The sequence below is a fragment of the Rhizobium sp. 1399 genome (assembly GCF_031455475.1).
In the GTDB taxonomy this organism is placed as follows: domain Bacteria; phylum Pseudomonadota; class Alphaproteobacteria; order Rhizobiales; family Rhizobiaceae; genus Rhizobium.
Genome location: NZ_JAVDSU010000004.1, coordinates 505,443 through 561,587, shown reverse-complemented (window position 1 = coordinate 561,587; position 56,145 = coordinate 505,443). Strand labels below are relative to the sequence as shown.

The following is a 56,145-nucleotide window of genomic DNA, read 5'->3' as shown; positions in this document are numbered from 1 at the left end:
TCGGGAAGGTGCCGTAGTGGCAGGGAATGGCAGTCTTGAAGTTGAAATAACGCTGGCAGGCAAGAGCCGCCACCGCACCGCCCATGGTGAAACGGTCGCCGATCGGCACGATGCCGATATCCGGCTGATGCAGCTCGTTGATCAGCGCCATGTCGGAGAAGATATCTGTGTCGCCCATGTGGAAGAGGCTTGGCTCGTCGTCGAAATGCAGCATGAGGCCGTTCGCGCTACCGAGCGAATGGGAAACGCCGTCTTCAGTGGTCTGTGCGGAAGAATGCAGCGCATTGGTGAAGGTAGCGGTGAAGCTGCCGAGCGGGACGGTGCCGCCGGTATTGCCCATTTCGAGTTTATCGACCCCCTTGGTTCCGAGCCAGGAGGCAAGATCGGCATTGGCGAGAACGACGGCGCCGGTTTCCTTGGCGATCTCCACGGTATCGCCGACATGGTCGCCATGGCCGTGGGTCAGCAGGATATGGGTGATGCCGTTGGTCACTTCCTTGATATCCTGTCCGGAGAAGGACGAATTATAGGTCAGGAAGGGATCGATCAGGATTTTGGCGGCTTTCGTCTCTATCCGGAAAGCAGAATGGCCGAGCCAGGTGATCTTCATGAAAAGTCTCCTTTATTACATGATGCAAAAGCGATTTCCGGACCAGAACTGTTTAAAGCAATTCCGGTCGGAAAACCGTTTCGCACTTTTTCTGGAATTGCTCTAAGGACATAGCCGATATGGCCGCAAAGAAAAGCGGCGGGAACTTCAATTTCTTTTGACAGGATGACACGGCAATGACGGTGCTTACGATCGAGGAACTGGCCGGAACGCTCGGTCCCGGACAGGCAATCGCCGGCCTCGATCTTGGCACCAAGACGATCGGTCTTGCCATGTCCGATCTCGGACGCCGCTTTGCGACGCCGCGCCCGGTCCTCAAGCGTGAGAAATTTACCATCGACGCCGAGACGCTGCTGAGCTTCGCAGCAAAGGAGAAGGTCGCGGCCTTCGTCATCGGCCTGCCGATGAATATGGATGGATCGGCAGGACCGCGCGTGCAGGCGACGCGGGCTTTCGTGCGCAACATGGAGCAAAAGACCGCCATTCCCTTCATTTATTGGGATGAGCGGCTATCGACGGTGGCTGCCGAACGTGCCCTGCTGGAAATGGATGTTTCGCGGGCAAAACGCGCCGAACGGATCGATTCGGCTGCGGCAAGCTTCATCCTTCAGGGAGCGCTCGACAGGCTTTCCTTGCTGGCGAGATCTGCCGACGACACGGAAGCGTGACGTGCCTTCCACCAGGTGGCGATCTGGCGACGCTTGCGGAAACCCATGATGGCGAAGACGACGAGGCTGTCGACGGCAATCGCGCGGGCGACGAGCGGCGGGATTTCCTGTGGCGGAAGGCCGAGCGCCTTGCCGTAAATCTGGAAGGTCAGGTCATGGACCTGCCGCGTCAGCATGAAGATGCCGAAGTTCAGATCGTAATAAGAAAGCCAGTACCATCCCGCCAGGAAGACGATCGGACCGGCCCAGAAGATCAGAAACCACTTCATGCGGCCTCTCCTTCGTGCTTGTGTAGGACCGACATATCAAGGGAAACGAGCCAGACCGACGGTGCCATGATGCAGAGTACGAGCGTGGGCACGGCGATATCCAGCGCCAGCACGGCGAAAAACATCATCGCCGCGACAAGCAACGCGGTTCTGGCTGCTCTGGTTCCCATCACTGAACTCGGGTCCACAATTGTTACATTTCTAATGTGGGCCACACTGGCGAGTTAACCAGCGTCACGCAACGTAAACCAATTGTTAAGGTTAATGGCCGGGTGGAGGCTGTGGATTGTTCAGCCGTAGACGCCGCGCACCAGCCGTTTCAACGCGGTGGCCGCCTTCTCCCAGTCCTTGCCGTTCTTCAAAACCAGACCCGCGCATTGACCGCCGGCGGCCGCCGACAGCACAAGATGCTGGATCGAGGCAAAGATCAGCGCATTGACGGCTGCCGGATCGATGCCCTTCGGCGGCGTCAGCGAGCCGCGCATGCGATCCAGCCACAGTCCGAGCGCTTTTGAGCGCGCCTCGGAAAGACGCCTCACTTGCTCGGTATTTTCCGAGATTTCCCAGGCGACGATGCGGCGCATTAGGGGATCGTCGCGCAGCGCTTCCAGGAAAAGCAGCGACAGCCGCTCCATGAGATCGCCATAGGTCAAGAGGAACATGCCGCCGGTATCTTCGGGGATGCGGTCCTTGACCCAGTTGCCGAGATCGGCGCCGATCGCCTCCACGAGGCCGTCGAGACCACCGTAATAGCGGTAGATGAGCTGCTTATCGCAGCCGGCGCGGCGGGCGACGGCATTGATGCCGAAATTCTGGAAACCCTCTTCCGCCAGCAGGCTCTTGGCGGCTTTCAGGATAGCGCGTTCCGTAGCGCTTCTGTCGCGGATACGCTTTTCAGGCTCATTGGCACCCGTCTGTTCGAGCGCGGCCATGGCAGTTTCATTCAGCATTCGGTCAACCCCGGTCTGTCACCAATCGGTGAGTAACAGTGGAATTTTCCGTTCACAATCCTATCTTATTGAGAAGACTGTGGATATTGATGGTCCGCAGCTCTGCTAACGCTGGTGGGCGGCCCGGCGGCTTTTTCACCCCGCACAACACGCCCGAGAAATCTTGCCCACGCGGTTGATCGCGATGGACGAACCCGGCATAGCTGCATTATGAAAAGAGACGACAATTTATGCTAAGGCCTTGCAATGGTGAATTATATCGAAGCCTCCTCCGCGCCGCCGAAGAATACCGGCGCCATCAGGCTTTATGGCCCTGAAGCATTCGAGGGAATGCGCAACGCGTGCCAGATGACCGCGCGCTGCCTCGATGCGCTTGCCGATATCGTCAAGCCGGGTCTCGCAACCAATGAAATCGACCGCTTCGTTTTCGAATTCGGCATGGATAACGGCGCCTATCCGGCGACCCTGAACTATCGCGGCTATACCAAGTCCACCTGCACTTCGATCAATCATGTGGTCTGCCACGGCATTCCCGATGACAAGCCGCTGCGCGAGGGCGATATCGTCAATATCGACGTGACCTTCGTCGTCGACGGTTGGCATGGGGATTCGAGCCGCATGTATCCGGTCGGCCAGGTCAAGCGCGCAGCCGAACGTCTGCTGGAAGTGACCTATGAGTCGCTGATGCGCGGCATTGCCGCCGTTCATCCCGGCGCGCGCACCGGCGCGATCGGCGAAGCGATCCAGACCTATGCCGAAGCGGAGCGCTGCTCCGTCGTGCGCGATTTCTGCGGCCATGGTGTCGGCCGTCTCTTCCACGATTCGCCGAACATCCTGCATTACGGCCGCGCCAATGAAGGGCCGGAACTGCGTGAGGGCATGATCTTCACCATCGAGCCGATGATCAATCTCGGACGCCCGCATGTGAAGGTGCTGGCGGACGGCTGGACCGCCGTGACGCGCGACCGGTCGCTATCAGCACAGTACGAACATACGGTCGGCGTGACCGCCAATGGCTGCGAGATCTTCACGCTGTCGCCCGCCGGTCTCGACCGGCCAGGCCTGCCGCCGCTCAACGGGTAACACTCGCCATGGCGAAAGGTCCCGTTCCGCAGGTTGGCAACGACGAACTGCCTTTCGACATGGACGAGGATATCGCTATGGACGAACGGGCGTTTTTTGGACAGCCGTCAAAGGCGGCAGCTTCCGCCAAAAAAGCCGCCCTGCCCGCCAAGGAAGAGCATTATCACGGCCATCGCGAGAGGCTGCGCAATCGCTTCCGCGACCATGGCGATACGGCGCTTGCCGATTATGAAATCCTCGAACTCCTGCTTTTCCGGCTGATCCCGCGCCGCGACACCAAGCCGATCGCCAAGGCACTGATCGATCGCTTCGGGTCGCTTTCCGGCGTATTCGGCGCACCGGCAGCGCTGCTACAGGAGGTCAAAGGCGTCGGAGAGGCGGTGGCGCTGGATCTGAAGCTGATATCCACCATTAGCCATCGCACGTTGAAGAGCGAGCTCAAGGGCAAGCAGGTGCTTTCCTCGTGGTCGTCGGTCATCCAGTATTGTCATGCGGCCATGGCGCATGAGACGCGCGAGCAGTTCCGCATTCTTTTCCTCGACAAACGCAATGCGCTGATCGCCGACGAGGTGCAGGGGCGCGGAACCGTGGATCACACACCTGTCTATCCGCGTGAGGTGGTCAGGCGGGCGCTCGAGCTTTCGGCAACGGCGCTTATTCTCGTCCACAATCATCCCTCGGGCGACCCCACACCATCGCGCGCAGATATCGACATGACGAAGATGATCATCGATGCTGCAAAGCCGCTCGGTATTGCCATCCACGATCACATCATCATCGGCAAAGACGGACAAGCAAGCCTCAAAGGCCTGCGCTTGATATAAGACTGCGGCTAAGGCATGAAAAAGCCATCTTGGCGTTCTCCAAGCTGAATGACTGACAACAGGATGGGAATTATGGGCATTTCTCCTGGTCGCTTGTACGCGCCGCCGAGCCTCCGATCGCTGATACGACTGACACTTCTGCTGCTTGTCGTAGCCGGTCTCTATCTCGGATACCTGCAGCTTTCGACCAATGTTCATGCGGTTGTCGATGGCCAGGTCTACCGCTCCGCCCAGCCTTCGCCCGCCAAGCTTGGCGAACTCGTCAAGGAGTACGGCATCAAATCCGTACTGAACCTGCGCGGCGACAGCAGCGGCGAGGCCTGGTACGACAACGAGGTCGCCGCGGCAAAGGGCCTCAATGTCCAGCATATCGATTTCCACATGTCGGCGACGAAAGAACTCTCCATCGAGGAAGGGCGCCAGCTGATGGCGATCATGGCCGCCGCGCCCAAGCCGCTGCTCATCCACTGCAAGGCCGGCGCCGACCGTACGGGACTGGCTTCGGCCATCTACGTCGCCGGCGTTGCCAAGGAAGGAGAGATTGCGGCGGAGTCGCAGATCTCGCTGACATACGGCCATCTGTCGCTTTTCTTCATCGGCGCCTACGCGATGGACCGCACATTCGAGCGGCTTGAGCCAATGTTCGGCTTTTTGAACTCCTAAACTACGCCGGAATACAAACTGTAACATTGACCGGCTACCGATGAACGCGCGACATTTCGCGTCGCAATATGATTCCAATTCCAGTTCGGGGCTAAAGATGTTCCAGTACGATCTCGTGGTAGTCGGCAGCGGTCCGGCAGGGCGCCGCGGCGCAATCCAGGCTGCAAAACTCGGCAAGAAAGTGCTGGTCATCGAGCAGGGAAAGCGTGTCGGCGGCGTGTCCGTCCATACTGGCACGATCCCTTCCAAGACGCTGCGCGAAACCGCACTCAATCTTTCCGGCTGGCGCGAGCGCGGCTTTTACGGCCGCAGCTACCGCGTCAAGCAGGAGATCAGCGCTGAAGACCTGCGCCGTCGCCTGCTGATCACGCTGGATCATGAAGTGGAAGTGCTCGAACATCAGTTCGCCCGCAACCGCGTCCAGCACATCCGCGGCAAGGCAAGCTTCGTCGATACCAATACCCTGCAGATCATCAAGGACGACGGCGACACAATGACGGTGACTGGCGCCAGCATCCTGCTTGCCGTCGGCACCAAGCCGTTTCGGCCTGATTACATGCCCTTCGACAACAAGACCGTGCTCGATAGCGACGAGCTGCTCGATATCGAGGAACTGCCACGCAGCATGGTCGTCATCGGCGCCGGCGTCATCGGCATCGAATATGCAACGATCTTTTCGGCGCTGGATACGGCCGTGACCGTCATCGATCCAAAGTCGACCATGCTCGACTTCATCGACAAGGAAATCATCGAGGATTTCACCTATCAGCTGCGCGACCGCAATATGAAGCTGCTGCTCGGCACGAAGGCCGAGAAGGTCGAGCGGCTTGAGACAGGCAAGGTGCAGCTGACACTCGACAGCGGCCGGCATCTCGTGACCGACATGGTGCTTTTCGCCGCCGGGCGCATGGGCGCCACCGATACGCTCAACCTGGATGCCATCGGTCTCGAAGCGGACAGCCGCGGACGCCTGAAGGTCAATCCCGAGACGTTCCAGACGTCCGTGCCCAATATCTATGCCGCCGGCGACGTTGTCGGCTTCCCGAGCCTTGCCTCGACCTCGATGGAACAGGGCCGCATTGCTGCTCGCGTCGCAATCGGCGCCGTCGCCAAGGAACCGCAGAAATATTTCCCCTATGGCATTTATGCCGTGCCAGAAATCTCCACCTGCGGCCTGACCGAAGAGGAAATGAAGGAGCGCGGCATTCCCTATGAGTGCGGTATTGCCCGTTTCCGGGAGACATCGCGCGGCCACATCATGGGCCTCGATACGGGTCTTCTGAAGCTCATCTTCTCGTTAAAGACGCGCCGCCTGCTCGGCGTACACATCGTCGGCGAAGGTGCTACCGAGCTCGTGCATATCGGCCAGGCCGTGCTCAACCTGAAGGGCACCGTCGAATATTTCGTCGAAAATACCTTCAACTACCCGACGCTCGCCGAAGCCTATAAAATCGCCGGCCTCGATGCGTGGAACCGCATGGGCGACATAAAATCTGAGCTTTGAAGAAGCGAGGGAACGTCCCTCGCCTTCCAGGCTAGAGAACGTAAGCCACTGATCCTCAGTTCTTATTTTACGACAGCGCGCCTCATTGCACGCTGTTGGTGACTGCCTGTGGCCTGCGGCAACTGCCTATATCCTATGTCAAAAGATATTGGTAAGGTCAGGGTGTTCGCGCCTTGCATTGTTCTATTGCGTTTTGCTTATCGCCTTCCCAAGTATGGGGCGCGCTTTCGACAGCCTGAAATCCGTGTCTTAGACCGGCCTGCAGTACCACCAAGTCCAACTATGCAGACCACAACGAAAGATAGTTATTTTGCCCGATATTTCAGAGGCTGCCCGCAGACGGTTTCAGCTCGTCCTGATAAAGCCGTCACACTATGACGATGACGGCTACGTGATCCGATGGTGGCGGGCAATGATCCCCTCTAACTCGCTGGCGGCGATCTTTGGGATTGCCGCCGAGTGTGCGGAGCGGCAGGTGCTTGGGGCCGACACCGCCATCGACATCACCGTCATCGATGAGACCAATACGCGGATCGATTTTGCGGCGCTGATTTCTCAGTTCAAACGCAATGACAACTTCGGGATGATCGCGCTTATCGGTGTCCAGTCCAACCAGTATCCTCGCGCGCTCGATATCGCCCGCCCCTTCCGCGATGCCGGACTGCCAGTCTCGATGGGTGGATTCCATATCTCCGGATGCCTGTCGATGCTAAGTGGCGACGCGATCGGGCTCGACGAATGCCGCAAGATGGGCGTTTCGATGTTTGCGGGCGAGGCTGAAGGACGACTGGAGATGGTGCTGCGCGATGCTGCCGCCGGCGAACTGAAACCGCTCTACAATTTCATGAACGACCTTCCCGGCATCGGTGGCACGCCGGTGCCTTTCCTGCCAAAGGATAATATCCAGCGCACACTTGGCCTCAGCACCAGTTTCGATGCGGGCCGCGGCTGCCCCTATCAATGTTCTTTCTGCACGATCATCAACGTGCAGGGGCGCAAATCCCGCTTCCGCTCCGCCGACGATGTCGAGAAGCTGGTGCGCATGAACTGGGCGCAGGGCATCCATAAGTTCTTCATCACCGACGATAATTTCGCCCGCAACAAGGACTGGGAAGCAATCTTCGACCGGCTGATCGAGCTCAGGGAAAGAGACGGCATTCCCCTTGGCCTAATGATCCAGGTGGACACGCTCTGCCACAAGATCCCGAACTTCATCGAAAAATCGAAACGCGCCGGCGTCACGCGCGTTTTCATCGGCCTTGAAAACGTCAATCCGGACAATTTGACCGCCGCCAAGAAGAACCAGAACAAGATCACCGAATACCGCAAGATGCTGCTTGCCTGGAAGGCACAGGGCATCATGACGCTTGCCGGCTATATTCTGGGCTTCCCGGCCGACACGCCGGAATCGATCCGTCGCGATATCAAGATCATTCAGGAAGAACTGCCGCTCGACGTCATCGAATTCTTCATTCTGACGCCCCTGCCCGGCTCCGAGGACCATCAGGTCCTCTGGAAGAAGGGCATCGAGATGGATCCTGATCTCAATATCTACGATGTCGAGCATGTCTGCACAGCGCATCCGAAGATGAGCAAGAAAGAGTGGGAAGATATCTATCAGGAGGCCTGGTCGCTCTATTACTCGCCTGAGCATATGAAGACCCTGCTGCGCCGCGGAGCGGCAACCGGCATCAAGCTCTCCAGCCTCGTCAAGGTACTGGTGTCGTTTGCGACCACCGTGCCGCTTGAAAACGTTCATCCACTGCAGAGCGGTCTGGTTCGCCTGAAGCATCCATCGGAGCGCCGCCCCGGCCTGAAACGCGAGCATCCGCTGCTCTTCTGGCCGCGCTTTGCCTTCGATACGATCCGCAAGCACGTGTCGCTCGCCGGCACGATCATCAATCTCAGTGTTTCGGCCTTCCTGATTGCCCGCGATGCCGGCGCCAAAAGCTACATGGACAAGGCTTTGACACCGGTCGCCGAGGACGACGAAGATGTTCTCGACCTCTTCACCAAGACCGCTGGCGGCACCGCTGCCGTCAGCCACATCAAGAAGGTTGCCGAACTGACCCATGCCCGCAAAGCCGTCTAGAACGCCGTGCGTTCATCTGGACGCATCAAGGACGCTCTAACTCTTTGAATCACTCTATCCGACATCCCGAAAATCGATTCCGATTTTCGGGATGGTGATGCAGGCGCATTTGTTGAACGACCAAGAGAGAACGGCCACGTGATCTCGTGGCAGCGACGTGACGTCAATCTGCCGCCCGACCCCATTCTTAAGTTAATGGCGGTCGCGTCCTGCCTCAGCCTCTATATCATCCAATTGTCAAAGCAAAGCAGGGGGCCGATCAATCGTCCCGTCTCTCGTCGCTCCAGCCAACAGCATGAACCGGTCTGGAGCGTGTACGCTTGATCGAACCCGGCCTAGTGCTGGTTCTCGATCCTGTGTCGTGGCACCGCTTTGGCTTGGCTTCGCGTCTTGGCCGTGGGGCACGCCGATCTGAGCACGATCAGTCTGATTTCAGCGCGTCAACAAAAAAGCCCTGCCGCAAGCGGCAGGGCTTTTTGAATTTCAGCTTGAAAAACCGATTACTCGGCGCTGTCCTCGGAAGCCTTCTTCTTCGGAGCAGCCTTCTTCTTCGGAGCGGCTTCTTCGCCGCCGGCAGCTTCTTCAGAAGCTTCGGCCTTGGCAGCAGCCTTCTTCTTCGGAGCAGCCTTCTTGGTTTCGGCCTTTTCAGCGCCTTCGCCTTCTTCGTCGGCGAGCAGCTCTTCCTTGGTCACCTTCTTGTCGGTGACGGCGATTTCGGTCAGCAGGTGGTCAATGACCTTTTCTTCGAAGATCGGAGCGCGGATCGAAGCGGCGGCACCCGGCTGGCTGCGGAAGAACTCGAGGATCTGCTTTTCCTGGCCCGGATACTGGCGCAGCTGTTCGTAGATCGCGCGCTGCATTTCGTCTTCGCTGACTTCGACGCCGGCCTTCTCGCCGATTTCGGAGAGAACGAGACCGAGGCGGACGCGGCGCTCGGCGAGCTTCTGGTACTCTTCGCGCGCCTGTTCTTCGGTGGTGTCCTCATCCTCGAAGGTCTTGCCGGACTGAGCGAGGTCGTTGCTGACCTGGTTCCAGATGCCGTTATATTCGGCTTCGACGAGCTTGGACGGGGTCTCGAACTTGTACAGTTCGTCGAGCTGGTCGAGAATCTGGCGCTTCAGCTTCTGGCGCGTCAGCGAGCCGTACTGGGATTCGATCTGGCCACGGACGATTTCCTTGAGGCGGTCGGCAGATTCGAGGCCGAGCTTCTTGGCGAGTTCGTCGTTGATTTCGACATCAGCCGGGGCAGCAACTTCCTTGACGGTGACGTCGAAGGTGGCTTCCTGGCCAGCGAGGTTCTTGGCCGGATAGTCGGCCGGGAAGGTCACAGTGATGGTCTTCTCATCGCCAGCCTTGAGACCAACCAGCTGCTCTTCGAAGCCGGGGATGAAACGGCCGGAGCCGAGAACCAGCTCGGCGTCCTGATCGGTGCCGCCGTCGAAGGCAACGCCATCGACCTTGCCGAGATAGTCCATCTTGACGCGGTCGCCGTTGGCAGCCTTGCCCTTCTTTTCGGCGTAGTCACGGGCGCTTTCAGCGACCTTGAGAACCTGTTCGTTGACTTCGTCGTCGGAGATGTCGACGACTTCGCGCGTGACCTTGATGCCCGCGTTGGACTTCAGCTCGATCGGCGGAAGAACTTCATAAGACAGGGTGAATTCGAAATCCTGCTCAGCGGCGAGGATCTTGTCTGCCTCGTCCTTGTCTTCCGTCATGTTGATTTCCGGCTGAGTAGCCGACTTTTCTCCACGGCTGGACAGGATCTGGGTCGGCTGGTCGCGCACGATCTCGTTGACGAGATCGGCCATGATGGACTTGCCGTAAACCTTCTTGAGGTGAGCGGGCGGAACCTTGCCCGGACGGAAGCCGTTGATGCGAACCTTGTCCTTTACGTCGGCAAGGCGCTCGTTCAGCTTGTTTTCCATGTCCTTGGCCGGGATAACGACCTTGATTTCGCGCTTCAGCCCTTCAGCGAGCGTTTCGATAACCTGCATGTCTTCCTACCTTCATTTCAGTGGCGGCCGTGCCCAGACGCCGTTCGTTTCGGTGAGCACGACGCCGGCCAACTGCCGCACGTGGCTTTTTCTCAATTCCTGTTCGTTCCGTTCTAAGCGGAACAGCACTCGCTTTCCGGGTATCCGGGACAACTAAGTTCCAGTCCTCCCGCCCTGCAAGGCAGCTTGGTGCGGGTAGAGAGACTTGAACTCCCACGCCTTGCGGCACCAGAACCTAAATCTGGCGTGTCTACCAATTTCACCATACCCGCGTTCGCAAAACCGTATGCATATGCCTGCGCATGAGGCCTTCCGGAGCGCGGCGTCTCTATATCATCCGATTCAGAACAGGCAAAGGAAAAATGAACGGCAAATGACAGGGATTTGCGGGCAAAAGCGCACCGTTCCCGTCAGCCACCCCGGCTGTCAATAGAGAGGCTCTTCATAGGCCGGCTTGCCGTCCACAACGAGGCTGCGGATCTGCGCGGCACCGGAGGTGGAGACGCTTGCAGCAATCGAAACGACGCCCTCGTTCCGGGCCTCCTCCAGCGGCCTGCCTTCGCCCTCCGGCACGTAATAGCGCTCTATCCCGTATTCGACGCGGATCGTTTCGCCGTTATTGGGACCATAGCTATAGAAAGGCAGGCTGCGCAGTACGACCGTATCTGCTGCTGCCGGCAATTCCTTGAATGACGATTCGACAATGCCCCAGAAGCCGTCCTGCTGGCGCTTGAGGCGCACCCACAGGGTCTGCTCGCCGGCTTCCGCCGGAATGCCGCCGGTGACTGTCGAGACCGGGACCGACGATACATCGTAATTCAGAACCACGTAGTCGCCACGCAGAAAATCGCGCGGATCAACCGGGGCCGTCTTCAGCAATACTTCGGCGCCGCTTGCCAGGATAGAAGCACGGCTCTGGATGATGTAACCGAGGATCAGCGTCTGCAAGCCAGCGACGAGGATCGCGGCAACAATATAAGAGCGGCCAGCCTGTGGTTTTGCGAAGGCAAAGCTCATGCGCGTTCCTCCCCTGCCTCAACTGTTGCTGGTCCGGCCGCGAAGCGTCTTTCGAGGCGGATGACAACCCAGGCGACGACTGCGACCACCAAGCCCGAGAACAGGAAGAGGCTCGACGTGCCCAAGATCGTGCCGACCGTCACCGAGGCCAGATAGAGCATCTCGGCGGCGAAGGCGCCATAGGCCAGATAGCGTACGGCGCCATTGTCCCGGCCATGCAGCACGATGCCCACAACGGCGGCGGCAAGCGTCAGCAGGCCGATCACGACCATACGCCCGCCTTCGTCCATCTCGGTATGAAGCAGGAACAACCCCATGATGGCGACGAGGAAACTATAGAATGCCGGGGCGGCACCTGCGCTTCTGACGAGCGTAGAAATCGGCCGGACGGGCAAGGCGGTCAGCAGGAAAGCCACCATGCCAAGGACGGCGAAGGCGATCGCCACGGAGATCTCATCAGTCAGCACATAGAGCCAAGCGAGCCAGCCGACCACCAGCAGATAAGCGAGATGGCGCGCCCGATCGGCACCGGTAAAGCGCACGAGCCCGATAACAACAGCCGCCATGACAAGCGGCGCATAGGGACCAGAGCCGACCCAGCGCGTATCGAAATTCTCAAGATAAACTGCAAAGGAGGCCCAGGAGAGGAAGCCGGCGACAACAGTTACCGCAGCAGAGCGGAAAAGGATTGCTGAAACGGTCGCCACGGCAAACCACAGATACATGACCGTCTCCTCGTCGCCTGAGAGATGATACATCTGGCCGATGAGCGAGATGGCACCGCCAAAGCTCAGCGTACCGACGATGAGCAGACCGCCGGCGGTGGCAAGCGCGCCGCGCATAAGAAGAAGTGCAGCGCCGATGTGAACCGCCCAGATGAGCGCCAGCATCAGGCCCACGCGGACAAGGCGCGGGATATACTCCCAGTTCGATGCGACGAGAAGCAGCAGGGCGGCCCCGAGCAGTACGGCCGCCAATCCCATCAACACGCGGCCGAGGCTGAAACTTGCCGGGCGCGTGTCGTATTCGGCCAGCAGCGTCTTCGCCGTCTCCTCCTCAAGAAGTCCCTTCTCCACCCAGAGCGAGAGATCCCGCCCCAACCTGCCGCGATACATGCCCTACCCCGCATTGATCCGCCATCTTCGGCTTCTCCATTTATAGCGCAGGATCGGCGCGCGGAAACGCCGGTATTTGAAATATGCAAATTCCTCACTGGTCTTAATTGGGTCAGCCATTAACGAAACACTAACCGCATCATCGCTAATATATAAACGCCACACAGAAGGCATGCATGAACCGCATAGCCCTCATGAATATATTGCACTGCAAAACAATCAAAAGTCATACTATTTAACTCATATCGAAGCACGGGGACGGCGCCCCGGCCCGGATTTCCGGAAGCCTGCGGATGATATGTCCGTGACGAGATTCGCAGACGCGCACTCCTCCTCCCAGCGCCCTGCGATAGACTGGCAACACTCCTCCTCCCAGTTGCCAGTCACCATCATGACGCCCACCGGATCCTCCCCCGGTGGGCGTTTTGCTTAACAGGTGGTTAAACGATTAGCATGCCAGCTTTTCGGGCCTTCGCGCGAATCAGGGGTAAAGCAAGCGTTAAGCCGCCTGGGGCAGTCGGGAGCGCGCTTCAGAGCGCGAGGCCTTGTTGTTGTTCGCCGAGACGCATCAAGAAAATGCACCTATAGGAAAGACCATTCGCGGACGCCTCCGGTAGGCCAAATATCCATCTGCGAAAACGGCAGCCTGAGAAAAAATCATTCTGCCTATTCGTTGACCAGAAAATGGCCAAAGCATGTAAAAAACTGCCAGAGCTTTGCGAATCATGCATAGGTGGCTTGAAATCTTGGCTCTGTTAGTTCTTCGCGGCGCAACATATATTCTGGTCATCAAATAGAGGTCAGCGCCGAAGACGGGCTGCTGGCAGGATCAAGCCCTAGGAAAGGGGATTAACATGAACTTCTCTCGCTCTTTCAATAACTGGCGCAAGTATCGTCAGACCGTTACTGAACTCGGTCGCATGACCAACCGCGAATTGCATGACCTCGGCATCGACCGTTCGGACATCCATCGCGTTGCTCGCGAAGCATCCGCCCGCTAAGTACAGGTAATCGCTGCTCCTCCCAAGCAGATTGCCTTCCCAAAACGCCTGCTGCCTCCGCAGCGGGCGTTTTCTTTTTGCCTATCGGCCAGACCGCCGCAAAAGTTGCAGAAGTGTTAATTCTTGGCCTGCTCAAAAATCGTGCCCTGCATAATTAGCGGGCATCAGATTGCACAATTGCATAGCAGACGCCTTTTATTTGCACTGCACAATATCAGGGATCTCCACTATATAGATGTCAACCGCAGACACGGCGATCCCGCCGGTCGCGCAAGACATCTGAGGAAAAGATCATGAACCCGATCCGCATTGCAAAGAGCTGGATTAGCTACCGCCGCACGCTCAACGAACTGGGCAACCTGTCCAACCAGACCCTGTCCGATATCGGCGTCAGCCGTTACGACATCCGCAGCATCGCATCCCGCTCGTTCCGCTAATATAGCGAGCACCATTCCCCAAGACGGCGCCATCAGGCGCCGTTTTCGTTTTTGGCTTTGCCTCGCCTTATCGGAACCCTGGGGCTTTCCGGCAGTTCTCCTTGACGAAAGGAGACCATCCCATGGCAAACCAACTCAATGCAGGCTTCACCGGGCGACCCGCCAACAAGCCCGAGGGCATCCGCAAGGCTGCTTCGGATACTGCCTCCGCTGTCAGGCGTGAGGTGCAGGCCGTTGCGACAGGCGCTGCCGATCACCCTCACATGGCAAGCTCTGTCGTCGTCGGCATCGGCGTCCTCGCCTTCAGCATCGGCTATCTGCTTGGGCGCCAATCCGCCGCGCCGGACCGCTTCTGGAGGTGAGATAATGACCAGGACCCTCCCCGAAAAACCAAATAAGAGCACCCAGTCGCCAAAGGGCGAAATCGATACGCTCAACGAACATGCGCCGGAAACAACTCCGGACGACGTTCCTAACCTTGCTGCGCAACGTGAAGCGGCAAGGGAACATAGTGACGCCTATATCGTCGACACCGATCTGGAGGATGCCGACCAGCGCGAGGCATCGCCCGGAACACGAGAGCAGAGCTAGTTACCTTGCGGCGCCGGAAGGCGCCGTTTCGATTCTGCTGTTGGATCGCGTTCCCCGCCGTGATATCAGCCGCCAATGACCAAGAACTCCTCATACTCCCCTATCCATGTCATCGGCGGCGGACTGGCCGGCTCTGAAGCTGCGTGGCAGATCGCCAATGCTGGCGTTCCTGTGATCCTGCATGAAATGCGCGGCGTGCGCGGCACGGATGCGCACAAGACCGATGGGCTTGCCGAGCTTGTCTGCTCCAACTCCTTCCGCTCGGACGATGCCACCAGCAATGCCGTTGGCGTCATCCATGCGGAAATGCGCATGGCCGGTTCACTGATCATGGCATCGGCCGACAAACATCAGGTGCCGGCAGGTGGCGCGCTGGCAGTCGACCGCGATGGCTTCTCTGATGCCGTAACCAAAGCAATCCACAAGCATCCGCTGATCACGGTCGTGCGCGAGGAAATCTCCGGCCTGCCGCCGAAGGAATGGGATTTGGCTGTTATCGCCACCGGTCCGCTGACGGCCCCGTCGCTTGCGAGCGCCATCCAGGCGGAAACGGGTGAGGATTCTCTTGCCTTCTTCGATGCCATCGCGCCGATCGTCTATCGCGACAGCATCGACATGGATATCTGCTGGTATCAGTCGCGTTATGACAAGGTCGGTCCCGGCGGCACCGGCAAGGACTATATCAACTGCCCGATGACCGAAGAGCAGTACAATGCCTTCGTCGATGCCCTTATTGCCGGCGACACTGTTGGATTCAAGGAGTGGGAGGGCACGCCCTATTTCGACGGCTGCCTGCCGATCGAGGTCATGGCCGAGCGCGGGCGCGAGACGCTGCGCCATGGGCCTATGAAGCCGATGGGCCTCACCAATGCGCATAACCCGACCGTGAAAGCCTATGCCGTCGTGCAGCTTCGTCAGGACAATGCGCTCGGCACGCTCTACAACATGGTCGGCTTCCAGACGAAGTTGAAATATGGCGCGCAGGCCGATATCTTCCGTATGATCCCAGGGCTTGAGAATGCCGAATTCGCCCGGCTCGGCGGCCTGCACCGCAACACCTACATCAACTCGCCCACCTTGCTCGATCCGTCGCTGACTCTGAAGTCGCGGCCGGGCCTGCGTTTTGCCGGCCAGATCACCGGTTGCGAAGGTTATGTGGAAAGCGCAAGCGTGGGCCTGCTGGCCGGCCGCTTTGCCGCCGCGGAACGCAAGGGAGAGCCAGTTTCGCCTCCTCCAGCAACAACGGCGCTCGGCTCGCTGCTCGGCCACATCACCGGCGGCCATATCGTCACCGATGAGGAGCCCGGCAAACGCTCATTCCAGCCGATGAACATCAATTTCGGTCTGTTTCCGGAGCTTCAGCCCGGCTCTATCGTCAAGCCTGAAGGGGTCAAGCGCTTCCGTGGCAAGGACAAGACGGTCATGAAGCGGCAATTGATTGCCAAACGGGCGCTGGCAGATTGCGCCGCGTGGCTAGGTCAGGACCTCAAGCTCGCCGAAAGCGCCTGAGATCGGGCATTTCCGTTTTTCTTCGGTTTACGGGAATGCCCTATGCTTTGTTTTGACTAGTGGCCGTTTGCGGCGGACGAATTCGGCGCAGGCAATTCCTTATCCGGCTCGGCAATATAATTGCCGAGCAGCCAGAGCGACACTTCCGACGCCTCCTTGGCCGAAGCAAACTCGTAAGTGCTGTTGTGATAGGGCGCATTGACATATTCGATGCTCAGCCCCCTGCCGGTTTCAGAGGCCAGAACCCGCACAGTACCGGGCTCGATCAGATGGCAGGCGAAGTGGCGCGACATGTTGCGCATGAAGCCGGCCTTGTTGTCATGCAGACGCACGAAGACGGCCTGACCGTCAACGGTCGCCTGGAGCTGGCGGATCGCTTCATTGGGGAATGCGCGGCCAAACTCGATGATGGCAAGGCCCGTGTCGTGCAGGCCATCCTCCTTGTTCTGGGCAGCCATGCGCGTAGCCACGAAGGCGAAGAAGATGACGATGGCGAAAAGAACGCACCAGACGATAATGCCCACGCGGATTCTCCGTTTAGAATGGGGTTATGCCTGACATAACGCGCGAGACTTGCGCGAGTTTGACCGTCGTCAGATTTTCTTGCGCATGCCGGCAAATGCCATGCGCATCTGACGCCGCCATTGCGGCTCTTGCAGCGAGGTTTCCAGAACGGCTGCACCGCGCTTCTGCGCCTTCACCAGCACCGGTTCGGCAAGCGCAACCGGCAGGAAGGCGGGCAGCACAGATGGCGACGGGGCAGATGCCCTCGCCTTGGCAAGGTGATCGCGGCCGAGCCCGGCAAATGCTTCGATGGCTGCAGAGATGCGCAGCTTGTCTGTGCCTGCCAGGAAGGTCTCCCGGTCGAGGCCCGTCGCCGAGAGAATTTCGAGCGGGATATAGACCTGGCCACGGCGTTGCTGGAGCGGCATCAGCAGCAGCATGCCGGAAATGGCCTGCGCCACGCCGGCATGACCGGCCGCATCTGCGGATTTCATCGCCTCTTCCGGGGAAAGGATAAGGCCCGCGAGCTGGATGAGCGCCGAGGCGGTCTCACCCGCATAGCCTTCCAGCGCGGTTCGGCTTTCCATCGGGTCGTCGTAGAGATCGAATATTCGCGCCTCTATCATATTGACGAGCGTCTGCCGTGGAAGCCGGTATGTCTCGACGGTCGAAAGAAGGGCGGCTGCGAGCGGATTTGCCTCGGTCGAACCGTGTGCATTGCCTTCCAGAAGGTCGCGCCAGTATTGCATGCGGATTTCGCCGGGCAGCGGCTCGTGCACGAGGTCGCGGATACGCGCGAGTTCGGCATTGAAGGCATAGAGGGCGGCGAGCGCACCGCGCTTGTCATCAGGCGACAGCAGGCAGGCAAGGTAGCGATCGCGATCGATGTCGCGCAGCATCGCCAGGCTGATGTCCTGATTTGTCTTTGGATCGGCCATGTTCAGACCGCGATCAGGGCGGCGGCGACGGCACGCTGTTCGGAGAGCATGATATTGAAAGTGCGCACGGCAGCACCCGTGCTCATTGGATCGGAAGAGATACCCCGTGCCTTGAGAGCAGCACGCAACTCCTGGGGCAGGCGGCGAAGCTCCGTGCCCGTACCGACGAGCAGCACTTCGATATCGGCGGCTTCATCAAGCACACGGCGGAAATTTTCCACCGACAGCGGCTTCGCCATGTCCATATCCCAGCCGTGGATGCCCGATGGCAGGCAGAGGATGGAGCCGCGATGCGACATATCTGCAAAGCGGAAGCCGCCATTGCCATAGGTGTCGATGGGAGCGCGGCCCGGGAAATGGGCGTCGCGGATTTCAATGCCTTTTGCCATGTATCTATACCGCCGGCTTGCCGGATTTCATGCTGATGTCGCCCTTATCCTCGCCACCAGTCTCCCGCCGCAGCCGGAAGATGATGAGAACGGGCGCAGCTATATAGATGGAAGAGAATGTTCCGAGCGCAACGCCGAAGAGCATGGTGAAAGTGAAGGAGCGGATGACGGCGCCGCCGAAAACATAGAGCGCAAAGAGCGCAAGCAGTGTCGTGGCCGCCGTCAGAATGGTGCGCGAGAGTGTCTGGTTGATTGCCGCATCGATTAGGATCGGCAGTGGCATCTTCCTGTAGCGCTTGAGGTTTTCGCGCATGCGGTCGTAGACGACGACGGTATCATTCAGCGAATAGCCGACGACGGTCAGAAGTGCTGCGACGCTCGTCAGATTGAATTCCATACCGGTCAGCACGAAGAGGCCGAGCATGATGATGACGTCGTGCAGCGTCGCAACAATTGCGCCGACCGCAAACTGCCACTCGAAGCGGATCCAGATATAGACGAGGATAGCAAATAGCGAAGTAAGGATGCCAATTGTCGCCAGCATGGTCAGTTCGCCGGAGACGGCCGGGCCGACAACCTCGACGCGGCGGAAATCGTAGTCCTCGGCCAATTCACCACGAATGAATGTTGCGACCGACTGCTCGGCATTTTCGCCGCCATCCTGCGAGCCAACACGGATCAGGGCGTTGGTGGCATCGCCGATGCGCTCAACGCGCACCGGTCCGAGGTTCAGTTCGTTGAGACGGGCGCTGAGATCGGCAATATCGGCGTTGCCCTGCTTCGCCGTGACCTCGACCAGCGAACCGCCGGTAAAGTCGATGCCGAGCTGCAGGCCTACCGTTGCGAAGGCGAGCATGGCGGCGATGCAAAGTGTTGCCGATGCCGTAAAGACATAGCGGCGAATACCCATGAAGCGGATATTGGCATGCTCGAAGAGGCCGGTCAGCGCGCTCTTCGGCAGATGGCGAGGATGGCGTCTTGCAAGCCAGGCAACCACGAAGCCGCGCGTCAGCGTGAAGGCCGTCAGGATGGTCGTGAGGATGCCGACGGCCAGCGTCACGGCAAAGCCGCGAATGGATTCGCTGCCGACAAAGAAGAGAATGACAGCGGCGATGAAGATCGTGACGTTGGCATCGACGATGGTAGCGAAAGCCCGCGAGAAGCCACGCTCGACCGCCTGGGCGAAGTTGGTATGCGGCACTCTCTCCTCTTCGCGGATGCGCTCATAGATCAGCACATTGGAATCAACGGCCATGCCGACGATCAGCACGAGGCCTGCAATGCCTGGAAGCGTCAATATCGCACCCGCAAGGCTCAACACTGCGACGATCAGCACCAGATTGAAGGCCAGCGACACGACGGCGATGATGCCGAGCATCCGGTAGAGCGCGATCATCAGCGTTGCGACGAGCACGACAGCGACAATGCCGGCGACAAGACCGGAGAAAACGGATTCCGAGCCGAAGACCGGGCTGACGGTGCGCTCTTCCACTGATGTCAGCGTCGCAGGCAGTGCGCCGGCCCGCAACATGACGGCCAGATCCTGAACGCCCTCTTCGGAGAAATTGGCCGATATCTCGCCGCTACCATCGGAGGTCGGCGCTTCGATGACCGGGTTCGCCATGACTTGATCATCAAAGACAATGGCAAGATGTTTGCCCACATTGGCAGTCGTTGCCTGCGCCAGACGCTTTGCCGCCTCGGCATTCAGCCGGTAGACAATGGCGCTGTCCTGCGTTTGCGGATCGGTCTTCGTATCGACTTCGGCAAAATCAGCGCCTGTCGCTATCGCCGTGCGATCGACGAGATAGGGAACCGGCGGATCATCCAGCGAATAAAGCACCTGCGATGTCGCGGGCCAGCGGCCGGCAAGCGCCTGCTGGCCGGTCATGCTCTCATCAATGAGGTGGAAGGAGAGTGCGGCGGGTTCGTTCAGCAGGTTCTTCAGCCGTTCGGCATCGACGGAGCCCAGAACCTGCACGGCGATACGATCGTCCCCGTCAGGACGAACAGTGAAATTCTCTTTGCCGAAACCGGCGATGCGGCGGGCGACAATATCGAGCGAGCGGGTCCGCGCAGCAACCGTGTCGGCATCGATCGCCTTGTCGGAGATCTGCAGCGTCAACTGGCCGTCATTGCTCTGCTGGAGCGAAACATTGGCTGAGGTCAGTGATTTCAGGAGATCGGCTGCGGCCTGAAGCTGCGCCGCATCGGTAACCTTGACTGTCACCGTCTGTGCAGTTCCGGTAAGCCCCGTATAGCGGATGCCGGCTCTGCGGAGCGCATCACGAACGCTGGCAACCGTTGCCTCGAGCCGGTCCCGGATAATGTCGGACCGTTCGAGGCGGAGTACGATATAGGAGCCACCCTGCAGATCGAGACCGAGGGTGACGCGATCCTGCCGGAGCCAGCTTGGCAGGGAGGAGAGCTGCGCCTGGCTCAGGAGATTGGGCGCAGCGACGATAAATGCGGCAATCGCGACCAACCAGATCAGAAGTGTCTTTAAGCGGGAAAAATGGTGCATTCTCTCGACTATCTTCCGATCCGGCGGGTGTTGCTATCGCATGTTAAGCAGCGTCGGCCTTGACCGGCTCGCCCTTTACGCGGACTTCGGAAATGCCGGTGCGGACGATGCGCACGCGCACGCCTTCGGCGATTTCGACTTCGACTTCCTTCTCGTCGACAACCTTCGTGACCTTGCCAACGAGGCCGCCGCCGGTAACGATCTGGTCGCCGCGACGGATCGCCTTCAAGGTCTCCTCACGCTTCTTGGCCTGCGCGCGCTGCGGGCGGATGAGCAGGAAATACCAGACCACCATCAGCGGCACGAATAGGATGATCATTTCGAGGCCTGAGCCGCCGAAAGCACTCGTGGCGTCAGTTGCGCTCTGGGCAAATGCCGGGGTGATAAACATGCTAAGCTCCTCAGGCTATGGGCGGCGGAACCCCGCCTCTCTTTTCAAGTCGCCGGACTATAGTTGCAGCCTTTATGAATGCAACAAAAACAGCCGGAAAGCGTACCGATTCCGCTGCCTCATAACCTTTCCGCTGTGGAAAGGCCATGCTACCCGGCATCAAAAAAGCGAAAGCGGATTATCGCTGCAATCTATGAAGGAGGCACCCGATGGCCGAAGAAATCAATAGTGTTCTGCTTCAGGAGCTGAAGAGGCTTGCGGATGCGGTCGAACGGCTGGCGGGACCGGCGCCCGCTGCCAATGACTGGAACGCCGCTGACTGTTTCGTCTGGTCCCCTGCGCGCCATTATCTGCAGCCCGTCAGGCGTCCCAATCGCGTGGCGCTAAAGCTTATCCGTGGCGTCGATCACGTGCGCGACATCCTGCACGAAAACACCGTGCGTTTTGCCGAGGGCTATGCAGCCAACAACGTGCTGCTCTGGGGCGCGCGTGGCATGGGCAAGTCCTCGCTGGTCAAGGCCGTGCATGAAGATGTGCGCCGCGAGAGCAGCGTATCGTTGAAACTCGTCGAAGTGCATCGCGAAGATATTGCCAGCCTGCCGACGCTCCTCGACCTCCTCAAGGATACGCCGCATCGCGTTATCGTCTTCTGCGACGACCTCTCCTTCGACCACGACGATACCGCCTATAAGTCGCTCAAGGCGGCGCTCGATGGCGGCGTGGAAGGGCGGCCGGACAATGTGCTGTTCTATGCCACGTCCAACCGGCGCCACCTGCTGCCGCGCCACATGATGGAAAACGAGCAGTCGACGGCAATCAATCCGTCCGAAGCCGTCGAGGAGAAGGTGTCACTCTCGGACCGCTTCGGCCTGTGGCTCGGCTTCCACAAATGCAGCCAGGAAGATTATCTGACGATGATCGACGGCTACGCCGAACACTTCAAGCTCGGCCTTGAGCGCGAGAGGATGCATGCCGAGGCGCTGGAATGGGCAACGACCCGCGGCGCCCGCTCCGGTCGCGTTGCCTGGCAATATATCCAGGATCTGGCCGGCCGCATGCGCGTCCATCTCGACCGCGCTTGAGCATTTCCTCACGCGTGTCGTTCTAGCAAAACCACTGCGGACTTTGGGCGACACGCCTAAAACGACAAAAGCCCGGCTGCTGGCCGGGCTTTTGCACTTTCCTGAGACGCTCTACCTGCTCAGAAATCTCACCTATTCAAGAAATGTCATGGGGTTGACCGGGGACGCATCCTTGCGAACCTCAAAGTGAACCTGCGGCTGCTTGACGTTGCCGCTCATGCCCGACATGGCGACCGTCTGGCCACGCTGGATCTTCTGGCCGCGGGTAACGCTCAGCGTATCGGCATTGCCGTAGACGGTGACGGTGCCGTCGTCGTGACGGACGAGAACCGTGTTGCCGAGTTCCTTCAGGCCATTACCGGCATAGATGACAACGCCGTTTTCGGCAGCCTTGATCGCAGTCCCCTGCGGAACCGAGATATCGATGCCATCATTGCGGCTGCCGTTGACGTTGGCGCCATAGGCAGCGATCACCTGGCCGCGAACCGGCCAGCGATATTTGCCGATGCCGGTGGCTTCAGGAGCAGCAGCGCTGACATCGGACTTCTTCTCGACGTCATCGACTGTCTGCGTGGCGGCAGGGGCCTTGTAGGGCGCCGGCTGCGCGGAGGCCGTCTGGACCGGGGGGCTCGCCGGCTGGGCAGGCTTGACCTGCTCGACCTTCTGCGCCGGGATGGAGGCCGTCTTGATCGTGTCGGCAGAAGCTCCGCCGTTCGGGATCTTCAACTCCTGGCCGATGCGGATCGAGCTCGCCGACAGATTGTTGGCTGCCTTGATATCGTCGATGTTGGCACCCGTCGCCTTGGCGATCTTGGCTAGCGAGTCACCCTGCTTGACTGTGTAGGTTCCCGCAGCACCATTCGGATTCTTGCCGCCTGCCGGAGGAGCTTTGCCCGTTGGATCTGCACTCGCGACAGTCTTGTCGCGAGCCGAATTGGCACCCGGAACGACAGCAACCTTCTGCTCCTGGCCCTTCGTCGGCTGCGGCAGGTTGCCGGGCTTGGAAAGGTCGGCGGACTGAGCTGCAGCCTTGGCAGCATTGTTGCCGCCGTTGAAGGTCGGGATGAGGATCGCCTGGCCGGGCTGCGCAGCTGAAGCCGTCTTCAGATTGTTGACACGCAGGATTTCCTTTTCCGGAACGCCGTAGCGGCGGGAAAGGACAGCGATGTTTTCACCCGGACGCAGCGTGACCGACGGAGCATTGGTCCCCGACCAGCCCGAAACCTTCGGCGTCGTGCCCGTCGTCAGCGTATCGGGAGTAACTCTCGGCGCATTCATGCCCGCCGGAGCAATGCGATCGGGCTTCGGAGCGGCTGGAAACGGCTGGGCAAGCGCAACGTCTCTTTCCCGCTGACGGGGAGAAACGGACCCTGCGCTCGGCGGAGCGAGTTCGGTGCGCTGAACGGAAACCGGTGCGGATGCCATCCGTGCGGCGGAGCCGGATGTGACAACCGGATCAAAGCTCGGGCGGCCCGGATAGGGCTGGCTCATCGTATTGTTCTGAGCGTAAGACGGCTGCATGGCCGAACCACCAAGATCGGCGCGCGGCACCGGGTCGCCCTGCGGCCCGTTGAAACCCCTGCGCGGGATCGAATTCGTCGTCATCTGATCCTGCCCGGAGGAAGAAAACAGATTGCCGAAACGTGTTACATCGGAGCTGCAGCCTGTTGCTGCACTCGCCAGCAAGGCGACGACCAGAAAATTGCCGGCCGATTTCCCGAACTTCGGCGAAAGACTGAAACGCATGACTCGACCCACTTAGAACGCAACCATTTGTGAATCTATTAAAGCGCGTTAGTGTTACCATGCGGTTAAGGCGCTGGAATCAGTGCTATATTTTTGAGAACTTGATAACCATAAGTTTGCGGGCGAAAAATCATAGCCCGCCGGGCCTTGCGAGCTGCCGGTCTAGAGCTGCGAAGCAAGCCTTGGAACAATCGGCAGATAGGGAGCGTCGAAGAGCTCTTCCCGCTCGAAGCGGCTGCCGGTCTTTGTCAGCCGCACCATGCGGCACTCATTCTCGGAGATCATCAGCGGCGCAATCATGGAACCGCCGGACACCAGCTGATCGGCATAGAAGCGCGGCATGGAATTGAAAGCGGCCGTAACGAGGATGCGGTCAAAAGTGCCCTCGCCCTGCATGCCGCCGCTGCCATCGGCCTGGCGGATGATGACGCTGCGCAGGCTGAGCTTTTCCATGCGGCGCTGGGCCGAAAGCGTCAGCGTCTTGTAGCGATCGACCGTCAGCACGCGTTCTGCAATGCGACCGATAACCGCCGCGGTAAAGCCGCTGCCCGTGCCGATCTCGAGTACGCGCTGACCGGGGCGGACCTTCAGGTGATGCAAAAGACGGACGGCGAAATCGACGCCCTCCAGAAAGGAACCGCACTCGATCGGGATCGTGCGGCTGGAATAGGCGTTCTCGGTAAATTGCGGCGGGACGAAAAGCGAGCGCGGCGTCTGCTCGACAGCCGTCAGCAAATCGATGTCGGAAATGCCTTCCGCGCGCAATCTCAAGACCAGCGCTGCGAAGCCTTCCTTCTCGGCCAGTTTTGCCGTCAACCCTTTACTCCGTGTCCGAGGGCCCGCGCCACGCGGTCCGTCACGGAATAATCGGTCAGATCAAGTTTCAAAGGTGTTACCGAAATCTTATTATGCTTGAGGGCGTGAATATCGCTGCCCTCGGTAAAGGCGCCGGCGCGTTCGCCGAATTTCAGCCAGTAATAGGGAAAGCCGCGGCCATCCGTGCGCGCATCGACCTGCAGGTTGAAGGCAAGCTTGCCTTGCGCGGTCACTTCAACGCCCTCGACTTCATCAGGACGACAGTTCGGGAAGTTGAGGTTCAGGAAGGTGCCCTCAGGAAGATCGACCGTCATCAGCTTTTCGAGCAGCGCCGGAGCGTGAGCCTCACACACCTCCCAGGGCAGGATCCGGGCACCGTCATCATAGATATAGGCCTGACTGAGGGCGAAGGAGCGCACGCCCTGCATCGTTCCTTCGATGGCGCCGGCTATGGTGCCGGAATAGGTCACGTCGTCGGCGACATTGGAGCCGGAGTTAACGCCGGACAAAACGAGGTCCGGCTTGATATCCAGCACCTGCTTGATGCCCATGATGACGCAATCGGTCGGCGTGCCGCGCAGCGCATAGTGCTTGTCGGAAATCTTCCGGAGCCGCAACGGCTCCGAAAGGCTGAGCGAATGCGCAAGGCCGCTCTGGTCGGTTTCGGGGGCAACAATCCAGACATCGTCAGAAAGCGCCCTTGCGATCCGTTCCAGCGCACCCAAGCCTTCGGCATGGATACCGTCGTCATTCGTCAGCAGGATGCGCATGGTCTCAAGCCGCCCGTTCGATCTTCGTCAGGCCGCCCATATAGGGCTGCAAAACGTCCGGAATCGTGACCGAACCATCCTCGTTCAGATAATTTTCCAAGACCGCGATCAGGCAGCGGCCGACAGCCGTACCGGAGCCGTTCAGCGTATGAACGAACTTCGTCGCCTTGTCGTCCTTGCCGCGATAGCGGGCGTTCATGCGCCGCGCCTGGAAATCGCCGCAGACAGAGCAGGACGAAATCTCGCGGAAAGTGTTCTGACCCGGCAGCCAGACTTCGAGGTCATAGGTCTTGCGCGAGCCGAAGCCCATGTCGCCCGTGCAAAGTGTCATCGTGCGGAAATGCAGACCCAGGCGCTTCAACACTTCTTCGGCGCAGGCCGTCATGCGCTCATGTTCGGCGAGCGAGCTCTCGGCGTCAGTAATCGAGACAAGCTCGCACTTCCAGAACTGGTGCTGGCGCAGCATGCCGCGGGTATCGCGGCCGGCAGATCCCGCCTCCGAACGGAAGGACGGCGTGAGAGCGGTGAAGCGCAGCGGCAGCTTTTCCTGATCGAGGATTTCCTCGCGAACCAGGTTGGTCAGCGTCACTTCCGCCGTCGGGATGAGGTACCGGCCGTCCGTCGTCTTGAAGAGATCTTCCTCGAACTTCGGCAGGTTGCCGGTGCCGAACAGTGCCTCGCCCCGCACCATCAACGGCGAAGACACTTCGGTATAGCCATGTTCGGTTGTGTGGAGGTCGATCATGAACTGGCCGAGCGCGCGTTCCAGCTTGGCGAGCGGGCCGGTCAACACCGTGAAGCGCGAACCGGAGAGCTTGGTGGCACGTTCGAAATCCATATAGCCGAGGGCTTCGCCGATTTCGAAATGCTCCTTCGGCGCGTGGTTCCAGCGCGGCCTTTCGCCGACGATACGCGTCACGACATTGTCGTGCTCGTCCTTGCCGACAGGCACCTCATCGAGCGGCACGTTCGGGATGCGCGAAAGCTGGTCGTTGAGCTCGGCGGAAAGTGCACGCTCTTCCTCTTCGGCAGCCGGCAGCGTTTCCTTGATCTCGGCGACCTCGCCCTTCAGCTTGTCGGCAAGCTCGGCGTTCTTCTGCGCCATGGCGGCACCGATCTCCTTGGAGGCGGTGTTGCGGCGGGACAGCAGATCCTGCGCCTTCTGCACGGCGGAGCGGCGCTTCTCGTCAAGGGCGATGAGAGATTGCGACTGAGGCTCCGCTCCGCGCTTTGCAAGGGCGGCATCGAGGGCCTCGGGATTCTCACGGATCCATTTGATATCGAGCATCGTCGTTCCAGATCGTTTCAACAGGAATGAACCGGTCGGAGAAAACCCCGACCGGATGGGAAACGGCAGAACTCAGTGAAATGTCCTGATGCGCTCAGACGCTGTCCGTCTTGGCGACGTCAGAGGATTCGCTGGCCTCTTCAAGCGCCTGTTTGGAACGCTGACGCTCCACGAGTCGTGCCGCGTAGATGGAAATCTCGTAGAGAAGGATCGTCGGCAGCGCAAGGCCGATCTGGGACATGGGATCGGGCGGCGTCAGCACCGCCGCCACGACGAAGGCAAGCACGATCGCAAACTTGCGCTTTTCGGCGAGCCATTGCGACGTCAGAAGACCGACGCGGGCCAGAAGCGTGGTGATGACCGGCAGCTGGAAGACAAGGCCGAAGGAGAAGACCAGCGTCATGATCAGGCTCAGATATTCCGAGACCTTCGGCAGGAGCGAGATCGCCACTTCGTCATGGCCCGGCGCCTGCTGCATCGACAGAAAGAACCACATGACCATCGGCGTGAAGAAGAAATAGACCAGCGCGCCACCCATGAGGAACAGGATCGGCGATGCGATCAGGAACGGCAGGAAAGCCTGGCGTTCGTTCTTGTAGAGGCCGGGAGCGACGAACTTGTAGATCTGCGCGGCGATGATCGGGAAGGCGATCACGAGACCGCCGAACATAGCGACCTTGACCTGCGTGAAGAAGAATTCCTGCGGCGCCGTATAGATTAGCTGCGCCTTCTCAACGTCGAGATGGGCCCAGCTGACAGCAAGCTTGTAGGGATAGACGAGGTAATTGAAGATGTGCTTGGCGAAAATGAAGCACGCGATGAAGGCGATGAAGAAGGCGGCGATCGACCAGATCAGCCGCGTGCGCAGCTCCATCAGGTGCTCGATCAACGGCTGCGGCTTGTCTTGTGTATCACCGCTCATGCCTCATCCTTCTTCTTTTTGGCGGCCGGCTTTGCGAGAGCGGCCGGCTTCTTTGTAGCGGCAGCGCGCTTCGGCTTCTCGGCGGCCGGTGCCGCGACCAATGCAACGGCATCAGCCTTGTCTGCAGCCTTCACGCGCGGCTTGCGCACGGCCTTCGGCTTTTCGGCCACGGCGACCGGAGCAACAGTGGCGGCAGCGACCGGCTGCGGCGCAGGAACGACCGGCGGTGTTTCCGGCAGGCTCATGGACGGCGCCGGCGCGGAAAATTCCGCAGGCGGCACTTCCGTCGCAGTCTCGGCGCCCTGCTCTAGCGGGCGCTGTTCTGCCGGCTTCTCGACCTTCGTCGAATTCTGCAGGTCGGCCTTGATCTCGTTCCCCATCTGGCGCAGCGGGTTCATCGCCTCGCGCAGGCTGTTGACCGGGTTGAGCTTCTGGGCGTCGCTGATCGTGCTACGCACGTCGTCAAGCTCGGCTTCGCGCAGCGCTTCGTCGAACTGGGCACGAAACTCACCCGCGACCTTACGGGCGCGTGCCGTCATCTTGCCGAAAGCGCGCAGCATCGGTGGCAGATCCTTGGGACCGACAACCACGATCAGAACGACCGCGATAACCAAAAGTTCGGTCCAGCCAATATCGAACATGCAAGGCTCCTGAACGGGCGGCGCGGGGGCAGCGCCCTTTCCCGTACGTGATTACTTCGTTTCGTCGGCCTTGTGATCGACGGTCTTTGCTGCTTCCGGCGCGTCTTCGTCCGTCATGCCCTTTTTGAAGCTCTTGATGCCCTTGGCAACGTCGCCCATCAGTTCCGGGATCTTGCCGCGACCGAACAACAAAAGCACGATGGCCAGAACGATCAGCCAGTGCCACATGCTAAAAGAACCCATTACCCATACTCCCTGTTGCGATGTTCCCTCGATGTAAGAATTTCCAATACGGTTTCCAACATCAATCCTTCTGGATTGAGCTTAATGTCACGGTATCGGCCTTTGTGACAAGTCATTCATCCATCGAAAAGTCGTGATTGACATTGTTTTGCGCGGGCGTGGCAAAAGCAAGACCAAGCTTCGTTATTCCTCGGACGCGCCGCCGGGGGCCAGCAGTCCGAGTTCCTCGAGATCCATCTGGGTGATCGGATCCTCATCCTCGGTCAGTTCGTCGTTCATGAGGGGCGAAGGAATATTGAAATTAGCGGGGATGCGGCCGGACAGGAGGCCGGCACCCTTCAGCTCTTCAAGGCCCGGCAAGTCGCGCAATTCCTCAAGGCCGAAATGGTCGAGAAAATCTCGCGTCGTGCCAAGCGTAACAGGCCGGCCCGGCGTGCGGCGGCGGCCGCGGAAACGTACCCAGCCCGCCTCCATGAGAACGTCGAGAGTGCCGCGGGAGGTCTGGACACCTCTGATATCTTCGATCTCGGCGCGCGTCACCGGCTGGTGATAGGCAATGATCGCAAGCACTTCGAGTGCTGCGCGAGAGAGTTTCTTGACCTCGTTCTCGTCGCGGCGGATGACGAAGGAAAGATCAGCCGCCGTGCGGAAGGCCCAGGCGCTGTCGACCTGCACAAGATTGACGCCGCGCGGCGCGTACTGCTCCTTCAGGCGCAGCATGATCTCATGCGCGTTAAATCCCTTTGGCAGACGCTCAGTGATGAAGCCTTCGGATACCGGCTGGGCGGAGGCGAAAACCAACGCTTCAGCTATGCGCTCAGCCTCTATTTCAGCCTTCAGATCGCGGACAATGCCCTCGCCTTCCCCGTCTTGGCCTTCAAAGTCATCGTCTTGCACGTCGATCAATCCGACTGCTCCTGTTCGACCACTTGCAAGGTGGCATGTTTCGGGCCGCGGCGCATATAGATCGGCTGGAAGGCGCCGTCCTGGCGTATTTCGAGCTTCCCTTCGCGCACCAGCTCCAGCGAGGCGGCAAATGCGCTGGCGACGGCAGTGACGCGCTCGGCGGGACTGGCGAGATAACGCAGCAGATATTGTTCGAGCGCCGTCCAGTCGACGATATCGCCGATTAGCTGGGTCAGCAGTTCACGGGCATCGGTAAGCGACCAGACATTGCGGCGCTCGATCGTCACCTGGGTGATCGCGTGGCGCTGGCGCAACGCAGCATAGGCGCTCAAGAGGTCGTAGAGGTTGGCAACATAATCGGACTGCTGGCGATCCGGGATATGCTCCGGCGCGCCGCGGACAAAAATATCCCGGCCGAGCCGGTTGCGGTTGACGAGACCGTCGGCCACCTGGCGCATCGCTTCCAACCGCTTCAGGCGGAAGGCGAGCGTTGCAGCCATCTCCTCACCTGAAGGGCCGTCGTCCTTGATCTGCTGCGGGATCAGCAGTCGCGATTTCAGGTAGGCAAGCCAAGCCGCCATAACGAGATAATCGGCGGCGAGCTCGATGCGGATACGCCGCGCGCTTTCGACAAACTGCAGATACTGCTCGGCAAGGGCCAGAACGGAAATGCGCGACAGATCGACCTTCTGGTTGCGAGCCAGATAAAGCAGGAGATCGAGCGGGCCTTCGAAGCCGGCGACGTCGATGACGAGTGCCGGCTCATGAGTAGCGCGCTCGGCGCCATTCTCCTGCCACAGCTTGTCCATCGGCGTTGCCGCCGCCTGAGACCGCTCCGTGCCCTTGATCGTGTTCACCCTACCCTGCCTTTCAGGCCCCTGCTCACGCTGTCGCAAACATCGCGTCGAATTCTGCTCTTATCGCTGCCTCGTCCGTAGCATCGGCCGTCGGGAAACCTTCCACCAGTCGTGCCCGCTCGCGCGCAAGACCTGTCAGCGGCGGAACATTTGCCACGACCTCGCGCATCTCGTCCATATGGCCGTTGCAGTGCAGCACGATATCACAGCCGCCTGCAATGATATTCGCCGCTCGTTCGCCAATCGTGCCGGCAAGCGCGTTCATCGAGGTGTCGTCCGACAGCAGCAGTCCCTTGAAGCCGATCTCGGTGCGGATCACCTCATCGATCACCTTGCGGGAGGTGGTCGCCGGATTATCCGGGTCGATGGCAGTGAAGACGACATGGCAGGTCATCGCCATCAATTCGTCCTTCATGGCAACGAAGGGCGGGAAGTCGTGCGCTTCCAGCTCCTCGCGCGACACCGTTACAACGGGCAGCTCCAGATGTGAATCCGCAAAACCACGCCCATGCCCCGGCATGTGCTTCATGACCGGCAGCAGGCCGCCGGCTTTCAGCCCCGCGGCGGCGGCCCGCCCCATTTCCGTGACGGTGACGGGATCACCCCCATAGGCTCTGTTGCCGATGACATTGCTGCTGCCTTCGACCGGTACGTCCAGCACCGGCAGGCAATCGACATTGATACCGAACCTCTGGAGATCGAAGGCATGCAGGCGCGACATCAGCCAGGCGGCGCGCAGCCCAAGCGCCCGGTCGCGGCGATAGAGATCGCCAAGCGCCTGTCCCGGCGGATAGTGCTGCAGCATCGGCGGGCGGATGCGCTGGACGCGGCCGCCTTCTTGATCGATCAGCACAGGCGCATGCCAGCCGACGCATTCACGCAGCTCGGCAACGAGATCGCTGATCTGCTGGGCTTCGGAAATATTTCGCCTGAAGAGGATGAAGCCCCAGGGGCGTTCAGCCTTGTAGAAGGCTTTCTCTTCGTCGGTCAGCTTGAGGCCGCTGCAGCCGAGGATCATTGCTTTTGATTCGGTCATACTCGAATCATAAGGGCCGCCCCGCGAATTGCGAGCAAGGTCAAGCGCGATCCCACAAAAAAGAACGGCGGGACAGGCCCGCCGTTGCAATGGAGAAAGCCAAAGGGCTTATTTGGAGATCAGGCAGCTTCCGCCGGCAGCGCGAAACTTTTCGCAGAGGGCGGCAGCTTCATCCTTCGAGCCGGCCGGGATGCGGACACGGTAAAAAGTGCCCTTGCCGGCAATATCGGCCTTGCGGATTTCGTAAGCGCGGCCACCAAGCACGCCAGCGAACTTCTTCGACAGGCTGGCGTAGGATTTCTTTGCCTCATCCTCTGACGGCAGCGATGCGATCTGGATGCCGTAGCCACCGCTTGCGGCGGCCGGAGCCTGCTGTGCCGGCGGGGCAGCGGCTGCTGCCGGCGCGGAAGCGACCTGTGTCGGCTTCTGCTGAGCCGTCGGGCGGACATTGCCGTTTTCGGTTACCGTGCCGACGACATTAACCGGCTGTTCGGCCGGGCGGGCCGTCGGGACAGGCGCCGTATCGGTCGGTGCAGCCGACGCTGTATCGGTGATCGGTGTCGTCTTGACTGCGCGAACCGGCGGATCAACCTGATTTGCGTTGGCAGCGTTCACCTCAGCCACCTTAGCCGTCTGAGCCGGCTGGGCTGCAGGCGTCGTTCCGACAGGCGGAAGAGCGGTGGACGCGACCTGATTGCCGTTGCTTGCCGGGAAGCTTGCAGCAGACGGCGTCGCTGCCGGCTGGGCTGCGGGCGTTGCCGATGCCACCTCATTGGCCGGTGCGGATTGCTCGGCAGGTGCCGGCTCCTCGCGGGCAACGAGCGTGCCGTCCGGCTTGACGATCATCGTGCGGACCTTGCGTGGCGAGACGGACGGCGTTGCATCGTCATCGGCAGCGGACGCATCCGCGGTTGCGTTGTGGTCCGGCAGCAGGCGCGGATCCTGCGTCTCGCCGACGGCAGTCGGCAGCACGGAATCGCCATTGCCTTCATCGTCATCAGGCGAGACCTCGGGCGTCAGGGTGCGCTGGACGACATCGACCGGCTGTTCGTCGGAGGAGACCAGAGCCTTCTGCTTCGGCTCTTCGGCGGCACCTGCGACACGATCATAGACGGCCTTGTCCTGGTTCGGCACGGTCTTGCCGCCCGGATTTTCGGGAGCGACCTTCACCGGGTCCTTGTCGGCAGTAATGACGCGCGGCTCGCCGGAGCCGGCGATGCTGAGGCCGGCACCGTTGGACACCCAGCTGTAGACGCCGTAAGCGCCACCGGCAAAAACGACCAGCATGGCGGCTGCAGCCAGCAGGCGGCGCATGGAGCGAGCGCGGTTGAAATCGGCAGTCTGGCTTGCGGATTCGATATGGACTTCGGAAACGTTCTCGCGGCGCTCGACCGGCTCGCGCACACTGCGGCGGAAGTCCTCTTCCAGCGCGCGTTCGAAATCATCAAGACCGTCGGCGAAGGCGGTGCTTGCCGGCTTGACCGCAGCGGCGGCCGATGCAGCAGCGGCCGGAGGCGCCCAGGCAGGGGCGACCGGCGCCTTTTCCTGCCGCTTGGCGGGCTCGAAGAAGCTTGCGATCTCGGCATCGAGATCGAAATCGAAGTCGGCGGTCTTGGCGACCGGCTCCGTATGCTCGACAGGCGGCAGTGTCGGAACATGCATGTCCTCGACCGTCTCGGGACGTTCTTCCGGATCGGAGATCATCGAGGGATCGAAGGGGAGATCGTCCGTAGATTCGTTTGACGGCGCCGGCTTGGCGTAGCTCACCGGAGCAGGCTGTGGCTCCGGCACGAAAACCGGTGCGGATTGCAGCTGCGGACGCGGCGCTGGCTGCGCTGCGACCACGGGCGCAGCGCGCACGGGCTCAGGCTTCGGCAGCGGAGCCGGCGGCTCGGAGAAATCGAGATCGGCGAGCTCCAGCTCGATGCCCGCGAGATCCAGTTCGAAATCGTGGCCGGCAAATGGATCTTCAGGCTCCAGTTCCGGCTGACGCGCGACGACCGGCGCTGGCGCGATAGGTTGCGAGACCGACTCCATAGGCTCCCGAACGACCGGCTTTGGCGCTTCGGGCTGGCGAAGAACCGGCGTCGCACGGCTCATCGGCACGGGCGCAATCACCGTCGGCTGAGCCGGTGCACGAGCAACGGGCGCTTCGAAGACAGGGGCCTCAAAGACGGGCGCATCAAAGACGGGGGCCTGGAAAACAGGTGCGACAGGAGCCGAGACCGGCTGCGGCGCCAGTGGCGTGGCAACAGCCTCAGGCGCCGCAGCAACAGGCTCGGAGACGACAGGGGCTGCAGCACGCTGCGGCACCGGATAACGGGAAACATCCGCCAGGAGATCGTCGAGATCAAAGGCATCCGTATCAAAGGCTGACTCCGGCGGCGCCTCCGTCAAGGCTGCATCCGCATGGACGTCACCTTCGGCGGTCGCAGCAATCAGATCGAAACCGGCATTGTCGGGCTCGGTCGGCTCTTCGAAGGCAGCAACATCTTCGAACGTTGCGACAGGCTCTTCAGAGAGGGCGACGTCTTCGTGGCGATCAATCTCGGCCGGAAAACCGAAGGAGGCCGCAACCGGCTCGAAATCTGCCGCTTCAACCGCGGCGACCGCCAGAGGCTCTTCAATTACCTCAGGCGCAACCACTTCGGGTTCGATCGTCAATTCCGGTTCGGCAACAAACTCGGGCTCGTCGACCAAGGCTTCAACCGGAGCCTGAGCCGGCTCAATAACAGTTGTATCGACAACTGGTGTCTCGACGACCGGCTCTTCACGACGCGGCGCGTGAAAATTGGCGAGCGGCAGACGGATGCTGGCGGCCGACCACTGCGGCGCCTTCGCCGGCGACTGAACGGCCTGAGCGACAGGAAGAGCGCCGCCGATCGAAAGCTCAAGCTCTTCGATCAGATCGCGGGCGCCACCATAGGCCGTCAAGGTAACCGGAGGTTCTGCGGAAACAGCCACAGGCTTTGACGGAGCGGGAGCCCAGTCGGTGGCGACAGGCGCTTCCCATTCGGCTGCGACCGGTTCAGGCGCGGCTACTTCGGGAGCTATGGCAGTTTCCGTAGAAAATTCGGGCTCGACGACAGGCGTCTCGAAATCGGACATAACCGACGGCGCGAGCTCCTCGCCTATGGAGGGCACGTCCTCGTGGACCGGTTCGACATAGTCGTAGGTTTCGATGTCCTGGGCGATTGGCTCGGCCGGATGATCGAGATCAACCAAGGGACGCGGCGCGTCGTAACGCTCGAACTCACGGAGGAGCTCGTCCTCGAGATCGAGGACCGGCTCCTGCCGCTGAGGCTCATCTACAGTATTGGCCGCAATTCGAGGTTCAAAGCCGACGATACGAGCAAGTTCAGCCAACGGATCATCGTCGGCAAACATATCGTCTTTACCGCGCGTGTCATACGCAAGTCGTTTATCAGCCATGCCCATCCCACTCAAAAAACGCAAACACTTCAATGCCAGCGCATTGTGGGGAAATGGTGACGTTATCGCATTTCGTCCGGTGCGGCAGTACCTGTAATGGCAAGTCCCGACTTCAAAACCGACGCGACAGCGTACACCAGCCCAAGTCTGGCAATACTTGATTCTCGGTTCTTATCGTTAACAAATCGTAATTCAGTCTGATCTTTACCTTTGTTCCAGTGGGCATGGAAGGCGCTGGCAAGATCATAAAGGTAAAATGCGATGCGATGCGGCTCCTGAGATTGGGCTGCACTTTCGACGATACGCGGGAATTCTGCAGCCTTGGCAATCAGCTGCAATTCGGCAGAATCCGTAATGCCTGCAACGGATTGCGCCAAAAGCTCCGGTGTCGGGGCGAGATCCGGGAAGGCTTCCTTCGCCTGCCGGAAGACGGACATGCAGCGGGCATGCGCATACTGCACGTAGAAGACCGGATTATCTTTGGATTGTTCCGTTACTTTGGCGAAATCGAAGTCCAACGGCTCCGAGTTCTTGCGGTAAAGCATCATGAAACGGACCGAATCACGCCCGACTTCTTCGACGACATCGCGCAATGTGACAAAATCGCCCGAGCGCTTCGACATCTTCACCGGCTCACCGTCACGGTAGAGCTTGACGAGCTGGCAGAGCAGCACCGTCAGCTTCGCCTTACCTTCGGAAACGCCGCGCGCAACCGCCTCGAGACGCTTGACGTAGCCACCATGGTCGGCGCCGAGCACATAGATCATCTCGTTGAAGCCGCGGTCAAACTTGTTCTTGAAGTAGGCAAGGTCGGCAGCGAAATAGGTATAGGAACCGTCCGACTTGATCAGCGCACGGTCGATATCGTCACCGACTTCAGTCGAGCGGAAGAGCGTTTGTTCGCGGTCTTCCCAATCCTCAGGAAGCTGGCCCTTCGGTGGCGGCAGCGTGCCCTTGTAGACATAGCCCTTGAAGGTCAGGTCGTTGATCGCCGTGCGAATGGCAGCCGCGCCGTTGGCATGCAGCGTGCGCTCGGAGAAGAAGATATCGTGGTGGACGTTGAGAGCGGCCAGATCCTCGCGGATCATCACCATCATCATCTCGATGGCGCGATCCTTGACGATGGGCATCCACTGCTCTTCCGGCATGTTGTGCAGGCGCACGCCATATTCGGCAGCGAGCGATTCTCCGACCGGGACCAGATAGTCGCCGGGATAGAAACCTGACGGAATCTCGCCGATCTTCTCGCCGAGCGCCTCGCGGTAACGCAGGAAGACGGAACGAGCGAGCACATCGATCTGCGAGCCAGCATCGTTGATGTAATATTCCTTGACGACATCGTAGCCGGCAAAGGCAAGCAGGTTTGCCAGCGCGTCACCGACGACGGCGCCGCGGCAATGACCGACATGCATCGGGCCCGTCGGGTTGGCCGAGACATATTCGACGTTGACCTTCTTGCCCTGCCCCAGGCCCGAGCGGCCGTAGCCGGTGCCTGACTGGATCATCGAGGCAAGCAGGCGCTGCCAGTAGCCGACGGAGAGCCTGATATTGATGAAGCCTGGGCCGGCAACCGAAACCTCGGCAACGTCGGTGTCTTCCTGCAGCTTGGCAATGATGATTTCGGCAAGCGCGCGCGGATTGGTGCCAAGCGGCTTGGCAAGCACCATGGCGGCGTTGGTCGCCACATCGCCGTGGCTCGCATCACGCGGCGGCTCGACTGCAATGCGACCGAAATCGAGCTCGGATCGCTTTTCCTTGACCAGATCGAGCTGTTCAAGGGCGTTTTTAATCCTGGCTTCAAAATCGGTAAAAAGGTTCATCGCATTCTTCCATGCACAGGCCGTGCCAACAGGTTTGCCGGCGGCTGCCGGGCGCCCGCTGCCTATCGCAAATCCGGAGTGTGGTCAAACAATCGCCTGTGGGCACTGATGGCATAAGTATCCGTCATGCCGGCCAGATAATCGCCGACATGCCGCGCTTTCGGCGCATCGGAAAGGCCGGCGATATGGTCGACCCAATAATGGCTCTGCATCTCCTTGGGATTGGCCATGTAGGCGCCGAAGAGATCCTTGACGATCTGGGCGGCACCGGCGCGGATGCGCATAATATCGTGATTGCGATAGATGCGCTTGAAGAGCATCGCCTTGATCTGCCTGTCAGTCTCGGCCATCTCATCCGAAAAGGTTGCAATCACATGATCGGCCTTGCGGATATCATCGGCACTCTGCGGTTTCAGCTCTGCCAGGCGCTTCTGCGCCACACCGATGACATCCTCGACCATGCGCGTGATCTGGCGGCGCATGATTTCATGCGTGAAGCGGCTCGGCTCCAGATGCGGGTAGCGCTCCCTTACCTCGGCCATTAGCCCGGCAAGGAACGGAATTTCCTCCAGCATCTCGAAATTCAGGTAGCCCGAGCGCAGACCGTCATCGATGTCATGGGTGTTGTAGGCGATATCGTCGGCAATCGCTGCTGCCTGAGCTTCCAGGCTCGCATAGCTCGCAAGTTCCAGATCGTGCAGCTCGCAATAATCAAGAATCGGCTGCGGCACCGGTCCACGCGTGCCGACGCCATCGGCCGTCAGCAGCGGACCATTGTGCTTGACGAGGCCTTCGAGGCTTTCCCAGGTCAGATTGATGCCGTCGAATTCGGCATAACGCCGCTCGAGTTTGGTGACGATGCGCAAGGATTGGGCATTGTGGTCGAAGCCGCCATAGGGCAGCAGTTCTTCATGCAGCGCATCCTCGCCGGTATGGCCGAAGGGCGTATGGCCGAAATCGTGGACGAGCGCCACGCCCTCGGCCAAGTCCTCGTCAGCCTTCAGGGCGCGGGCAAGCGCGCGGGCAATCTGTGCTACCTCTATCGTGTGTGTCAGGCGCGTGCGGTAATGGTCGCCGTCCTGGGCGATGAAAACCTGCGTCTTATGCTTCAGCCGGCGAAAGGCGGTCGTATGGATGATGCGATCGCGGTCTCGCTGGAAATCGGAACGCGTCGGGCTGCCGCTCTCGTGATAGAGACGCCCGCGCGAGTTCCATGGATCTGCCGCATAAGCCGCCCGTTCGCCATAACCGAAACCCAATGCATGCCTGTCGAAGCTCATTCTTCACCGTCACTAACGCGTTGTAGCCTTGCCCATTGACGCGGCTATCCGCTCTTCATACCTATAGCTTATAGAAACGGCAAAGAGGCGCTTCATTGTCCGCTTCGCCAGATCCTGTCCTTTACCGAAGGAACATGATAAGTTTCTTTGATATCATGCGTTTGAATATCAAACGCCGAAAAAGAATTCTCTCCGGATCTTGACCCCGGCAGGAGGAAGAATGACTGAAGTGAATGTAACCCTTTCCGATGCCGCGGCAAAGCGTATTGCCGCTATCGTCGGCAGCGATCCCGGCAAGAGCGCGCTGCGCGTCTCCGTCGAAGGTGGTGGCTGTTCCGGCTTTTCCTACAAATTCGATCTTGTGGATGGCGCAGCTGACGACGATATCGTCGTCGAGAAGAATGATGCCAAGGTGCTGATCGACAGTCTCTCGCTAGTCTACATGGCAGGCTCCGAGATTGATTTCGTCGACAACCTGCTCGGCCAGTCCTTCCAGATCAAGAATCCGAATGCGGTGGCAAGCTGCGGCTGCGGCACCAGCTTCGCGATCTGATCCAAGAATGACTTCCCATTGATAACCGGCCGAAGATTTTCTTCCGGCCGGTTTCTTGTCTTGTCCGCCGACGCGGGAGCGAGATAAAAGAGCGTTCAGCACAGAGAGCAGGATGAAGCCATGAAGATCGCGACTTGGAACATTAATGGCGTCAAGGCGCGTATCGACAACCTCACGCAATGGCTGAAGGATTCCAGTCCTGATATCGTCTGCCTGCAGGAAATCAAGACGGTCGACGAAGGCTTCCCGCGGCTGGAAATCGAGGCGCTCGGTTACCATGTCGAAACGCATGGACAGAAGGGCTTCAACGGCGTTGCCATTCTTTCCAAGAGCTCACCATCCGAAGTCAATCGCGGCCTGCAGGGCGATCCGCTCGATGAGCAGGCGCGTTTTCTCGAAGCCGTCTTCTCCTTGCCCGGCAACAAGGTGGCGCGCGTCTGCTGCCTCTACCTGCCGAACGGCAACCCGCCGGAAACGGAAAAATACCCCTACAAGCTCGCCTGGATGGAACGGCTGCGCAAGTTCGCGGCCGAGCGCCTTGAATACGAGGAAATTTTCATTCTGGCCGGCGACTACAATGTCATTCCCGAGCCGCATGACTGCTTCGACCCGAAGGTCTGGGAAAGCGATGCACTCTTCCTGCCGCAGACGCGCCAAGCCTTCCGCCGGCTGGAAAATCTCGGTCTCGTCGATGCGGTGCGTTCGGCAACCGATGCGACGGCGCTCTATTCCTTCTGGGATTATCAGGCCGGCGCCTGGCCGAAGAACAACGGCATCCGCATCGACCATTTGATGCTGTCGCCGGAAGCAGCCGACTGCATGACGTCAGCTGCGATCGAAAAGCATGTGCGTGCCTGGGAAAAGCCGTCCGACCACGTGCCCGTCGTCGCTTACTTCGATTTCGCTGCCTGAATTTAAAGCTCTGAAACCTAGTCGTCCGAGCCGCTCGCAATCGTATGCGACATGGATACGGCCGTGCGCCGATCCGCTTCGCTGGCGACTGAGAAGGCATCTTCCTGAAGCGATTGCATCCAGCTGCAATCCTTCGGCTTACAGCGGTCGAGAGCCGCCGTCATCAGCGCGAGACCGCGAGCAGACTGGCCTTCATCGAAGAGGATGTTGCCGAAGACCGCCATGGCGCCGGGATGGCCGCTCTTGCGGGCCTGGTTGAGCCATTTCTTGGCCTGGTTGATATTGGCGCTGCCGCCCTCGCCTGCGAGCATCATCTGCGCAAGCTGGAACTGCGCCTCGGGAACGCCGAAGGTGGAGGCGACCTGGAAATAGAGCTGTCGGGCCTGGTTGAGATCGATCTTCACCGGGCTGCCGGAAATGCCGTGCTTGTAGTAGTTGGCAAGCGACAGCAGCGCGTTGATGAAGAAGCCGGTATCCTCCGAGCCAGGCTCCACGCCCTGCTGTGCAATCTCGCTGTAGATCTTGAAGGCTTCGAAATCGTCCTGCGCGACACCGTCGCCATCGGCATACATATTGGCGAGCGCCCAGCGCGAACCGGTGTGGCCCTTTTCGGCGGCGTATTTATAGGCCTCGACCGCCTCTTCCTTCTGACCGTTCTTGTAAGCTTTGAAACCGAATTTGAAGAGATCGAAGGGGCCTGATTCCTTCGTCACGCCCGTCTTGATGTCGAATGCCAGGACCGGACAGGCCAGGGCCAGCGAAACGGCCATCGACATGCTGAGCAGCATGAATTTGAACAATCTGAACTCGGACGTTACCATCTTTACCGGTTTCTTTCGTTCATCACAGACGCCTGGCGGCGGCTTTTTTCGCCGTTCTGCCCGCGTGGATGCATTCCTTCCAGGCGAGCGATCCCGCGGCGGGCTCCAAGGCCCCTTTACCCGCGTCGCTTCCAGCCCCATGCCCCTCTTTCAAAACCAGCACATCCTTGCGAACCATCCGGCTTCCGGCACGGCCCGCATGTGATGCCTGCGGTACTCCTTTCGCGATCCAGGTCCCCACCCGTTCGCCTTTATCGTCTTCGTAAACAGCAAATGTGACCAAACCGGTATCGCACCCTTCCGTGTGGAACGAAGCTTCATGCCGGGAGACTGAAAATGATTGAAACGAGTAAATCTGCAACACTACCGACGGGGCGGATTTCCGGCCGGAAATGCCTTTGGCGAAAAGCAAAACGGCTGCTGCCGCTGGCCTCTCGCCCGCGCTATCGCGATATCTGGCGTTACCGGAAAAAATTCGACCCATGCTACTGCTTACGCACACCTACGCTTGTCATCTCCTCGCCCGTTAATAGCGCTGCGCCCTCTTTGTGGCGGGAAATGGACAAATTCGCCCCGCCGACACCATACGCGAACCGTCGTAAAAAAGTGTTGCTGAATCGTCACAAAACGAGACGAGAAGATGGAATGATTAAGAGTGGCAAACAAAGAAAAGCCCGGCACTGCCGGGCTCCTCAATTCTTCAAATCAGCGAATTAAAACTTGACCTTTAGGCTGGTCGATAGCGCAGCAACCAGATCGTTGCCAAAGGAATAGGAGACATCATCTCCAAACGTGACGCCATTCTGTGTCACGACGCCAGACGAACCACTCGTCAGCACGCCAACCGCACCGGCGACGCGCCACTCGATATGCTCGGTCGGCGTGAAGGCTGCACCGACACCAAGCGTCCAGCTATCGGTCTGAGCGCCATAGCCCTGGCTGGTGCCACGATCCCAGGTCAGGCTGACTGCACCAGCCCATTGGTCGTTGAACTTGTGGCCGACGCCACCGGTGATGGTCCAACCGTCACGATAGAGAAGATCGAGAGAGGTCAGTTCCGTCGCGCCACCGGAGGTACAAGCGACACGGCCCTTGGTCGACGTCGGGCAGAAGGGTACGGACTGAAGGACGCTCCAGTTCGTCCATTTGACCGAACCGAAAGCGAGCCAATCCGGAGCGATACCGCTCTGCAACTTCAACTCCAACGAATCCGGTGCTTCGGCGGAACCGAAAACGGGCGTGATCCTTCCATAGGGAGCGGCATTGAGCTGTCCAACGGGCGCAGTAACCTGAGTGAGATCGACCGTGCCCGTCAGGTTGTCGTACTTTACGCGGCTGTTATAGACGAGGCTCGCGCGCATCGCATATTCCGGGATCTCGTAGGCGAGACCGGCGCGCCAGCCCCAGCTATTGTCTTCGAGATCGAGGCGACCGACGCCATTGCCCGTACCGAAGGCGATCGGAACTGTCGAAACCAGCCGCTCCTTGAAGCCCTCGACCTCCTGATAGAAGGCGCCCCCGATGAAGCGCAGCTGTCCCGGACCGACATCGAAACGATAGGAGCAAGTGCCGCCATAGTTGCGGGTTTTGATCTCCGTCTCGATATTATTGTTGGCGCCGGCCCAGTTCAAACCGGGATTGGTATGCCCGCCGAAGGGCTCGGAATAATCGACAAGGCAATCGACTATATCGCCGAAACCGGCCTTAAAGCCGAAGTAGGGAACGGTGTAATTTGCGGTATCATCGGCGGTATTCGAACGGTTGTTCAGATTGCCACCGCCTGGAGATACTGAAGTATCCGTGTCGCGTACGTTCTTCAGCTTGCGCTGCGGCGTGACGTAGGTGATGCCGGATTGGAACGAGAACGGCGACGTATCGAGCAGTTGGTCGATATTATAACCGTTGCGCTCCAGACCACCCGCAAAGGACGCTGAAGCGAGTGCCGAAAGAATAACGAGCGATGTTACGCCCCTGGAAAACATACGCGCTGCCATTGTGTCTCCCCCACTCAAGCAATTGATGTAATCACACTGTGCTAGTGAACTTAACAAATCGCAACGAGGCGCTCCGCTGCGACGCGAAGTTGCGTTATGACTAATTTACGTAACTAATTGACGGGCACGTCAAAAAATCGGATGGATAAAATTCTATTCTTCCATCTGTGGATTTTTAGGGGTCCGTTAGATTCTTTTTCCATCAAGAGTGGAAGCTGTATCAAACCGACAACAGTGTCAGTTTTCGCGCACAGCATACCCCAAATGGGTGATATCCACAGGGGTTGCGGCCCTAACCAGCCAAATTTAAGAGAATCATCATACTTTTGAACGCAAAAGGCGCGCTCCAAGGGAACGCGCCTTCAGGAATAATATACTCGTTCCCCGCGATTATCCTGCTTCGCTAACTCGCGCTAGAGCAGTCCTCAGGCTTTCGATCTGGTTCGTCAGTTCGGCGTGACGCTCGCGTTCCGCCTCCACCACTTCCGGGTTGGCATTGGCGACAAACTTCTCATTCGAGAGCTTGCCGTCGATGCGCGCGATCTCGCCCTCGGCCTTTACAATCGCCTTTTCGAGACGGCTCTTTTCCGCCGCGAGATCGATCAGATTGCCAAGCGGCAAGCAGGCGGTCGCTTCTGCGACGATGATCTGAGCGGCACCCTTCGGTGCAGATTCCGCCAGCGAAATACCGTCGACCCGCGCCAAGCGCTTGATCGCCGCATCATGACGGAACAGCCGTTCACGCGTCAGGCTGTTGGCGCCAACGACGACGAGCGGCGCGGTGGCCGACGGCGGCACGTTCATTTCCGAGCGCACCGAGCGGATGCCGGAAACGAGGTCGATCAGCCAGTTGATCTCATCGGCCGCAGCATTGTCGGCATAAGACGGCGACGGCCATTCGGCGTGGCAGAGCAAGCTGTCACGTTCCTGGCCCTCACCGGCCGTGTGCGCCCACAGCTCTTCAGTCATGAAGGGCATGAAGGGATGCAGCAGCTTGTAGATCTCTTCCAGAACATAAGCGCTGCAGGCTTGAGCTTCGGCCTTCGCGCCCGCGTCTTCACCGCCGAAGACCGGCTTCAGAAGTTCGAGATACCAATCGCAGAACTGGTTCCAGACGAAACGATAGAGCGCACCGGCGGCATCGTTGAAGCGGTAGGCTTCAAGCGCTTCCGTAACGTCACGTTCCGTACGGGCAAGCTCCGTCAGGATCCAGCGGTTGATGGTGAGCTCGGCTGCTTCCGGCACGAAATGCGGATCGCTCTTGACGCCGTTCATTTCAGCAAAGCGCGTGGCGTTCCAGAGCTTGGTGCCGAAATTCCGGTAGCCGGCGATGCGAGCCGGGTCGAGCTTCACGTCGCGGCCTTGGGCTGCCATGATCGCCAGCGTGAAACGCAGCGCATCGGCACCGTATTCGTCGATCAGTTCGAGCGGGTCGATGACGTTGCCCTTGGACTTCGACATCTTTTGCCCGTTCTTGTCGCGCACCAGAGCGTGAATATAGACGGTATGGAACGGCTCGACCGGGTTATCGTCCTCATCCTTCATGAAATGCAGGCCCATCTGCATCATGCGAACAACCCAGAACGGGATGATATCGAAACCGGTGACAAGAACGCTGGTCGGATAATATCGCTCCAGTTCGGGCGTCTTGTCCGGCCAGCCAAGTGTCGAGAACGGCCAGAGGGCCGAGGAGAACCAGGTGTCGAGCACGTCTTCGTCACGTACCAGAATCTCGCCCGGCCTGAAGTTCTCAAGCAGGTCCTCGACATAGGCCTTCATCGGTCCTTCATGCGACAGGTAGTGCTGGATGGCGGCCTGCAGTGCCTCCTCTTCGGTCTTCTCGACGAAAACCTGACCATCCGGGCCATACCACGCCGGAATCTGGTGACCCCACCAGAGCTGACGGGAGATGCACCACGGCTGGATATTGTCCATCCATTGGAAATAGGTATTTTCCCAGTTCTTCGGGACGAACTTTGTCCGGCCCTCGCGAACAGAGGCAATGGCAGGCTTGGCAAGGGTCTTGTTGTCAACCCACCATTGCTCGGTCAAACGCGGCTCGATCGGCACGCCACCACGATCGCCATGCGGAACCATATGCTTATGCGGCTCGATCTTATCGAGCAGACCGGCTTCCTCGAAAATCTCGACAATGATCTTTCGTGCAGCAAAACGATCCTGGCCTTCCAGCCGGTCCCAGGCGCCATGCAAGGCGGCCGGATGATCGAGACCTTCCAGGAAATCCTCATTGTCCTTGATGGTAATCGTGGCGTCGACATTCATGATGTTGATGACACGCAGCCCGGTGCGCCTGCCGACGTCGAAGTCGTTGAAGTCATGCGCCGGCGTAACCTTGACCGCGCCGCTGCCGGCGGTTGGATCGGCATAGCTGTCAGCAACGATCGGAATGCGTCGGCCAACGATCGGCAGGATGACATGCTTGCCGACGATCGACTTGTAACGCTCGTCCTTGGGATTAACCGCAACGCCGGTATCGCCAAGCATCGTCTCCGGCCGCGTCGTCGCAACCACGAGGTAATCGCGCGTTTCGAATTCGGTGGGCTTGCCCTCCTCATCAAAAGCGATTGGATACTGGTAGGTGACGCCGTCTTCCAGCGGATAGCGAAGATGCCAGAGATTGCCTTTGAGCTCGATCTGCTCGACTTCCATGTCGGAAATCGCCGTCAGCAACTTCGGATCCCAGTTGACGAGGCGCTTGTCCTTGTAGATCAGCCCTTCCTTGTAGAGCGTGACAAAGACTTCGAGAACAGCCTGCGACAGGCCCTCGTCCATGGTGAAGCGCTCACGCGACCAGTCACAGGAAGCGCCGAGACGCTTCAGCTGGTTGAAGATCAGGCCGCCCGATTCACCCTTCCACTCCCAAACCTTTTCGATGAAGGCATCGCGGCCCATCTCGCGGCGGCCGGGAAGCTGTTGTTCCATCAGCTTGCGCTCGACAACCATCTGCGTGGCGATGCCGGCATGGTCCATGCCCGGCTGCCAGAGCACATCCTTGCCGCGCATGCGCTCGAACCGCACCATGACGTCCTGCAGCGTGTTGTTCAGCGCATGACCCATGTGCAGCGAACCGGTCACGTTCGGCGGCGGGATGACGATGGTGAAGCTGTCGGCGCCCGGCTTGGCATTAGCGCCGGCGCGGAAGGCATCGGCCTCATCCCATTTCGCAGCGATTTTCGGTTCGACGGCGGCGGAATCGTAGGTCTTTTCGAGCATTTTCTGACCAATTCGAGGTTCGAGGATGGGCGTTTTGTAAATAGGATGGTTACGGCCAAGTCAATAAAAAAGCCGCCCCGGAGACCGGAGCGGCTCTTGTCTGGAAAAAGCGTTTCCGATCAGCGGCGCGGGCCGCGCGCCACACGTTCGATCTCTTCGCGCACGAGGCGTTCGACGAGCGTCGGCAGATTGTCGTCTAGCCATTCGCGCAGCATCGGCCGCAGCATGTCTTCGGCAATCTCATCCAGCGAGCGGCGCTCGGCTGCGCCATCGATGGCAGCGGCGAGCTCTTCGAAGGAACGGGCAACCTGCAGGCCGGTGTTCTGGGACAGAAGTGACGGCTGAACGTCTTCCGCTACACGCAAAGGTGTAACTTCGGCAGGCTGGAAGGCCACCGACTCGACGCGCTGTTCGACGACGGGAAGCATGGGTGCCTCCTCGACGAGCGCGGGCTGCGGAACCTCGGGCAGGCGCTGCTCGGCAAAGACCGGCGCAGGCTCGGGCGCATACTGAGGGACGGGGGCAACGCGGGGAGCCGGAGCCGGCTCGACCGGGCGGGGGGTGGGCGCTGCGTGCGGCGCGTCATAAGCTGACTGCGGCTCGAATTGCGGCTGCGGTTCGCGGAACACCTGGGGCATATCACGCGGCATGTCACGGAGAACCTGGCCGGCCTGAACGGCACTACGCTCGGAAGCGGCGCGGACGCGGGCTGCGACATCGGCAAGCGACATGGCGCGGGCCGGCATTTCCGGCTCAGGCGCAATACCGGCAGAATTTGCAGCGACGAAACGCGGATCGGGACGCAGCGCAGACGGCTCCGGGAACTCGACGCCGGCATAGGTATCGTCAACCGTCAGATGGATTTCGGAGTCGTTGTCCTCTTCCGCACCGTAAACGGGAGGAAGCGAGGCGGAAATCGCCTTTCCGGCGCCTGGCTCATTGCTTTCGATGATCTGGCGAATGGAGGCCAGGATCTCTTCCATGGACGGTTCACGCACTACACCTGGCTGAGCCATATCTATCCCCGTTATCCCTTAACAACGACCGGATGGCGTAGAGCATGCACCCGAATCACCATGACCTTAGAATACCCCAAAGGGGAAAAAAATCAGCGCGAATCAAACAAATGCAGCCATGCACAGTTTTGTTACCCAAGTGTAAGCGAAGTCTGTGAAGGCTTTTAAGACAGCCGAAACGAAAACGGGCGCCCATGGCGCCCGCTCAAAAAATCGGCGGTAGAAACGCCTTAAAATACGAATTCATGAGCCTTGGCGAAACCGGGCAACGGCTTGACCGAAGCATTGAAGAAGACGTTCTCGGAAACAGCACCGCGCTCGCTGACGAAGACCTTCGCGCGCGCAGCATTGCCATACCCCTGCACGACAACGAGACGGCCGCCATCCTGCAGTTGGCCGAGAAGTGCCGCGGGAACTTCTTCAACCGAACCGTTGATGAAGATCAGATCGTAAGGAGCGCCAGCGGCATTGCCCTTCTCAAGCGGGCCAGTCGCCACCTGCACATTTGCATAGCCGGCGAGATTTGCTTTGGCTTCAGCCGCAAGGGTCTCGTCCGATTCGAGCGCCACAACGGAGCCCGCGATCAGCGACAGCAGCGCGGAGGCGTACCCCGTGCCGGCGCCGACTTCGAGAACGGCATCATCCTTGGTGATGGCTGCGAGTTGCAGCAGCTTGGCGAGCGGCGACGCCTCCATGAGGAAACGGCCCGGATTGCCAGCGGTTGCCGGAGCAATTTCGATATCATTGTCAATATAAGCCAGCACCTTCGCCTTCTCCGGCACGAACGCCTCGCGCGGAACGGTGAGGAAGGCCATCAGCACCGAATGCGAGGTAACGTCCGTGGTGCGGACCTGGTTGTCGACCATCTTTACGCGTGCTGCTTCGAAATCCATCATATCCTCTCGCCGATGAAAGCGGTTCTGTCTTCCGTCTCTTAATCTCCGGCACGAATGCTTTCAAGGCTTGCCGGAGACCCGTTTGAAGAATCCCGCAAACCCCTCCCCGCATGCAACAGGCGAAAAACGATAGCTGCAACTTCTGCGTGGAGCAAATTGCGATTTCATGATACTGTTCTAACCGGAGGAAATGAGGAGGAGCAGGCCATGTCTGCCATTCTGGAATATTTTACGCTGTTCGACCTTTTTATCGGCGCAGCGCTCGTCGGCATATTCTGCTGCGGGCTCTTGGACCGTGAGACGAACTGAACAGATCGTACTCTCCCAGTAAAAGTTTCCTGGCCGCTTGCTCGGCGCGCCGGAGAAATAGATTTCGGCGTCCAGTCGGATCAAGCCGGCACAGTCGATTGCGCCATTAACTCTATATCAACCATATTGTTGCGCCAACCGCGACTTTCGCTAGGTTGGCCGCATGCAAACATTCGCCATTCAATCGCCAGATATCGAAGCGCTTCACTACAATCCGGAAGCGCGGCTGCTGCTTGTGAAGTTCAAAAGCGGCGCCATCTGCAATTTCACACGTATCTCGGCGCAGGCATTGCAACGACTGCTCGGCCCAAATGTGCAGATAGAGAACCCAACGGCAGAGGACGATGCCGACTATCTGGCGAGCCTGCGCAGCGGAGGATTGCGGGCGCTTTATTTCCTCACCGGCATCAAGCCAGCCCAATTCGATTTCGCCCAGGCTCCCGGCATCTGTTGATGCGAGACTGCCGGATCGATACCGCGCCTCATTTATGAGGCGGATCAGATTTCTATGTCGGTGGAAATTTTGGAGGCCTCGCCCGGAATTGAACCGGGGTACAAGGATTTGCAGTCCTCTGCGTCACCACTCCGCCACGAGGCCTCACAGGCTGTCATGTTAGCCGTGGCGAGCGTTTAGAATGATCGTAAGGAAATCGCAAGAGGGCTTTCCAAAAACATTTCCTGCAATTTCAAACTCCGGCCACATCCGGCGGATACAGAACAAGAACCGATCCAGTCTCGAAGGGCGCCGCGACAGCCGCACGCATAGCTGATGATAAAAAGCCCATTCTGCTGGAAATTCGCGCTCGGTTGAACAACAATTGAGCTAGCAGCTGCTCAGATAGGCCTCCAGGCTATCTAAATTGCACAATAGGCATATCTCAACGAGTTTAGCCGATCACTTATATTCATCCAGGAGGCGCGATCTGCGATCGCAACAACGCCTTCACTTTCTTTATATTAGAGACATCGAAATATCACCTCAAGCATTAGTAACGAATTCTTAACTTGACTTTCAGAATCGTCATTCCATGCTGCCTATGGGAGAGACAGGAGCAGAGATGAATTGGGTGCCGTTGAATTCCAAACAGATCCGCGCCGTATCCTACGATCCAGAAACCCAGGTTCTTCATGCCAAATTCGCCGGCCGCCGCCCAGTCCGGCATGTCGGGGTGCCACCGCATATCTATGGCAATCTCGTCGAAACCAGCGATCCGGAATTTTACTATAAATATTACCTTGAGCCTTCGCGTATTCAGACCGGCTGGTGGCGGAAAGCCAGCCTCAGCTCTAATGCGGTGAAGCTGCTGATGATTCTCGTCGGCGCACTCGTGATCACGGCGACGGCGCTTGAGGAAAATGGCGAGTTGCCCATTCACCTGTCCGAGATCACAGGGACGGGCACGACCTCTCCAGCCTCTGGCGAAAGGCCCGCCGTCTCTCCGCAGTGACGGAGCCCACTACCCAAGCAACCGCAGTGCGCCAATCTGCCAGCAGGCAGTTCAATCAGCCCGTCGTCGACATGGTCGCTTATGGCTTCCTTGGCGACTTCACGCAGGGCGCTTTCGGCGATGCCACCAGACTGCAATGCGTCGCCGCCATCTGCGTGCTATCGGCAGGTCGTGGGATAAGACGAGGAAGCCCAGCGGCAGCATCCAGAACCCGAGAACAGGCAAAAAGCCCAAGACGCCGCCGAAAATGAGCAGCGCTCCGGTCGTCATGCGTGCGATGCGCGAGCGCGGCATCGGCACCCGAAGCGAGCCGAGAACCAGCTTGCCATCTCTGTGGTCGATCCCGAAACGTTTTTCTCCGGCCTTTTTCGGCCCATTTTTCCTGCTAGTCATCCACAAAAGATGGGCTCAAGCGCCGCGAATACAAGCTGATTTCATTTTTTTGAAAAAACTGCTTGGCAAATCGGGAAAGCATTTGTATTACCCCGCTCACGCCGCGGCCAAGCGGTGATCCCTGGTAGCTCAGCGGTAGAGCATTCGACTGTTAATCGACAGGTCGCCGGTTCGAATCCGGCCCGGGGAGCCAGTTTCGAAGGGCCTTGTTGCAAAACAAGGCCCTTTTTCATTGCCTGTTTTCAATGAGATAGCCTGATTTCCTGAGTTTTCGACGGTTCGATTTGCTGAGCTGGTTTGTAGATCTCCGTACATTCTCCTTACTTTCGACCGACATGGCGCAATGAGCAAGACGCTCTGCGGCCAATATGCTGACGCTAGCACTTCGGGCGATGACACTTGCACTCGCCTGAATTTTCGCCAAAATCCTGATCGCAATGCGCGGACTCCTAATATTAGCGTGGCCCGTGTCCGGAATTTTCATTCATAAATCAAAATAGAATTGCAGACGGCAGCGTGGCGGCAGCAATCGGCTCATCGAAGCTGAATGGTTCAAATTCCCAGACCTTTCTTCACGACGAGGATGCGACATGGATTTCGACGCATCGCAAGGTGACAGAAAATATCCGACCAGCAAGCAGGTGGGCGGGCTCGTCGAATGTTCAGGTTTGCAGGTCGAGCTCCGGCATTTCGATCCGGGCTGGCAGGTCGATCTCACCCTCGAATGCACGGAAATAGCAGTCCTGCTGTCGGGTCAGTCGAAGATCAGGTGGACCGGCGACGGTCACCGGCGGGAGGCTATCGCCCGCCCCGGCGTTGCATGGGTATGTCCCGCCGGTGTCAATGAGAGCGCCGTAGAGATCGTCGGCACCATGCCCGAGTCCCTTCACATCTTCCTGCCGCCATCACTCGTCGGTGAGAGCGCGCTTTCGAACTTCGACATCGACCCGGCCAAGGTGCAGCTCGCCTATGCGGGCGGTGTCCCTGATCCGGTGGTCTTGCAGATCGGCGAGCTCTTTCGTGGTGTGCTGAATCGCAAACTGGAAGCGACAGACCGGCTGTTTCTCGACGGGATTCAGCAGGCCCTGGCCGCGCATTTGCTCGGCACCTATTCGTCAGCACGTTGGCGTCCGCCGACGCGGACACCTGCCATCGATCCGAAAAGGCTGCGGCGCGTCCTCGATTTCATCGAGGCTCGCATCGCGGCGGAGATCTCGCTCGAAGACCTTGCGGCCGAGGCTTGCCTCAGCCCCTTTCACTTTTCCCGCACGTTTCGCGCGGCCACCGGCTTCACCCCGCATCGCTACGTCACCCAGCGACGGATCGAGGCGGCCAAAGAGAAGCTGCGACTCACGCAGTCCTCGCTGGTGGAGATTGCCATCGACACCGGCTTAGGCTCGCAGGCCAATTTCACCCGCGTCTTCCGCAAGATGACGGGTTTGACGCCTGGCCAGTACCGCACGCTCTTCACCTCCTAGCAATATCCGCCGTCCTGACGCGTTCGCCGGCCCCTCTGTGCGCGGTCCGAGCGCAAGATCTGCAAATACTGCAGCAAGAGATGGAAATACCGCAAAGCGCCTTCCGGCCTACACCTGTCTCATCGAACGGGGGTATCCCCGACCGAAGAGGGGAGACCGGGAAATGATTACTACTGACGAAGCCCGTAGGGTCATCGCCGCCGGCGAGGCGCGGGCAAGAGAAATCGGCGTTCCAGCCAATATCGCAGTCCTCGACGCAGGCGCCTACATGAAGGCGTTTGTCCGAATGGACGGAGCCCTGCTGGGCTCCATCGACATCGCCGTTAACAAGGCCCGGACGGCGGCACTGTTTTCCATGCGCACTGAAGCAATCGGTGAATTCTGCAAACCCGGGGGCACCTCGTTCGGCCTGGAGCAGACCAATGGCGGCCTCGTCGTCTTCGCCGGCGGCATTCCCCTCACCAATGGACGCAATATCGTGATCGGTGCAGTCGGCGTGTCCGGAGGGGCCGTCGCCCAGGACCTCGAGATTGCCCAGGCTGCAGCGGCCGCCCTCACCGCCTGAAATGCTTTTCAACCCCAAGCACATCGAAAGGAGTTATTATGACCAAGACCATTCTCATCACTGGCGCAGGGTCCGGTTTCGGCAAAGCCGCCGGCATCGGCATGGCCAAGAACGGCCACAACATCATCGCCACCACGCAGGTTTCGTCGCAGGTCACGCCGCTGCGCGAAGAAGCGGCCGCTCTCGGCCTGAAGAACTTTCGCGTCGAGCGCCTCGATCTCACCGACCCCTATGACATCAAACAGGCGCAGGGTTGGGATTTCGACGTGCTCTGGAACAATGCAGGCATGGGCGAGGCCGGCCCGGTCTGGGAAATTCCGGTCGAGCTCGTCCGCAAGAACTATGAAGTCAATGTCTTCCTGCCGCTGGTACTGACCCAGGGTGTCGTCCAGAAATGGGTGCGCGAAAGCAAGAAGGGCAAAGTGGTCTTCACCTCCTCGATGGGCGGCCTGTTCACTCCGGCCAATTGGGGCACCTACGTCTCCACCAAGCACGCCCTGGAATCGATCGCCGAAGCGCTGCAGCAGGAGCTTGGTTCTTACGGCATCAAGATCCAGACGATCAACCCGGGCGCCTACTACACCGGCTATAACGAGACGATGGCCGATAATCCTTTCCGGTGGCTCGATGACAGCAAGAACTTCACCAAGCGGGCAGACCTGCGCAACGGCTTCAACGACTTCTTTGCCACCCCTGAAGGCAAGATGGACCCGCAGGAAATGATCGACCGGATGATCGAGGTCGTCCCCGCCGACACAGGCAAGTTTCGCAACGTGGTTCCAAAGGTCATCGAAGACATGCTGAAGGAGCATCAGCTCAAGGCCTGGGAAAACCAGATCTGATCGGCGCAGAGCCTCGCAGGCGACACCCGATCAGCGGGTGTCGCACCACCAATCAATCTCTGGAGGAAGCCATGTCCATCACCGCAAGTGCCATCGTCCACAGCCCGGGATCCCTCGCCCGCCGCATCTTCAACGCTGCGCTCGGCATCGCCGCCACCATCCTGGCCCTTTGCGGGCTCGAAGCCCGGGCGGCCTCGCAGACGCTGACCGAAACCGAATGCCGCAACAAGACGGCCGTCGAGGCTGGCTTTGAGAAGTGGGCGTCTGGCACGGGCAGCCCCTATGACCTGCTCGCCGACGACGTCCGCTGGACGATCGAGGGCTACTCGCTGGCATCGAAGACCTATCCGAGCCGTGAGGCGTTCCTGCGCGAGGTGATCCGCCCGTTCAATGCCCGCATGAAGGCGCCGCTGAAGCCCGCGATCCGCAACGTCTATGCCGACGGCGACACCGTGATCGTCTTTTTCGATGCCCGCGGCATCGCCCGCGACGGAAAACCTTACGTCAACACCTATGCCTGGTTTCTCGACATGCGCGACGACCGTATCGTCCGAGCTTCGGCCTTCTTCGATTCGGTCGCGTTCAACGACTTCTGGACCCGTGTGACGCCATCCGAATAGGCCAGGACCGACCTGCGTTCCAAAGCGGCGCTGCAGCGAGCAATACTACCTCTACGTCCGCGGCAACCATTCTCGTTCGCGGGAAAGCGAGAATGCGTCTCTGATAGAGGCCTGCGCCAGCCGACCTAAAAATAAAGACGCCCCGGAAGCCGGGACGTCTTTTGATCCAATCACAGTATCAGCGCAGTGGCTAACTCACGCAGACGGCTGCTTGGTCTTTCTAAGATACGGCAGAACCGTATCGAAGGAGCCGAAGCGGGCGACGGCGTCTTCATTGGAGACGGCAGCCGTGATGATGACATCGTCGCCCTGGTTCCAGTTGGCCGGCGTAGCAACCTGGTGCTTGGCGGTCAGCTGGATGGAATCGATAGCGCGCAGGATCTCGTTGAAATTGCGGCCTGTCGTCATCGGGTAGGTAAGGATCAGCTTGATCTTCTTGTCCGGGCCGATGACGAAGACCGAGCGCACGGTGGCGTTATCGGCGGGCGTGCGGCCTTCGGAGCTTTCGCCGGCACCAGCCGGCAGCATGTCATAGAGCTTGGCGACCTTCAGGTCCTTGTCGCCGATCAGCGGATATTCGACATCGAAGCCGGTCGCCGTCTTGATGTCGTTCTTCCACTTGCCGTGGCTTTCGACCGGATCGACGGAAATGCCTATGATCTTGACGCCGCGCTTCTTAAACTCGCCTTCGAGGCCGGCCATGGTGCCGAGCTCGGTCGTGCAGACCGGCGTGAAATTCTTCGGATGCGAGAAGAGGACGGCCCAGCCGCTGCCGATCCAGTCATGGAACTGAACAGGGCCCTGGGTCGTGTCGGCGGTAAAATCGGGAGCAATATCGTTGATACGTAGGCTCATGGTCGGCCCTCCAATTGCGGATCGTTAAATCTGAACACTCGCAGGCAGTTCTGCGTGCCGATGACTATCTACAGACCAGCGCCAAGCGTGGTCAAACCAAAGCCTTCCTCGAAAGTGGCAACGGCGGAATATTTATTTCCCGCGTGCAAAGATGGCCTGACATCGGACTAACGGCATCATGTGCGCAAAAAGGCAGCGGCGCGCGCGCAAATCGATGCTTTTCGCATGCCGCGTTATTCCCTACTCACTATCGAATAATGACAAAGAGGGAAGCGGCGATGGCGGCACCATTCTACTGGAATGAATTGAACACTTATGATTTTGCTGCGCTTTCTGCCGACACGACCATCGCTATCCTGCCGATCGCTTCGACCGAGCAACACGGTCCGCATCTGCCCATCGCAACCGATGTGGCGATCGCCAACGGCATGTTGGCGGAACTGCGCCGGCAACGGCCCGAGGACCTCGACATCCTCGTCCTGCCGACCCAGGAAATCGGCAAGGCCAACGAGCATGTCTATGGTCCAGGTACGCTTTCCCTCAGCGCCGAGCTGCTGATCCCTGTCTGGACGGCGATCGGCGCGAAGGTGGCGGAGGCCGGTGTGCGCAAGCTCGTTATCGTCAATTCGCATGGCGGCAATGTCGATATCATGAGCATCGTCGCCCGCGAGCTGCGCGTGCGTTACCAGATGGCCGTGGTTTCCACCCAATGGGGCCGGTTCGGCAATCCTGACGGCATGATCAGCGAGCACGAGACACGTTACGGCATCCATGGCGGCGAAGTCGAGACATCGCTGATGCTGCATTTCCGACCGGAGCTGGTACGGATGGAGAAGGCTGAGAATTTCGTTTCGAAGGCCGAATGGATGCGCGAGCAATCGCACTATATCCAGCCGCTGCCGCCGCATTCGCTCGCCTGGATCGCGCATGATCTCAATCCGAACGGCGTCGTCGGCGATGCTTCGAAGGGCACGGCCGAAAAGGGCGAAGCAATCTGCCGCCATCAGGTGAAGGGCTTTATCGAGCTGCTCCATGATCTGAAGCGCTATCCGCTCTCCAACCTTTATTCGCACTAATCACGCAACGACAGGCCGCTCCAGCGGGATGTGCCCCTTGGCCTGCAGTTCCTGAACGAGACCCGCAAGCTCGGCCAGGAGATACTCTACGAAAAGGCTGGTGGCGGAATCGAGCGGCGCGCGGGCGCGGGCAAAGAGCTTCATCGGCTGATGGCGGCTATGCGGCTCGGCAATCGGGCGGAACACCAGTTCGCCCTGGCGGCACTCGGTGATGACATCGAGCGGGTTCAGCATGGAGAGCCCTGCTCCGCATTTGACCAGTTTCTTCAGCATTTCCGAGGCATTGGTTTCCAAAACAGGCTCGACAGGGATATCGAGCCTGGACATTGCGAGGTTGATGACCTCACGCAGGCTGGTACCCTGCTGCGCAAGCACCAGCCGCTCCTGCACGACATCGCCGAGATTGATCGGCCCTGGTCCGATCAGGGGGTGGCCGGGCGGCAGGATGACGCCAATCGGGATATCGAAATTGCCGAGCGTGCGGATACCGGGTGTCGCCGGAATATTGAAGCCGAGGCCGATATCCACCTCACCCGACAGCACCGGGTTGACTGTCATCGTCCCGGCGTCGTTGCGCAGCTGGATGAAGACACGCGGATGCTCCGACTGGAAGCGGGCGATGATTTCCGGCAGCGGGCCTGCGGCAAGACCGACCGTCGTCACCAGCCGTACCTTGCCGGCCTGCTGCATCTTCAGGCTTTTGATGCGCCCTTCCAGCCGCTCGTAGTTCTTCAGAACCTCGCGAATATGCTCGATGCAGAGTTCGCCGGCGGCCGTCAGGCGCAAGCCACGCGGCAGGCGCTCGAAGAGCGGAGCGCCCATCTCCTCCTCCAGCGCCAGAATCTGTCGGTTGATCGCCGAAGAGGCGACATTGAGGCGCGCTGCGGCCTTCCTGATCGAGCCCGTTTTCGCAATCTCATTGATGTAGAGAAGCTTTCTGGAGTGCAGCATCGCAACCTCATTGCATCGTTTTTGAGCACAGCGCCCAATTTAGGCACAGATATCCAGTGAGATGCCAAAAAGGCATCACTGCGCACGAATTTTGCTGCTTTTCAAAGAGCGAAGCAATCGGTCAAATGAAGAAAATCGGAGGCCAAAAACGAGCTTCCAAGGCACCAGAAGGGAAACGCCGCCATGTCCAACAGATTGAAAACATCCGCATTTTCTGCAGTTCTTGGGCTTGGCGGCATACTTGCTGCCAGTGTACCCGGCTATGCGCTC

The 56,145-nt window shown here is 59.4% G+C and carries 56 protein-coding genes and 3 tRNA genes (2 of these 59 running past the window's edge); 23 read left to right on the top strand and 36 right to left on the bottom strand.

Features of this window, described 5'->3' with window-relative positions; genetic code table 11:
- Nucleotides 1–610 carry the 5' portion of a metal-dependent hydrolase gene (locus J2X71_RS17170; RefSeq protein WP_310383211.1) on the bottom strand. Its footprint begins 95 nt before the window's first position, so only the first 610 of its 705 coding nucleotides appear in the window; it begins with the start codon at nt 608–610; its stop codon lies off the left edge, out of view.
- 176 nt (nt 611–786) lie between these two features.
- Here J2X71_RS17170 and ruvX point away from each other — a divergent pair, with 176 nt between their 5' ends.
- Entirely contained in the window at nt 787–1,278 is a 492-nt protein-coding gene (ruvX, locus tag J2X71_RS17165; RefSeq protein ID WP_113322412.1) for a Holliday junction resolvase RuvX, read from the top strand.
- Here ruvX and J2X71_RS17160 read toward each other — a convergent pair.
- From J2X71_RS17160 to J2X71_RS17150, 3 genes are all read right to left on the bottom strand, one after another.
- The gene (locus J2X71_RS17160) at nt 1,218–1,547 is read right to left on the bottom strand and encodes a DUF6105 family protein (protein ID WP_310383207.1); all 330 of its coding nucleotides are present in this window, start codon (nt 1,545–1,547) and stop codon (nt 1,218–1,220) included. The two genes, ruvX and J2X71_RS17160, sit on opposite strands and share 61 nt — an antisense overlap.
- Nucleotides 1,544–1,717 carry a hypothetical protein gene (locus J2X71_RS17155; protein ID WP_310383205.1) on the bottom strand — a complete coding sequence of 58 codons (174 nt, stop codon included), beginning with the start codon at nt 1,715–1,717 and terminating at the stop codon, nt 1,544–1,546. The genes J2X71_RS17160 and J2X71_RS17155 overlap by 4 nt, the downstream gene beginning before the upstream one ends.
- 120 nt (nt 1,718–1,837) lie before the next feature.
- The gene (locus J2X71_RS17150) at nt 1,838–2,497 is read right to left on the bottom strand and encodes a TetR/AcrR family transcriptional regulator (RefSeq protein ID WP_310383202.1); all 660 of its coding nucleotides are present in this window, start codon (nt 2,495–2,497) and stop codon (nt 1,838–1,840) included.
- Between the two features lie 246 nt (nt 2,498–2,743).
- Here J2X71_RS17150 and map point away from each other — a divergent pair, with 246 nt between their 5' ends.
- The 5 genes from map (at nt 2,744) to J2X71_RS17125 (ending at nt 8,663) form a co-directional block, all read left to right on the top strand.
- On the top strand, nt 2,744–3,580 hold the full coding sequence (gene map / locus J2X71_RS17145; protein ID WP_113322415.1) for a type I methionyl aminopeptidase: 837 nt from the start codon (nt 2,744–2,746) through the stop codon (nt 3,578–3,580).
- A gap of 8 nt (nt 3,581–3,588) precedes the next feature.
- Nucleotides 3,589–4,404: a DNA repair protein RadC gene (gene radC / locus J2X71_RS17140; RefSeq protein WP_310383199.1), complete on the top strand. Its 816-nt coding sequence runs from the start codon at nt 3,589–3,591 to the stop codon at nt 4,402–4,404.
- Between the two features lie 72 nt (nt 4,405–4,476).
- Nucleotides 4,477–5,067, top strand: a complete 591-nt coding sequence (locus J2X71_RS17135; RefSeq protein WP_310383197.1) for a dual specificity protein phosphatase family protein — start codon at nt 4,477–4,479, stop codon at nt 5,065–5,067.
- A 97-nt stretch (nt 5,068–5,164) separates the two neighbouring features.
- Nucleotides 5,165–6,571, top strand: a complete 1,407-nt coding sequence (gene sthA / locus J2X71_RS17130; protein WP_037070635.1) for a Si-specific NAD(P)(+) transhydrogenase — start codon at nt 5,165–5,167, stop codon at nt 6,569–6,571.
- Nucleotides 6,572–6,983: 412 nt separating this feature from the next.
- Nucleotides 6,984–8,663, top strand: a complete 1,680-nt coding sequence (locus J2X71_RS17125; protein WP_405049726.1) for a B12-binding domain-containing radical SAM protein — start codon at nt 6,984–6,986, stop codon at nt 8,661–8,663.
- Nucleotides 8,664–9,163: 500 nt separating this feature from the next.
- Here the strand turns inward: J2X71_RS17125 and tig are convergent, their stop codons facing one another.
- The 4 genes from tig to J2X71_RS17105 form a co-directional block, all read right to left on the bottom strand.
- Complete coding sequence (gene tig / locus J2X71_RS17120) at nt 9,164–10,657, bottom strand: trigger factor (protein ID WP_310383190.1); 1,494 nt, start codon at nt 10,655–10,657, stop codon at nt 9,164–9,166.
- Between the two features lie 187 nt (nt 10,658–10,844).
- Nucleotides 10,845–10,929, bottom strand: a tRNA-Leu gene (locus tag J2X71_RS17115).
- Between the two features lie 154 nt (nt 10,930–11,083).
- Nucleotides 11,084–11,674 (bottom strand): GDYXXLXY domain-containing protein, encoded by a 591-nt coding sequence (locus J2X71_RS17110; protein WP_310383188.1) that lies wholly within the window; start codon nt 11,672–11,674, stop codon nt 11,084–11,086.
- Nucleotides 11,671–12,789, bottom strand: a complete 1,119-nt coding sequence (locus tag J2X71_RS17105) for a DUF2157 domain-containing protein (protein ID WP_310383185.1) — start codon at nt 12,787–12,789, stop codon at nt 11,671–11,673. Before J2X71_RS17105 ends, J2X71_RS17110 begins: the two co-directional genes overlap by 4 nt.
- Before the next feature lie 854 nt (nt 12,790–13,643).
- Between J2X71_RS17105 and J2X71_RS17100 the strand changes: the two genes are divergently transcribed.
- The 5 genes from J2X71_RS17100 (at nt 13,644) to trmFO (ending at nt 16,327) form a co-directional block, all read left to right on the top strand.
- Nucleotides 13,644–13,790, top strand: coding sequence for a DUF1127 domain-containing protein (locus J2X71_RS17100; RefSeq protein ID WP_003558908.1), 147 nt, complete (start codon nt 13,644–13,646; stop codon nt 13,788–13,790).
- 293 nt (nt 13,791–14,083) lie between these two features.
- Nucleotides 14,084–14,227 (top strand): DUF1127 domain-containing protein, encoded by a 144-nt coding sequence (locus J2X71_RS38105; RefSeq protein WP_007813564.1) that lies wholly within the window; start codon nt 14,084–14,086, stop codon nt 14,225–14,227.
- A gap of 122 nt (nt 14,228–14,349) precedes the next feature.
- Nucleotides 14,350–14,589 (top strand): hypothetical protein, encoded by a 240-nt coding sequence (locus J2X71_RS17090; RefSeq protein WP_007813566.1) that lies wholly within the window; start codon nt 14,350–14,352, stop codon nt 14,587–14,589.
- Nucleotides 14,474–14,818 (top strand): hypothetical protein, encoded by a 345-nt coding sequence (locus J2X71_RS17085; RefSeq protein ID WP_405049725.1) that lies wholly within the window; start codon nt 14,474–14,476, stop codon nt 14,816–14,818. The genes J2X71_RS17090 and J2X71_RS17085 overlap by 116 nt, the downstream gene beginning before the upstream one ends.
- 75 nt (nt 14,819–14,893) lie before the next feature.
- Complete coding sequence (gene trmFO, locus J2X71_RS17080; RefSeq protein ID WP_310383162.1) at nt 14,894–16,327, top strand: methylenetetrahydrofolate--tRNA-(uracil(54)-C(5))-methyltransferase (FADH(2)-oxidizing) TrmFO; 1,434 nt, start codon at nt 14,894–14,896, stop codon at nt 16,325–16,327.
- Nucleotides 16,328–16,383: 56 nt separating this feature from the next.
- Here the strand turns inward: trmFO and J2X71_RS17075 are convergent, their stop codons facing one another.
- From J2X71_RS17075 to yajC, 5 genes are all read right to left on the bottom strand, one after another.
- A complete protein-coding gene (locus tag J2X71_RS17075; protein ID WP_310383161.1) occupies nt 16,384–16,851 on the bottom strand; it encodes a hypothetical protein in 468 nt (155 codons plus the stop codon).
- Nucleotides 16,852–16,920: 69 nt separating this feature from the next.
- Entirely contained in the window at nt 16,921–17,775 is an 855-nt protein-coding gene (locus J2X71_RS17070) for a phytoene/squalene synthase family protein (RefSeq protein WP_405049724.1), read from the bottom strand.
- The gene (locus tag J2X71_RS17065; RefSeq protein ID WP_310383157.1) at nt 17,772–18,158 is read right to left on the bottom strand and encodes an Mth938-like domain-containing protein; all 387 of its coding nucleotides are present in this window, start codon (nt 18,156–18,158) and stop codon (nt 17,772–17,774) included. Before J2X71_RS17065 ends, J2X71_RS17070 begins: the two co-directional genes overlap by 4 nt.
- 4 nt (nt 18,159–18,162) lie before the next feature.
- Nucleotides 18,163–20,682 (bottom strand): protein translocase subunit SecDF, encoded by a 2,520-nt coding sequence (gene secDF / locus J2X71_RS17060; RefSeq protein ID WP_310383155.1) that lies wholly within the window; start codon nt 20,680–20,682, stop codon nt 18,163–18,165.
- A 43-nt stretch (nt 20,683–20,725) separates the two neighbouring features.
- Nucleotides 20,726–21,073: a preprotein translocase subunit YajC gene (yajC, locus tag J2X71_RS17055; protein ID WP_007813582.1), complete on the bottom strand. Its 348-nt coding sequence runs from the start codon at nt 21,071–21,073 to the stop codon at nt 20,726–20,728.
- 209 nt (nt 21,074–21,282) lie between these two features.
- On the opposite strand from yajC, the gene J2X71_RS17050 reads away from it, so the two are divergent.
- Entirely contained in the window at nt 21,283–22,155 is an 873-nt protein-coding gene (locus tag J2X71_RS17050; RefSeq protein ID WP_113322426.1) for an ATP-binding protein, read from the top strand.
- A gap of 132 nt (nt 22,156–22,287) precedes the next feature.
- Here J2X71_RS17050 and J2X71_RS17045 read toward each other — a convergent pair whose 3' ends face one another.
- The 13 genes from J2X71_RS17045 to J2X71_RS16985 all read right to left on the bottom strand — a co-directional run bounded on the left by J2X71_RS17045 (nt 22,288) and on the right by J2X71_RS16985 (nt 37,912).
- Nucleotides 22,288–23,901: a peptidoglycan DD-metalloendopeptidase family protein gene (locus J2X71_RS17045; RefSeq protein ID WP_310383151.1), complete on the bottom strand. Its 1,614-nt coding sequence runs from the start codon at nt 23,899–23,901 to the stop codon at nt 22,288–22,290.
- A gap of 162 nt (nt 23,902–24,063) precedes the next feature.
- Nucleotides 24,064–24,717 (bottom strand): protein-L-isoaspartate(D-aspartate) O-methyltransferase, encoded by a 654-nt coding sequence (locus tag J2X71_RS17040; protein ID WP_113322428.1) that lies wholly within the window; start codon nt 24,715–24,717, stop codon nt 24,064–24,066.
- Nucleotides 24,714–25,487, bottom strand: a complete 774-nt coding sequence (gene surE / locus J2X71_RS17035) for a 5'/3'-nucleotidase SurE (RefSeq protein ID WP_310383149.1) — start codon at nt 25,485–25,487, stop codon at nt 24,714–24,716. The genes J2X71_RS17040 and surE overlap by 4 nt, the downstream gene beginning before the upstream one ends.
- Nucleotides 25,488–25,491: 4 nt before the next feature.
- Nucleotides 25,492–26,775 carry a serine--tRNA ligase gene (gene serS, locus J2X71_RS17030; RefSeq protein ID WP_310383147.1) on the bottom strand — a complete coding sequence of 428 codons (1,284 nt, stop codon included), beginning with the start codon at nt 26,773–26,775 and terminating at the stop codon, nt 25,492–25,494.
- A 94-nt stretch (nt 26,776–26,869) separates the two neighbouring features.
- Nucleotides 26,870–27,697 (bottom strand): twin-arginine translocase subunit TatC, encoded by an 828-nt coding sequence (tatC, locus tag J2X71_RS17025; RefSeq protein WP_007813592.1) that lies wholly within the window; start codon nt 27,695–27,697, stop codon nt 26,870–26,872.
- Complete coding sequence (gene tatB, locus J2X71_RS17020; protein WP_310383144.1) at nt 27,694–28,338, bottom strand: Sec-independent protein translocase protein TatB; 645 nt, start codon at nt 28,336–28,338, stop codon at nt 27,694–27,696. The genes tatC and tatB overlap by 4 nt, the downstream gene beginning before the upstream one ends.
- Before the next feature lie 51 nt (nt 28,339–28,389).
- Nucleotides 28,390–28,581 (bottom strand): twin-arginine translocase TatA/TatE family subunit, encoded by a 192-nt coding sequence (locus J2X71_RS17015; protein ID WP_007813596.1) that lies wholly within the window; start codon nt 28,579–28,581, stop codon nt 28,390–28,392.
- A gap of 183 nt (nt 28,582–28,764) precedes the next feature.
- Complete coding sequence (scpB, locus tag J2X71_RS17010; protein WP_405049723.1) at nt 28,765–29,478, bottom strand: SMC-Scp complex subunit ScpB; 714 nt, start codon at nt 29,476–29,478, stop codon at nt 28,765–28,767.
- Nucleotides 29,479–29,483: 5 nt separating this feature from the next.
- Nucleotides 29,484–30,344, bottom strand: a complete 861-nt coding sequence (locus J2X71_RS17005; RefSeq protein ID WP_310383138.1) for a ScpA family protein — start codon at nt 30,342–30,344, stop codon at nt 29,484–29,486.
- Nucleotides 30,345–30,369: 25 nt separating this feature from the next.
- Nucleotides 30,370–31,380 carry a beta-N-acetylhexosaminidase gene (gene nagZ / locus J2X71_RS17000; RefSeq protein WP_310383136.1) on the bottom strand — a complete coding sequence of 337 codons (1,011 nt, stop codon included), beginning with the start codon at nt 31,378–31,380 and terminating at the stop codon, nt 30,370–30,372.
- A gap of 108 nt (nt 31,381–31,488) precedes the next feature.
- The gene (locus tag J2X71_RS16995; protein WP_310383134.1) at nt 31,489–34,812 is read right to left on the bottom strand and encodes an SPOR domain-containing protein; all 3,324 of its coding nucleotides are present in this window, start codon (nt 34,810–34,812) and stop codon (nt 31,489–31,491) included.
- A 62-nt stretch (nt 34,813–34,874) separates the two neighbouring features.
- On the bottom strand, nt 34,875–36,632 hold the full coding sequence (argS, locus tag J2X71_RS16990; RefSeq protein WP_310383133.1) for an arginine--tRNA ligase: 1,758 nt from the start codon (nt 36,630–36,632) through the stop codon (nt 34,875–34,877).
- Nucleotides 36,633–36,694: 62 nt separating this feature from the next.
- A complete protein-coding gene (locus J2X71_RS16985; RefSeq protein ID WP_310383131.1) occupies nt 36,695–37,912 on the bottom strand; it encodes a deoxyguanosinetriphosphate triphosphohydrolase in 1,218 nt (405 codons plus the stop codon).
- A gap of 220 nt (nt 37,913–38,132) precedes the next feature.
- Between J2X71_RS16985 and erpA the strand changes: the two genes are divergently transcribed.
- Together erpA and xth are read left to right on the top strand one after the other, a co-directional pair.
- Nucleotides 38,133–38,465, top strand: coding sequence for an iron-sulfur cluster insertion protein ErpA (erpA, locus tag J2X71_RS16980; RefSeq protein ID WP_007815592.1), 333 nt, complete (start codon nt 38,133–38,135; stop codon nt 38,463–38,465).
- A 120-nt stretch (nt 38,466–38,585) separates the two neighbouring features.
- Nucleotides 38,586–39,377, top strand: coding sequence for an exodeoxyribonuclease III (gene xth, locus J2X71_RS16975; RefSeq protein ID WP_310383128.1), 792 nt, complete (start codon nt 38,586–38,588; stop codon nt 39,375–39,377).
- 17 nt (nt 39,378–39,394) lie between these two features.
- Here the strand turns inward: xth and exoR are convergent, their stop codons facing one another.
- The 6 genes from exoR to J2X71_RS16945 form a co-directional block, all read right to left on the bottom strand.
- Nucleotides 39,395–40,198, bottom strand: a complete 804-nt coding sequence (gene exoR, locus J2X71_RS16970; protein ID WP_310383127.1) for an exopolysaccharide production regulator ExoR — start codon at nt 40,196–40,198, stop codon at nt 39,395–39,397.
- Between the two features lie 22 nt (nt 40,199–40,220).
- A complete protein-coding gene (locus J2X71_RS16965) occupies nt 40,221–40,682 on the bottom strand; it encodes a hypothetical protein (RefSeq protein ID WP_310383125.1) in 462 nt (153 codons plus the stop codon).
- A gap of 229 nt (nt 40,683–40,911) precedes the next feature.
- Nucleotides 40,912–42,192 (bottom strand): OmpP1/FadL family transporter, encoded by a 1,281-nt coding sequence (locus tag J2X71_RS16960; RefSeq protein WP_310383124.1) that lies wholly within the window; start codon nt 42,190–42,192, stop codon nt 40,912–40,914.
- Between the two features lie 390 nt (nt 42,193–42,582).
- Nucleotides 42,583–45,426, bottom strand: a complete 2,844-nt coding sequence (locus J2X71_RS16955; RefSeq protein ID WP_310383122.1) for a valine--tRNA ligase — start codon at nt 45,424–45,426, stop codon at nt 42,583–42,585.
- Between the two features lie 119 nt (nt 45,427–45,545).
- A complete protein-coding gene (locus J2X71_RS16950; RefSeq protein WP_310383120.1) occupies nt 45,546–46,442 on the bottom strand; it encodes a DUF2497 domain-containing protein in 897 nt (298 codons plus the stop codon).
- A 230-nt stretch (nt 46,443–46,672) separates the two neighbouring features.
- Nucleotides 46,673–47,338 carry a protein-L-isoaspartate O-methyltransferase gene (locus J2X71_RS16945; RefSeq protein WP_310383119.1) on the bottom strand — a complete coding sequence of 222 codons (666 nt, stop codon included), beginning with the start codon at nt 47,336–47,338 and terminating at the stop codon, nt 46,673–46,675.
- 472 nt (nt 47,339–47,810) lie between these two features.
- Between J2X71_RS16945 and J2X71_RS16940 the strand changes: the two genes are divergently transcribed.
- Entirely contained in the window at nt 47,811–48,101 is a 291-nt protein-coding gene (locus tag J2X71_RS16940) for a hypothetical protein (RefSeq protein WP_310383116.1), read from the top strand.
- Between the two features lie 70 nt (nt 48,102–48,171).
- Here the strand turns inward: J2X71_RS16940 and J2X71_RS16935 are convergent.
- Nucleotides 48,172–48,245 (bottom strand) — tRNA-Cys (locus J2X71_RS16935).
- Between the two features lie 460 nt (nt 48,246–48,705).
- Between J2X71_RS16935 and J2X71_RS16930 the strand changes: the two genes are divergently transcribed.
- Complete coding sequence (locus tag J2X71_RS16930; RefSeq protein ID WP_310383114.1) at nt 48,706–49,095, top strand: KTSC domain-containing protein; 390 nt, start codon at nt 48,706–48,708, stop codon at nt 49,093–49,095.
- A gap of 99 nt (nt 49,096–49,194) precedes the next feature.
- Here J2X71_RS16930 and J2X71_RS16925 read toward each other — a convergent pair whose 3' ends face one another.
- Nucleotides 49,195–49,488 carry a hypothetical protein gene (locus tag J2X71_RS16925; protein WP_113324107.1) on the bottom strand — a complete coding sequence of 98 codons (294 nt, stop codon included), beginning with the start codon at nt 49,486–49,488 and terminating at the stop codon, nt 49,195–49,197.
- 118 nt (nt 49,489–49,606) lie between these two features.
- Here J2X71_RS16925 and J2X71_RS16920 point away from each other — a divergent pair.
- From J2X71_RS16920 to J2X71_RS16900, 5 genes are all read left to right on the top strand, one after another.
- A tRNA-Asn gene (locus J2X71_RS16920) sits at nt 49,607–49,681 on the top strand.
- A gap of 397 nt (nt 49,682–50,078) precedes the next feature.
- Complete coding sequence (locus J2X71_RS16915; RefSeq protein ID WP_310383111.1) at nt 50,079–50,966, top strand: AraC family transcriptional regulator; 888 nt, start codon at nt 50,079–50,081, stop codon at nt 50,964–50,966.
- Nucleotides 50,967–51,129: 163 nt separating this feature from the next.
- Nucleotides 51,130–51,531 (top strand): heme-binding protein, encoded by a 402-nt coding sequence (locus J2X71_RS16910; protein ID WP_310383109.1) that lies wholly within the window; start codon nt 51,130–51,132, stop codon nt 51,529–51,531.
- 38 nt (nt 51,532–51,569) lie between these two features.
- The gene (locus J2X71_RS16905) at nt 51,570–52,373 is read left to right on the top strand and encodes an SDR family oxidoreductase (RefSeq protein WP_113324094.1); all 804 of its coding nucleotides are present in this window, start codon (nt 51,570–51,572) and stop codon (nt 52,371–52,373) included.
- 71 nt (nt 52,374–52,444) lie between these two features.
- A complete protein-coding gene (locus J2X71_RS16900) occupies nt 52,445–52,993 on the top strand; it encodes a nuclear transport factor 2 family protein (RefSeq protein ID WP_310383106.1) in 549 nt (182 codons plus the stop codon).
- Nucleotides 52,994–53,188: 195 nt separating this feature from the next.
- Here J2X71_RS16900 and J2X71_RS16895 read toward each other — a convergent pair whose 3' ends face one another.
- Entirely contained in the window at nt 53,189–53,848 is a 660-nt protein-coding gene (locus tag J2X71_RS16895) for a peroxiredoxin (protein ID WP_310383104.1), read from the bottom strand.
- A 278-nt stretch (nt 53,849–54,126) separates the two neighbouring features.
- On the opposite strand from J2X71_RS16895, the gene J2X71_RS16890 reads away from it, so the two are divergent.
- A complete protein-coding gene (locus J2X71_RS16890) occupies nt 54,127–54,924 on the top strand; it encodes a creatininase family protein (RefSeq protein WP_310383102.1) in 798 nt (265 codons plus the stop codon).
- Here the strand turns inward: J2X71_RS16890 and J2X71_RS16885 are convergent, their stop codons facing one another.
- A complete protein-coding gene (locus J2X71_RS16885) occupies nt 54,925–55,875 on the bottom strand; it encodes a LysR family transcriptional regulator (protein ID WP_310383100.1) in 951 nt (316 codons plus the stop codon).
- Nucleotides 55,876–56,058: 183 nt separating this feature from the next.
- Between J2X71_RS16885 and J2X71_RS16880 the strand changes: the two genes are divergently transcribed.
- Nucleotides 56,059–56,145: the beginning of an ABC transporter substrate-binding protein gene (locus tag J2X71_RS16880; protein ID WP_310383098.1), read on the top strand. The gene runs 930 nt beyond the window's last position; only the first 87 of its 1,017 coding nucleotides appear in the window; the start codon lies at nt 56,059–56,061; its stop codon lies beyond the right edge, outside the window.

Bases quoted from the DNA above. Each gene is read 5' to 3' on its own strand.
- secDF (WP_310383155.1), bottom strand. From the start codon at position 20,682: ATGCACCATTTTTCCCGCTTAAAGACACTTCTGATCTGGTTGGTCGCG.
- erpA (WP_007815592.1), top strand. From the start codon at position 38,133: ATGACTGAAGTGAATGTAACCCTTTCCGATGCCGCGGCAAAGCGTATT.
- J2X71_RS16955 (WP_310383122.1), bottom strand. From the start codon at position 45,426: ATGCTCGAAAAGACCTACGATTCCGCCGCCGTCGAACCGAAAATCGCT.
- J2X71_RS16930 (WP_310383114.1), top strand. From the start codon at position 48,706: ATGAATTGGGTGCCGTTGAATTCCAAACAGATCCGCGCCGTATCCTAC.
- J2X71_RS16965 (WP_310383125.1), bottom strand. From the start codon at position 40,682: ATGGGTCGAATTTTTTCCGGTAACGCCAGATATCGCGATAGCGCGGGC.
- sthA (WP_037070635.1), top strand. From the start codon at position 5,165: ATGTTCCAGTACGATCTCGTGGTAGTCGGCAGCGGTCCGGCAGGGCGC.
- J2X71_RS16905 (WP_113324094.1), top strand. From the start codon at position 51,570: ATGACCAAGACCATTCTCATCACTGGCGCAGGGTCCGGTTTCGGCAAA.
- J2X71_RS16960 (WP_310383124.1), bottom strand. From the start codon at position 42,192: ATGGCAGCGCGTATGTTTTCCAGGGGCGTAACATCGCTCGTTATTCTT.
- nagZ (WP_310383136.1), bottom strand. From the start codon at position 31,380: ATGACCGAATCAAAAGCAATGATCCTCGGCTGCAGCGGCCTCAAGCTG.
- xth (WP_310383128.1), top strand. From the start codon at position 38,586: ATGAAGATCGCGACTTGGAACATTAATGGCGTCAAGGCGCGTATCGAC.
- tig (WP_310383190.1), bottom strand. From the start codon at position 10,657: ATGCAGGTTATCGAAACGCTCGCTGAAGGGCTGAAGCGCGAAATCAAG.
- J2X71_RS16900 (WP_310383106.1), top strand. From the start codon at position 52,445: ATGTCCATCACCGCAAGTGCCATCGTCCACAGCCCGGGATCCCTCGCC.
- yajC (WP_007813582.1), bottom strand. From the start codon at position 21,073: ATGTTTATCACCCCGGCATTTGCCCAGAGCGCAACTGACGCCACGAGT.
- J2X71_RS17150 (WP_310383202.1), bottom strand. From the start codon at position 2,497: ATGCTGAATGAAACTGCCATGGCCGCGCTCGAACAGACGGGTGCCAAT.
- J2X71_RS16940 (WP_310383116.1), top strand. From the start codon at position 47,811: ATGCAAACATTCGCCATTCAATCGCCAGATATCGAAGCGCTTCACTAC.
- J2X71_RS17135 (WP_310383197.1), top strand. From the start codon at position 4,477: ATGGGCATTTCTCCTGGTCGCTTGTACGCGCCGCCGAGCCTCCGATCG.
- J2X71_RS17090 (WP_007813566.1), top strand. From the start codon at position 14,350: ATGGCAAACCAACTCAATGCAGGCTTCACCGGGCGACCCGCCAACAAG.
- J2X71_RS17050 (WP_113322426.1), top strand. From the start codon at position 21,283: ATGGCCGAAGAAATCAATAGTGTTCTGCTTCAGGAGCTGAAGAGGCTT.
- J2X71_RS17100 (WP_003558908.1), top strand. From the start codon at position 13,644: ATGAACTTCTCTCGCTCTTTCAATAACTGGCGCAAGTATCGTCAGACC.
- J2X71_RS16895 (WP_310383104.1), bottom strand. From the start codon at position 53,848: ATGAGCCTACGTATCAACGATATTGCTCCCGATTTTACCGCCGACACG.
- J2X71_RS16885 (WP_310383100.1), bottom strand. From the start codon at position 55,875: ATGCTGCACTCCAGAAAGCTTCTCTACATCAATGAGATTGCGAAAACG.
- exoR (WP_310383127.1), bottom strand. From the start codon at position 40,198: ATGGTAACGTCCGAGTTCAGATTGTTCAAATTCATGCTGCTCAGCATG.
- tatC (WP_007813592.1), bottom strand. From the start codon at position 27,697: ATGAGCGGTGATACACAAGACAAGCCGCAGCCGTTGATCGAGCACCTG.
- serS (WP_310383147.1), bottom strand. From the start codon at position 26,775: ATGCTCGATATCAAATGGATCCGTGAGAATCCCGAGGCCCTCGATGCC.
- J2X71_RS16950 (WP_310383120.1), bottom strand. From the start codon at position 46,442: ATGGCTCAGCCAGGTGTAGTGCGTGAACCGTCCATGGAAGAGATCCTG.
- ruvX (WP_113322412.1), top strand. From the start codon at position 787: ATGACGGTGCTTACGATCGAGGAACTGGCCGGAACGCTCGGTCCCGGA.
- J2X71_RS17015 (WP_007813596.1), bottom strand. From the start codon at position 28,581: ATGGGTTCTTTTAGCATGTGGCACTGGCTGATCGTTCTGGCCATCGTG.
- J2X71_RS17065 (WP_310383157.1), bottom strand. From the start codon at position 18,158: ATGGCAAAAGGCATTGAAATCCGCGACGCCCATTTCCCGGGCCGCGCT.
- surE (WP_310383149.1), bottom strand. From the start codon at position 25,487: ATGCGCATCCTGCTGACGAATGACGACGGTATCCATGCCGAAGGCTTG.
- argS (WP_310383133.1), bottom strand. From the start codon at position 36,632: ATGAACCTTTTTACCGATTTTGAAGCCAGGATTAAAAACGCCCTTGAA.
- tatB (WP_310383144.1), bottom strand. From the start codon at position 28,338: ATGTTCGATATTGGCTGGACCGAACTTTTGGTTATCGCGGTCGTTCTG.
- J2X71_RS16945 (WP_310383119.1), bottom strand. From the start codon at position 47,338: ATGATGGATTTCGAAGCAGCACGCGTAAAGATGGTCGACAACCAGGTC.
- J2X71_RS17110 (WP_310383188.1), bottom strand. From the start codon at position 11,674: ATGAGCTTTGCCTTCGCAAAACCACAGGCTGGCCGCTCTTATATTGTT.
- J2X71_RS17160 (WP_310383207.1), bottom strand. From the start codon at position 1,547: ATGAAGTGGTTTCTGATCTTCTGGGCCGGTCCGATCGTCTTCCTGGCG.
- J2X71_RS38105 (WP_007813564.1), top strand. From the start codon at position 14,084: ATGAACCCGATCCGCATTGCAAAGAGCTGGATTAGCTACCGCCGCACG.
- J2X71_RS16910 (WP_310383109.1), top strand. From the start codon at position 51,130: ATGATTACTACTGACGAAGCCCGTAGGGTCATCGCCGCCGGCGAGGCG.
- J2X71_RS16995 (WP_310383134.1), bottom strand. From the start codon at position 34,812: ATGGCTGATAAACGACTTGCGTATGACACGCGCGGTAAAGACGATATG.
- radC (WP_310383199.1), top strand. From the start codon at position 3,589: ATGGCGAAAGGTCCCGTTCCGCAGGTTGGCAACGACGAACTGCCTTTC.
- J2X71_RS16925 (WP_113324107.1), bottom strand. From the start codon at position 49,488: ATGACTAGCAGGAAAAATGGGCCGAAAAAGGCCGGAGAAAAACGTTTC.
- map (WP_113322415.1), top strand. From the start codon at position 2,744: ATGGTGAATTATATCGAAGCCTCCTCCGCGCCGCCGAAGAATACCGGC.
- trmFO (WP_310383162.1), top strand. From the start codon at position 14,894: ATGACCAAGAACTCCTCATACTCCCCTATCCATGTCATCGGCGGCGGA.
- J2X71_RS17155 (WP_310383205.1), bottom strand. From the start codon at position 1,717: ATGGGAACCAGAGCAGCCAGAACCGCGTTGCTTGTCGCGGCGATGATG.
- J2X71_RS16915 (WP_310383111.1), top strand. From the start codon at position 50,079: ATGGATTTCGACGCATCGCAAGGTGACAGAAAATATCCGACCAGCAAG.
- J2X71_RS17105 (WP_310383185.1), bottom strand. From the start codon at position 12,789: ATGTATCGCGGCAGGTTGGGGCGGGATCTCTCGCTCTGGGTGGAGAAG.
- J2X71_RS17125 (WP_405049726.1), top strand. From the start codon at position 6,984: ATGATCCCCTCTAACTCGCTGGCGGCGATCTTTGGGATTGCCGCCGAG.
- J2X71_RS16985 (WP_310383131.1), bottom strand. From the start codon at position 37,912: ATGAGCTTCGACAGGCATGCATTGGGTTTCGGTTATGGCGAACGGGCG.
- J2X71_RS17045 (WP_310383151.1), bottom strand. From the start codon at position 23,901: ATGCGTTTCAGTCTTTCGCCGAAGTTCGGGAAATCGGCCGGCAATTTT.
- J2X71_RS16890 (WP_310383102.1), top strand. From the start codon at position 54,127: ATGGCGGCACCATTCTACTGGAATGAATTGAACACTTATGATTTTGCT.